This window comes from Caulobacter sp. RHG1, from assembly GCF_013181195.1.
Lineage (GTDB): Bacteria > Pseudomonadota > Alphaproteobacteria > Caulobacterales > Caulobacteraceae > Caulobacter.
Map to the genome: position 1 here is coordinate 113,761 of NZ_SMZP01000003.1, position 57,223 is coordinate 170,983.

The window sequence follows — 57,223 nt, forward strand, 5'->3', positions numbered from 1 at the left end:
GGCCTTGGCCGTCTTCTCGGCTTTCTGGGCGGCGCAGGCGGACGAAGCAAGGCCGCTGGCCACGGCCAGAGCCATAGCCGCGAAACACAGAACGCTACGCTTCCCCATCGCCCGCATCGCGGACTCCCCAGTCCCAATCCACGTCCCAGCCTACGTGCTTCGTCGTAACTCGGCATCGTGACGAAACAGCACAGGATGAACCGCGCTCACCGACTAAGGTTCCTGGATTTAGGTTCCCAGACAATGAAAACGGCGGCGCGATCGCTCGCGCCGCCGTCACATTCTCGTTAGTCGCCATTGCGCGGCGACCGTTGCCCTACTGGCAGGCGAGGCACTCGTCGTAGTCGGTCTTTTCCGGAGCGTCGAAGCCGCCGGTCATGACCTCAGCCTTGTCGTCGGCGCCGGCATAGGCGGCGCGCTGCACCGACTTGGAGCGCAGGTAGTACAGCGACTTCACGCCGCGCTCCCAGGCGGTCCAGTGCAGCATGTGCATATCCCACTTGTCGACGTCGCCCGGCAGGAAGACGTTGACCGACTGGCTCTGGCAGATTTCCGGCGTCCGGTCGGCGGCCAGTTCGATCACCCAGCGCTGATCCAGTTCGAAGGCGGTCTTGTAGACGTCCTTCTCGTCCTGGCTCAGGAACTCCAGGTGCTGGACCGAACCTTCGTTCTCCAGAATCGAACCCCACACCGCGTCGGTGTTCTGGCCCTTCTCGGCCAGCAGGCCTTCCAGGTAGGGGTTCTTCACCGCGAACGAGCCCGACAGGGTCTTGTGGGTGTAGATGTTGGCCGGGATCGGCTCGATGCCCGCCGACGTGCCGCCGCAGATGATCGAGATCGAGGCGGTCGGGGCGATGGCCAGCTTGTGCGAGAAGCGCTCCTTGGAGCCACGGTCGGCGGCGTCCGGGCACGGGCCCTTTTCCTCGCCGATGGCCAGGCTGGCCTTGTCGGCTTCGCGGCGCAGGTGCTTGAACATGCGCATGTTCCAGCTCTTGGCCAGGGCGCTTTCGAACGGCACGTTCTGGCTCTGCAGGAAGCTGTGGAAGCCCATCAGGCCCAGGCCCACCGAACGCTCGCGCATGGCGGCGTAAGCGGCCGTGGCGGCCGCGTCGGGCGCCCGGTCGATGAAGTCCTGCAGGACGTTGTCCAGGAAGCGCATTACGTCCTCGATGAACGTCGGGTGGTCGCGCCACTCCAGGAAGGTCTCGGCGTTGACCGACGACAGGCAGCAGACCGCGGTGCGCTCCTGGCCCAGGTGGTCGGTGCCGGTGTGCAGCATGATCTCGCTGCACAGGTTCGACTGGCGAACCTTCAGGCCCAGCTCGCGCTGGAACGAGGGCATGGCGCGGTTCACGGTGTCGGAGAAGACGAGGTAGGGCTCGCCGGTCTGCATGCGCAGCTCCAGCACCTTCTGCCACAGGGCGCGAGCGTCGACTTCGCGCAGCACTTCGTCGTTCTTGGGCGAGCGCAGGCCGAACTTCTTGCCGTCACGCACCGCGTGCATGAACTCGTCGGTGATGTTGATGCCGTGGTGCAGGTTCAGGGACTTGCGGTTGAAGTCGCCCGACGCCTTGCGGATCTCGAGGAACTCCTCGATCTCCGGGTGGTGGATGTCGAGATAGACGGCGGCCGAGCCGCGACGCAGGGAGCCTTGGCTGATCGCCAGGGTCAGCGAGTCCATCACGCGGATGAAGGGGATGATGCCCGAGGTCTGGCCCTGGCCCTTCACTTTCTCGCCGATCGACCGGACGCCGCCCCAGTAGGTGCCGATGCCGCCGCCGTTGGCCGCCAGCCAGACGTTCTCGTTCCAGACGCTGAGGATGCCGTCCAGGCTGTCGTTCACCGCGTTCAGGAAGCAGCTGATCGGCAGGCCGCGATCGGCGCCGCCGTTCGACAGCACCGGGGTCGCCGGCATGAACCACAGGCGGCTCATATAGTCGTAGACCCGCTGGGCGTGCTCGGCGTCGTCGGCGAAGGCCGTCGACACGCGCGCGAACATGTCCTGATAGCTCTCGCCCGGCAGCAGGTAGCGGTCTTCCAGGGTGGTCTTGCCGAAGTCGGTCAGCAGGGCGTCGCGCGAGCGATCGACCTGGACCTTCTGCACCAGCGCCAGCTGCGGGCGCTTGGACGGCTTGATCGCCGCCATGCGGGCTTCCTTACGGACGTTCGTCTGCACCGCTTCACTGCCGTTCATGACCAAATCCATTGCTCGATCAGCGTGTTCCGGAGAAGGGTCATGCCCCGGTCAGCCGCTACATATTGTGGCTGAGGAGCCCCCTCAACCCAGATATGGGGCCACAGTGGTGAATGACTCGTCAACGCCTCGGACGCGAGTTTTTCGTTAACAACCTGTGAACGGCTTGAACTTGCATAGGCAGGACAAGGGGTTGCCCCAGCGAACTTTTTTCAGCCGCGACGGACGGTCGCAAGGCGCCCCAGGACATCCGCCCCCGGACAACGACGTTCGCTCACAGGATGACCACAAGGGATAGTGGTCGAGGGTGGACGACGCCCGTCGCCGCCCCTTCGGAGGCGCGGGGGCGAAAGCCCCGGAAACCGGGCCTTCGGACTGAATGTGGGGTCTCGAGGCGCGACGCGCCAGCGGTCCGGAGACACGCCGAGGGTCCAGACATGAAGAAAGGGCCCGGTGTTTCCACCGGGCCCTCCCAAGTCATCAGTGCGATTCGATCTTAGAAGTTGATCGAGATCGTCGAACGACGGTTCAGCGGTTCCTTCACGCCGTCGCCGGTGGCGACAGCCGGGGCGCTTTCACCCTTCCAGTCGACGGCCAGAGCCGTCGTCGGGACGCCTTGCGAAGCCAGGGCGTCAGCCACGGCCTTGGCGCGACGTTCCGAGAGCTTCGCGTTGTACTTCGGCGAGCCCGAGGTGTCGGTGTGACCGACGACGACGATCTTCGTCGCCTTGCCACCGTTGGCGTAGTTCGCGGCTTCCGAAACCACCGACTGGGCTTCCGGCGTCAGGACCGATTGGTCGAACGGGAAGTAGACGATGAACTCGCGGGCCTCGTACTGCGGCGGCGGCGGAGGCGGCGGCGGCGGGGGAGGCGGCGGAGGCGGAGGCGGCGGGGGAGGCGGCGGCGGGGGCGGCGGCGGCGGAGGCGGCGACGCGAACGAGTAGCGCAGACCCACGGTCAGCGACTGGTCGCGATATTGGCCTTCGAAGTTGCCGGCTTGCAGCGTGCCCGAACCGGTCGTCTGCCAGGTGTGGTCCGCACCGGTGATGTAGCGGTACGTGACGTCGATGTTCAGACGATCGGTCGCCTTGATCGACGCACCGGCGATGCCCTGCCAGGCGACGGCGATGTCGTTGTCGTCAACCGTCAGGTTCTGGATGGCGGCTTGGCCAGCCGGAACGCCGCTGAATTGACCGAAGGTCTTGACGTCCAGGCGGTTGATGCCGACGCCGGCGCCGATGAACGGGTTCAGCCAGGCGCCCGGAGCGAAGTCATAAATGACGTTCGCCATCAGGGTCCAGGCGTCGACCGAGCCTTCCGGCGAGCCGCAGTTCGGCGCAGCGACCGTACGGGTCACGCCCGGCGAGCAGAGGCCCAGCGGCTGGCGACGGGCGCCGTTGCCGCGGACGCCTTCGAGGTCGCCCGGACGATAGCCGCCTTCGATTTCAGCGCGCCAGTTCGGGTTGAACTGGTAGCCCAGGCGGACGAAGCCGGCCCAGTCGTCCTTCGACTTCCACGACCAGTGGTAGTGCGAACCGTCCGGAGCGTTGGCGTCCGACTCGGTCTTCAGGCCTTGCGGCCAGTGGTAGCCGAGGTCGACCGCGCCGTACCAGCCGGTCTCTTGGGCCGAGACGCCCGACGCGGCGAACGCCGCGGCCAGAGCAACTCCTGCCAGGAGTTTGATTTTCATTGTTGAAGAGCCCTCTGATTGCCCTGCCCAGGCCGGAGACCGGCCGAGCATCGTTATACCAAGGCGAACGCCGCGGGATAGTGTCAGCGAGGACACACTCGTCAGGTTTCGCCCCCCTGCCCTATGCTCAGGAAAGCTAAACAAGACCGCCCCTCAGAATCATCTTTCGAGCGCGCCCGCCGACATCCACGAGAAAGTAAGCGTCAGCTTCGTTGGGTTCGCACGAGGAACGATCGTGCGCAAGAGCCGAAGGTCATGAAATGGCCAAGCATTCGGAGATCGTCGCCGAAAAACAACGTTACCGGACTTAAGTCGGTAAGGTTCTCGACAGACCGCGACCAGTCCAACCCACCGCTTTCAGGATCTTCGGCCCCGCATGGACCTTAGGCTTTCGCCGTCACCAGCCAGCACGCCGAGTTCATCCGTGCAAAGCCGTTCTCCACATAGGGCGCCAGCGCTTGCGCGACCGCTTCGCGCACCCGGTCGCGCAAGGCTTCATCGGCCTTGGCGAGGGCCGGATTCAGCGGACCGACCCGCAAGCTCATGGTCATCAGCTCGTCGAAGGTGACCGGCGTCGGATCGTCCAGCGGCTCGATCGCCACGTCGCGCCAGCCGGCCTCCTGCAGGATCCGCCGTGTGCGATCGGGGTCGGCCAGGCCGAACCGTCCGGGCGCATCCTTCTCGAACACCGTGGCGGCGGCCGGCAGGAACGGCGCGGCGGCCGTCAGCGGGACCTGCGAGATCGCATTGTCCTCCAGCCCGCGCCAGCTGGCGAAGGTCAGCCCCCTGCCCGGCTTGGCCGCGCGACGCAGATTGGCGAAGGCCGCCACGGGATCGGGGAAGAACATCACCCCGAAGCGCGAGACCAAGGCGTCATAGGTCGGCTCAAAGGCGTGGGTCTGGGCGTCGGCGTGCAGGAACGCGACGCCCTCGATCCCATCCTGGCCAGCGCGGCGGCGGGCCTCTTCCAGCAAGGCGTTGGAGATGTCCACGCCGACGGCCCGACCGCTGGGTCCCGTACGCCAGGCGGCGGCGAAGGTGGTCGCGCCGGCCCCGCAACCGATGTCCATCACCTGCTCGCCATTGGCCAGGCCCGCCCGCTCGACCACCGCCTCGGCGATCGGCTGGTAAACACGGTCCAGAAGCGCCTGCTGTTCGACCCAGACCTTGCCGGCCCGGTCCCAATAGGCGGCCATGTCCTTTTCCAACACCGCGTCACTCATACTTTGAAACTCCGTGATTCATTGTCGGCAGGTGTCGGCGCGGCCATTGTGCAGCCCCCGCCCGCGGGGGCAACCCGCCCTTCTGCGACAGGAGCCCACATGGCCAAGCGCGTTCTCCCCGGCCTTCTCTTGAGCCTGGCCCTGGCGCTTCCGGCGGCGGCCGATCCGATGCTGAAGGGCTTCGACTATGACTGGCCGGTCCAGCAGGCCAAGATCCGCAGCCAGGACCAGGATCTGACCATGGCCTATCTCGACGTCCGCCCCGCCAAGGCGAACGGCCAGGTCGTGGCGCTGCTGCACGGCAAGAACTTCTGCGCCGGATCCTGGGAGGGCGCGATCAAGGCCCTGACCGCCGCCGGCTACCGCGTCATCGCCCCCGACCAGATCGGCTTCTGCAAGTCGGCCAAGCCCGAGCGCTACCAGTACGGGCTGCACACCCTGGCGGCCAACACCAAGAGCTTGCTGGACCAGCTGGGCGTGACCCGGCCGATCGTGGTCGGCCATTCGATGGGCGGCATGCTGGCGGCCCGCTACGCCCTGCAGTATCCTGACGCCGTCGAACGCCTGGTGCTGGTCAATCCGATCGGGCTGGAAGACTGGCGCGCCCTGGGCGTTCCCAACGCCACCGTCGACCAGCTGTTCGCCGGCGAGCTGAAGCAGGATGCGGCCAAGATCCGCGCCTATCAGAAGGCCACCTACTACGCCGGGACCTGGAAGCCGGAATACGATCGCTGGGTCGAGATGCTGGCGTCGATGTACCAGGGCGAAGGCGGCCGCACCGTCGCCTGGCACCAGGCCCTGACCTCGGACATGGTCTTCAACCAGCCCGTGGTCCACGAGCTGCAGAACCTGAAGGTCTCCACCACCCTGTTCGTCGGCGAGAAGGACAACACCGCCATCGGCAAGGACCGCGCGCCCGAAGCCCTGAAGGCGACGCTGGGCGACTACAAGCGGTTGGGCCCTGAGGCGGCCGCGAAGATCCCGGGCGCCCAGCTGATCACCTACCCAGATCTGGGCCACACGCCGCAGGTCCAGGATCCCGAGCGCTTCCACCGCGACCTGCTGGGCGCTCTGGCGGCGCGCTGACGCTCAGGCGCCGTCCAGGACCTGCCGCCAGATCGCCCGGCCGCGCGCCTGATAGGCCTTGGTCAGCGCGACCAGGCGCTGGAAGTCGGCCTCGCCGGTCAGGTCGGGCGGCAGCAGCGGGTCGTGCATGATCTCGGCGATCACCGCGCGCCCCAGCAGCAGGCTCTCGCGGGCGGCGGCCTCCAGGTTCATGCCGTCCAGCGCCCGTCCGCTCGCCTCCAGGGCCGCCGTCAGCCGGGCATAGTTTCGCTTCAGGCCGTCGACATCCCATAGCGCCTGGACCGCCTGCTGCTGAACCAGGTCCAACCGGCGGACGCCGATCACCTCCGCCCCCTCCGCCAGGCCCAGCCCCGGCAATTGGGCGCGCATCGGCTCGACCCCGCCCAGATTGTCGGGACGCACATGAAAGCCCGGCCGCCAGGCCCGGAAGCCGCGCAGGTCCAGAGCCCGCTGGTGGCGGCGCAGGCGCGTTCGCTCGGTGGTCGGCAGCCGGGGATCGACGACGGCGATCCAGTCGCCCGCCCACGGCGTCATCCACGACACCCGATCCAGCCAGCGCACCACGTCCTCGGCCAGCGGCTGGTAGGCGGGATGGAAGCCGTACAGCCCGCGCTCGGCCTTGCGCAGTTTCTGCTGCTGGACCAGCCGGGTCAGGGCCACGCGCAGCTGGCCCTCGCCGACGCCGAGGATCGCCCCGGCCCGGCACAGCGCCTGGACCGACAGGCGGCCGCCCTCGTCGCCGGCCAGCAGGTCGAGCACGAGATCGGTGGCGGGGGGAACGACCGGCGTCATGTTTCAGCTCTTAGTCCGATTTCGCTCCGGGTCGAATGTTTCTCTTGATGATCTGATTTCATCATGATCTGTAACATTTAACGAGGGAGGACAACGTGACGGCGGACAGCACCCCCGCGCGCGACAGCTCGGACGCCGGCGTCCGGGTCGAGATCGACGGCGCGATCACCACCATCATCCTCAGCCGACCCGAGCGGCGAAACGCGGTCGACGGTCCGATGGCCCTGGCGTTGCGCGCGGCGTTCCAGACCTTCGAGGCCGACGACAGCCAGCATGTGGCCGTGCTGTTCGGCGAGGGCGGCGCGTTCTGCGCCGGCGCCGACCTCTCGGCGCTGGAGGATCCGGCCCGCGCTCACGAGCTGGACCCCAGCGGCGGCGGAGCGGGACCGATGGGCCCCTCGCGCCTGTTGCTGTCCAAGCCGCTGATCGCCGCCGTCGCCGGTCCCGCCGTGGCGGGCGGGCTGGAGCTGGCCCTGCTGGCCGACCTGCGGGTGGCGGAAGAGACGGCGATCTTCGGCGTCTTCTGCCGGCGCTGGGGCGTGCCGCTGATCGACGGCGGTACGGTCCGCCTGCCCCGCGCGATCGGCATGTCGCGCGCGCTGGACATGATCCTCACCGGCCGACCGGTCGACGCCCAGGAAGCCCTCGGCATGGGTCTGGCTAACCGCGTCGTGGCGCCGGGCCAGGCGCGCATCGCCGCCGAGGCCCTGGCCCGCGACATCGCCGCCTTCCCCCAGGCCTGCATGAAGGCCGACCGTCATTCGGCCTATGCCCAGTGGGACCTGCCGCTGGATGTCGCCCTGAAACAGGAAGGCCGCCTGGGCGCGCCGATCGTGGCGGCGGAAGGCCGCGCCGGCGCGCGTCGTTTCGTGGGCGGCGCCGGCCGCCACGGCCGCTTCGGAAGCTGAGGGAGATCCCCATGACCCAGGGTCCGACCTGCCTGGAACTGATCGAGCGCGGCGCGCGCCAGCACGCCGACCGCATCGCCGTGATCGCCGAGGGCCAAAGCCTGACCTTCGCGCAGGCAAACACCCGCGCCAACCGCCTGGCGCACGCCATGCGTTCGGCGGGCCTGGCGCCGCACCACCGCGTGGCGCTGCTGGCCAATAACGGCGTCCATAGCGTCCCGCTGGACTTCGCCTGCGTGAAGGCGAACCTGAACCGCGTGCCGCTGAACGCCCGCCTGTCGGCCGCCGAGCACGTCCGCATGCTGACCGAGGCCCAATGCGGCGTCCTGGTGTTCGGCCCGGACCTCGCCGACCGCGCCGCCGAGCTGAAGGCGCTGAAGCCTGATCTCGCCTGCCTGGGCCTGGGGGCTCGCCTGGACGACGGCGACGACCTGCTGGCCATGGCCGAGAGCATGCCGACCACCGCGCCGGAAGCCGACGTGCGACCTGAGGACGTGATCGTCACCCTCTATACGTCCGGCACCACCGGCGTGCTGAAGGCGGCCCAGCACACGCAGGGCTCCTACGCGGCGATCTGCCGGAACATTCTGATGAACCTGTTCCCGGCCGGACCCGACGACGCCATGCTGCACTCGGCGTCGCTGATCCACGCCAGCGGGACCTTCGTGCTGCCGCTGTGGCTGCGCGGCGCGCGCAACGTCGTGCTGCCCGGTTTTTCTCCCGCCAGCTTCCTGGACGCGATCGCAGAGCACCGGGTCACCGCCATCAACCTGGTGCCAACCATGATGCAGATGCTGCTGGAGCATCCGGGCCTCGACGCCGTCGACGTGTCGTCGCTGGAGCGCATCATCTACGGCGCCTCGCCCATGCCGCGCGCGGTGATCCAGCGCGCCATCGCCCGCTTCGGCCAGGAACGGTTCTGGCAGTATTTCGGTCAGACCGAGGTTCCTCTGTGCATCGCCGTGCTGCGGCCCGAGGACCATCACGGCGAGCAGCTGCGGGCCTGCGGGCGGCCGGCGGCCGATGTCGAGATCCGGCTGGTCGACGAGAACGGCGCCGATGTCGCCTCGGGCGAGACCGGCGAGATCCTGGTGCGCTCGCCCAGCGCCGCGGCCGGCTATTTCAACGCCCCGGAGCTGAACGCCCAGACCTTCGACGCCGAGGGCTGGGTCCATACCCGCGACGTCGGGCTGTTCGACGCGAACGGCCTGTTGCACCTGCGCGACCGCACCTCGGACATGATCATCTCGGGCGGCTACAACATCTATCCGCGCGAGGTGGAGGACGCTTTGATCACCCATCCGGCGGTGCTGGAGGTCGCGGTCGTGGGTCTGCCCGACGACAAGTGGGTCGAGGCCGTCACCGCCGTCGTCGTACGCCGCGCCGGCCAGGATGTGAGCGAGGCCGAGCTGACCGCCCATGTCGCCGGGGCGATCGCCTCCTACAAGAAGCCGCACCGCATCGTGTTCGCCGACGCCATCCCGAAGACGGCGGTCGGTAAGCTGGATCGCAAGACGCTGAAGGCGCGGTTGACCGCGGCCTAGCGCAGGCTGGCGTCGCGCAGCCGTCGGCGGCGGCCGCCCAGGGCGTCGGGACGGTTCAGCACCTTGCGATACTCGTCGCGGCGCTCGTGAATCGAGGCGATGACCAGGCCCATCGGCACGCCGACATCGACCAGCACCGCTTCCGATAGCTGCAGGCTGGCCTCGATGGTCTCGGGCACGGCGTCGGTGGCGCCAAGCTCGTACAGGCGGGCGGCGTGGCGGGCGTCGCGGGCGCGGACCACGATCGGCACGTCCGGCCGCGCCCCGCGCGCCGCGGCGACCACCGCCTCGGCCTGCTCGGGCGAGTCCATGGTCACGACCACTGCCCTGGCCGTGGCGAAGCCGCAGCGCTCCAACAGCTCCAGCCGCGAGGCGTCGCCGTAATAGATGCGGCCGGCGTCGCGGCGGCCCTGCTCGACCAGGCGGGCGTCGCGCTCGACGGCGATCCACGGCAGGTCGTGGCGGCCCAGCATGTCGCCGACCAGCTTGCCGACCCGGCCATAGCCGATGATCAGCACCTGGCCCTGCGGCTCGGGCCCGACGCGGTCAGGCTCGGCGGCGCTGGAGTCGACGGACGGGGCTTCAGAGACCTGGGTCGTGCCCGACTTGCGGCCCAGATACTGGCCCAGCGCCGCCAGGCCGGGGATCAGGAACATGGTCAGGGTGGCCGAGACCAGCACCGCCTGGCCGATCGGCCGCGGCACGACCTCCGCGCCCATGGCGTTGTCCAGCAGCACGAAGGCGAACTCGCCGCCGGCCGCCAGGATCAGGGCCGCCTCGATCGCCGCCCGCTTGCCCAGGCCCATGACCATGCCGATGCCAAACACCACCGCGGTCTTCAGCAGCAGCAGGCCGGCGGCCGTGGCGAAGATCACCCCCGGCTTGGCGACCAGCAGCGACAGGTCCAGGCGGATGCCCAGCGACACGAAGAACAGGCTCAGCAGCAGACCCTTGAACGGCTCGATCTTGACCTCGACCTCGTGGCGATACTCGGTCTCGGCCAGCAGGATGCCGGCGACGAACGCGCCCAGCGCCATCGACAGACCCGAGACCTGGGCGGCCAGGCCCGCGCCGATGATCACCAGCAGGCAGGCGGCCATGAACATCTCTTCGCTCTTGGCGCGCGCCACCGACTTCAGCATCGGCCGCAGGGCCAGGCGCCCGACCAGCACGATCGCGCCCAGGCCGATCACGGCGGGAACCAGCGACAGCAGGTCGGCCATGTGGAAGGTGCCATGCCCCCGGCCCATGATCGCCAGGGTGATCAGGATCGGCGCGACGGCCAAGTCCTGGAACAGCAGGACGGAGAAGGTCGCGCGGCCGGCCTCGGAATGCAGCCGCCGCTTCTCGGCCAGCACCGGCACGGCGATGGCGGTCGAGGACAGGGTCAGGGCCGCGCCGATGGTCAGGGCCGCCACGGTCGGCTGACCCAGCAGCATGGCGCCGACGCCCAGCACCGCCGAGCAGCCGATCACCTGGATCGCGCCCAGGCCAAAGACCAGCTTGCGCATCAGGCGCAGGCGCTCCCACGACAGCTCCAGCCCGATCATGAACAGCAGGAAGACGACGCCGAACTCGGCCAGCTGGGCGATTTCGTCGGGGTTGTCGACGGTGACGTAGTCCAGCCACGGCGCGACGGGGATGAACCGGCCCAGGCCGAACGGACCCAGGATCACGCCGGCCAGCAGATAGCCGAGGATGGGGTTGATCTTCAGGCGCTTGAAGATCGGCGCCACGATCCCGGCCGTGGCCAGGAACAGGACCAGATCCTTGTAGCTCTCCGCCGAAACCCCGTGCTCCACCCGCGTGCCCCGCTCGCTCTCTATCGTGTCGTCAGTAAGGTCGCTTCAGCCGCACGCCCGCGCCCGCATCGTCAGGTGCGATCAGGCAGACGCCGCCCGCCTCGATCGCGTCGATCAGCAGCCGTTCGGTGCTATGGTGCAAGGCGTGGCGCTCGGTCTCGAAATCCTTGACCGTGCTGCGCGACACGCCCGCCCGATCGGCGAGCTCGCCTTGCGACCAGCTGAGCAGGCCGCGGGCGCCCCGACATTGCGCCGGGTGGAGAATTTTTGCGTGTGGCATCTGGTAGACCTGAGCTTTGTCGCCCATATTGGTTGAGTACGCCCGAAAAAGATGACCGTCAAGGAGGCCCTTTGCACCATACCTCGCTGATCGCCACCATCGTCGCGGGCCTGGGTCTGGCCTTCGTGTTCGGCGCCATCGCCAACCGCCTGAAGCTGCCCGTGCTGGTCGGCTATCTGCTGGCGGGCGTGCTGGTCGGGCCGTTCACCCCAGGGTACGTGGCCGATCAGCAACTGGCGCCGCAGCTGGCCGAGATCGGCGTGATCCTGCTGATGTTCGGGGTGGGGCTGCACTTCTCGCTCAAGGACCTGCTGTCGGTGCGGACCATCGCCATTCCCGGCGCCATCGTGCAGATCGGCGCAGCGACGGTGATGGGCCTTGGCCTGGCGCTGGCCCTGGGCTGGAGCCTCGGCGCGGGCGTGGTGTTCGGCCTGGCCCTGTCGGTGGCCTCGACCGTGGTGCTGCTGCGGGCCCTGCAGGAGCGGCGGCTGATCGAGACCGGACGCGGCAAGATCGCGGTCGGCTGGCTGATCGTCGAGGACCTGGCCATGGTGCTGGCGCTCGTTTTGCTGCCGGCCCTGTCCGGCGTGCTGGGCGGCGAGGCCCCGGCCGATCACGGCGCCAGCAGCAGCGTGCTGGGCGCCTTCGCCATGACCATCGGCAAGGTCGTGGCCTTCGTGGCGTTGATGCTGATCGTCGGCCGACGGGTCATTCCCTGGATCCTGCACCGCATCGCCCACACTGGCTCGCGCGAGCTGTTCCGCCTGGGCGTGCTGGCCATCGCCCTGGGCGTGGCGTTCGGCTCGGCCGCGTTGTTTGGCGTGTCGTTCGCCCTGGGGGCCTTCTTCGCCGGCATGATCATGGCCGAGAGCGAGCTGTCCCAGCAGGCCGCCAACGAGACCCTGCCGCTGCGCGACGCCTTCGCGGTGCTGTTCTTCGTCTCGATCGGCATGCTGTTCAACTATCAGATCATCCTGCAGCAGCCGCTGGCCGTGCTGGCCACCGTGGCCATCATCGTGGTCGGCAAGTCGATCGCCGCCCTGTTGATCGTCCTGGCCTTCCGCCGTCCGATGAGCACGGCCCTGACCATCTCGGCCAGCCTGGCCCAGATCGGCGAGTTCTCGTTCATTCTCGTGGGCCTGGGCGTGTCGCTGAAGCTGCTGCCGGCCGAGGGCCGCGACCTGGTGCTGGCCGGCGCCATCCTGTCGATCCTGATCAACCCACTGCTGTTCGCCTGGCTGGACCGCATCCTGCCCAAGATGATCGAGAAGGAGCGCAAGGCCGCCAGCAACGAGCCCGTGGTCAGCGCCGCCGCCCAGCCCCACGCCCTGCTGATCGGCTATGGCCGGGTCGGCAAGCTGGTGGCGGAAGGCCTGAAGGGTCGCACGCCCCTGGTGGTCATCGAGGACGACGTCGAGCGCGCCGACGAACTGCGCAAGGCCGGCTTCGAGACGGTCAGCGGCAATGCGGTCAAGCCCGACGTCCTGATGAAGGCCGGCCTGGACAAGGCCACCCACCTGTTCGTCGCCGTGCCCAATCCGTTCGAGGCCGTGCGCATCATCGAACAGGCCCGCGTCGCCAACCCCAAGGTCGAGATCATCGCCCGCGCCTACACCGACGCCGATGTCGCCCTGCTCAAGGAAACCGGCGCCACCCACGCCCTGATCGGCGAGGAAGAGATCGCCAAGGGCATGCTCTCCCGCGCGCCCCGCAAGAAGCCGCCGGCCCAGACGGCGCACTGACTTTCGAAAGGACCGATCATGTCCCGCCTGCTCATCGCCGCCCTCGCCTTGACGACCCTGGCCGCGCCCGTCGCCCACGCCGCCGACCAGATCTCCGTCCGCCAGCCTTGGAGCCGTCCGGCCCAGGCGGGCATGAACGGCGTCGGCTTCCTGACCATCGCCAACACCGGCAAGACGCCCGTGACCCTGAGAAGCGCCGCGAGCCCGGCGGCCGGCAAGGTCGAGATCCACCAGTCGGCCATGGCTAACGGCGTCATGACCATGCGCCGCCAGGACAACGGCCTTGTCGTCCCCGCCGGCGATCAGGTCGCCCTGGCTCCAGGCGGCTATCACCTGATGCTGATCGGCCTGAAGAAGGCCCAGGGCGCGGGGCAAAAAGTTCCCGTAACCCTGGTCTTCGACGGCGGCCGCCAGATCCAGGTCGAACTGGCTGTCCAGCTGGCCGCCCCCACGGCTGGTGGGGCCGCGACACAGGCCGGCCATCACCACTAAAGCCCCGAAACCGGCCACATGAACTTTTTTTAAGGGAGAGAATTTTTCGCGCCGTTGCAGATTGCCGCCAGCTCACTGCCAACGGATTGCGATTTTCCATGAAAAGAGTTTGGTTCGGCGCGGCCGCCGTCGCGGCCCTGTCCCTGTCGGCGTTCGGCGCCTCCACCTCGGCCCAGGCCCACGAACAGCACGCCTGCATCGACGACGCCTGCGAGATGGTCTCGCTGCTGCCCGACTTCGCCCAGATCGCGGCCCAGACCGCCGGCGGCGGCGTGGCGACCTCGCTGGAATCCCCCCGCTACGGCGCCTGGGGCTTCGACATCACCGGCATGGACACCACGGTGAAGCCGGGCGACGACTTCTACAAGTTCGCCAACGGCGTCTGGGAAGCCCGCACCGAGATCCCGTCGGACCGCGCCCGCTACGGCAATTTCGACAAGCTGGCCGAACTGTCGGACGCCCGCACCAAGGCGATCATCGAAGCCGCCGCCGCCGACAAGGCCGCTGCCGGTGAGAAGGCCAAGGTCGGCGCCGCCTATCGCGCCTTCATGGACGAGGCCGGCATCGAGAAGCTGGACGCCGCGCCGCTGAAGCCGTGGCTGGACGAGGTCCGCAAGGTCAAGACCAAGGACGAGTTCACGACGATGATGGGTCGCTCGTCGACCACGCCCTACGCCTCGATCCTGGGCGTCGGCGTCTCGATCGACGCCAAGAACCCCAAGGCCTACGCCGTGATGGCCGGCACCTCGGGCCTGTCGCTGCCCGACCGCGACTACTATCTGGACGCCAAGTTCGCCGACAAGAAGACCGCCTACCTGGCCTATGTGCAGCAGATGCTGACCCTGGGCGGCTGGGACAAGCCGGCCGAGCACGCCAAGGCCATCGTCGACTTCGAAACCAAGCTGGCCGAAGCCTCGTGGACCCGCGTCGAACGCCGCGACCGCGACAAGACCTACAACCCCGCCAACCTCGCCGAGCTGCAGGCGATGACGCCGGGCTACGACTGGAAGCGCTACCTGGCCGCCGCCGAACTGAGCGGCGTGGACCGCATCATCGTCACGACCAACACCGCCTTCCCGAAGTTCGCCAAGATCTACGCCGACACCCCGGTGGACACGCTGAAGGCCTGGCAGGCGTTCAAGGTCATCGACGGCGCGGCCCCGCTGCTGTCCAAGCGCTTCGTCGACGCAGCCTTCGCGTTCCGCAACAAGACCCTGGCCGGTCAGCCCGAGCAGCGCCCGCGCTGGAAGCGCGGCGTGGCCCAGGTCAACAACATGCTGGGCGAAGCGGTCGGCAAGGACTATGTCGCGGCCTATTTCCCGGCCTCGTCGAAGGCCAAGATGGAGTCGCTGGTCGGCGACATCCGCACCGTCCTGAAGACCCGCATCGACAACCTCGACTGGATGGGTGCCGAGACCAAGGTCAAGGCCCAGGACAAGCTGGCCAAGTTCACCGTCAAGATCGGCTATCCCGATCACTGGCGTGACTACTCGGCGCTGGAGATCAAGGACAACGACGCCTACGGCAACCTCATCCGCGCCGGCGCCTGGGACTACCGCTACGACGTGGCGCGTCTGAACAAGCCGGTCGACAAGACCGAGTGGGGCATGACCCCGCAGACGGTCAACGCCTACTACAACTTCGCCAACAACGAGATCGTGTTCCCGGCCGCGATCCTGCAGGCGCCGTTCTTCCACCCCGACGCCGACCCGGCCATCAACTACGGCGGCATCGGCGGCGTGATCGGTCACGAGATCGGCCACGGCTTCGACGACCAGGGCCGCAAGTCCGACGGCGACGGCGTTCTGCGCGACTGGTGGACTGCCGAGGACGGCGCCAAGTTCCAGGTCCAGGCCGACAAGCTGGGCGCCCAGTACTCGGCGTTCGAGCCCTTCCCGGGCGTGCACGTCAACGGCAAGCTGACCATGGGCGAGAACATCGGCGACATGGCCGGCCTGGCCTTCGCTCTGGACGCCTATCGCGTCTCGCTGCACGGCAAGCCCGCGCCGGTGCTGGACGGCTTCACCGGCGACCAGCGCGTCTATCTGGGCTGGGCCCAGGTGTGGCGCGGCAAGTCGCGTGAGGACGCCCTGAAGCAGCAGATCGCCAGCGATCCGCACTCGCCGGGCTACTACCGCGTCAACGGTACGATCCGGAACCAGCCCGGCTGGTACTCGGCCTTCGACGTCAAGGCCGGCGACACGCTGTACGTCGCTCCGGCGGACCGCGTGAAGATCTGGTAGTCGCCTGATCTGATTGCCAGAAGAGAGGGCCGGCGCACCCGCGTCGGCCCTTTTTTGTGCAACGCACAAGATGCCACAGGGACAACGGCGTGTTCGCGTTCTATTCCGCTCGCTCAATGCGAGTTGAAAGTATGCGTATCCTATTCAAGATTGCTCACCAGGCGCCCGGTCTCGACCTGATCCTGACCTGGCGCGACGCCGACGGCGCCGTCCACGAAGAAGCCGTCACCCTGCCCACGGCCTACGCCGCCGCCGAAGCGGTCGCCCTGCTGGGACAGATCCGCCCCGAGGGCCGCACCGAGGCCATGGTCCGCCGGGTGCTGAAGACCGTGCCCAAGGCTCCGCGCCAGGGACGAAGCTAGGATTGGAACAGGGGTGGACCGCCGCTTGCTGAGCGCCCCCTCCGTCGCGATGCGTATCCGCATCGCGCCACCTCCCCCGTACGCTTCGCTACGGTTGAGGAAAGAGCCGCTTCCTCCTCACCCGCTTGCGGGGGAGGTGGCGCGGCGCCGATAGGCGACGTGACGGAGGGGGCGCTTGATACTCAACCTAAGGCGCGGCATTGACGGCATGCCCGGGCGGCCCGAACTTTCCGCCATGAAGACAGGACGCCCTGGCCATCGAGGCTTGTCGATCGCAGCCGTCGTGCTGGCGTTCGCCTTCAATTTCGCCAACGCCTCCGCCGCTGACTTCTGCGCCCTTCCAGCCTCGCCGCGCATCATCGCCAGCGAAGGTCTCAGCAGCGCCAAGGGATCCCGGCTCATCCAGGCCTGGGAGTTTCCGGATGCGCCGATCTACTGGTCGGCGGCAGACCCAGCCGATTCCGTCTTTCAGGCCTTCAAGGCCGGCGTGACCCAGCACGTCCCCATCACCGATCCGGTCAGGCTGCTGCGATCCTCGCCGGCCTGGAACAACCCGCGCCTCCAGCAGAACAACGCCCTGGTAGCCGATAGGGCCGACGACTGGATCCGTCCCGCCGGTTGCCTCGAAAAGCTGCTGCTGGCCAACCAGCACGGGCGCGTGGATCTGTTCGAACGCCCGACCGAGTTCGCCGCGCTGGTGCTGCGCTCACCCGAGGGTGACCGGCTGCGGGTGTATTACCTCACGATCAACGAGGACGGGATCGGCCGCATGTCGCCGCTGACCGAGCCCGCCGCCGTCGACGTCAAGGCGGGTTGGCGCCTGGAGATCGCCCTGCACAATCACAGTTTCCACCCGGGCCAGCCGTCGCTCGACGGCGTACTGGCGCCGAGCGAAGCGGACGCCCAGTTCGCGGTGAACCTCGCCGCAGACGCCGGATTGCGAGCGGCCTGGATCACCAATGGCCTGCATACCAGCCGTATCCCGGCGCAGGCGTTCGGGCTGTTCGTCTCCCCCGCCGCGCCCATCGCAAAATGAGCCTCCGGACAAGGCTGGAGGCGCCTCGCGCATCAGCGTCTTGAGATGATCTTGCGAGTCACTTGCATTTAATCAAGAGAGCGCCCAAAAGGCGTCGCAGTTCGGCGGCAGCGCTTCGCTCTCTCCCAAGCGCCAGAGGGGAGTCGCGCCGCCTTGATAAGCGAATGATTCTTATTCGCACATATTATCGGGGATAATTCGATGCGCATTTCCAATCGGACGCGTGGCCTCCTTCTGGCCGGCGTCGCCCAGATCGTTCTCGCCGGCGTCGCTCACGCCCAAGAAGAAACCACCGCGACCGCCAGCCAGCTGTCGCTGGGCAAGGTCGTCGTCTCGGCCGGTCAGGAGAAGGTGGCGATCGACACGCCCCAGGCCGTGACCACCCTGGACCAGGACGACATCGACAACACCCAGGCCTCGACCATCGGCGACCTGCTGAGCGGCATTCCGGGCGTCTCCACCATGGGCGGCGTCGGCGCGCTGGGCCAGGGCTTCAACATCCGCGGCATGGGCACCGGCCTGGCCGACAGCGACAGCCGCATCCTGATGCAGATCGACGGCACCACGAAGTTCTTCGAGCAGTACCGGATGGGCTCGTTCTTCAGCGACCCCGAGCTCTACAAGCGCGTCGAAGTGCTGCGCGGCCCGGCCTCCTCGACCCTGTACGGCGCGGGCGCCCTGGCCGGCGTCGTCAACTTCACCAGCAAGGACGCCTCGGACTTCCTGACCGGCGACGACCGCTTCTCGGTGCGCCTGCGCGGCGGGTTCGAGACCAACGCCGACGCTCAGTTCGGCTCGGGCGTGCTGGCCCTGAAGCCGGTCGAGAACCTGGACGTCCTGGCCATGTACACCGTGCGCCGCAGCGACGAGTACAAGAACGGCGACGGCCAGATCGTCCCGACCTCGAAGGCCGAGTCCGACAGCTACCTGCTGAAGACCCGCTACTACATCGGCGGGAACAAGAAGCATAACCTCTGGGCCTCGTACCAGAACTGGAAGAACGACAGCACCCAGATCTACGACCAGGCCGAGGCCTTCGGCACGACGCCGGTGCACCGCATCACCACCGACCAGACCGGCGTGTTCGGCTACGAGAACGACTTCGCGGGCAATCCCCTGCTCGACCTGAAGGCCCAGGTCTCCTACGCCAATACCAAGGTCAACCAGACCGACACCACCTTCCTCAGCGGCGTCATCGAGAGCGAATTCTCGTACAAGACCCTGCAGGGCCGCGTGGAGAACGTCTCGGAGTTCAAGCTCCCCGGCGACAACGTCGGCTTCCTGACCATCGGCGCCCAGGCCAGCAAGCAGGAGCGCCGCAATCCGCGCCGCACCGCCACCGGCACCAACCACGGCGCGGCCACCCACCCCGAAGGCGACATGGAGAAGTACGGCCTGTTCGCGCAGGGCGAGTTCGTCCTGGGCAAGCTGACCCTGATCCCCGGCGCCCGCATCGACTGGACCAAGCTGCAGCCGGGCCTGGGCGTGACCACCACGCAGAAGGTCAATGACAGCGCCATCTCGCCGAAGATCGCGGCCATGTACGCGATCAACGAAACCTTCTCGGTGTTCGGCTCGATCGCCCACACGGTGCGCATGCCGGTGCTGGACGAGATCTACAGCCGCACGGCTGCGGCCTCGACCAACTACAGCCTGAACCTCAAGCCCGAGGAGTCGGAGAACTACGAGATCGGCGGCACCCTGCAGTTCCGCAACATCTTCGGCCAGGGCGACCAGGCCAACATCAAGACGACCCTGTTCCAGAACGACGTCGACAACCTGATCGCCCGCGGCACCGCGACCTCGGCCTACTTCGTCAACATCGGCAAGGCCCGCTACAAGGGCATCGAGGTCGAGGCCGAATACGGCGCGCGCAACATCTTCGCCCGCGCGGCCGTGTCGATCATCGACGGCGAGAACCGCCTGAACGGCCAGCCGCTGAACACCATCCCGGCCAATACCCTGAACCTGACCCTGGGCTACGTCTTCCCGGCCCAGAACCTGATCGTCGGCTGGCGCGCCGAGATCACCGACGACCAAGACAAGGTCACGGCCGTCTCGCTGCGCACCCCGGGCTATGACGTGCACAACCTGTTCGTCACCTGGAAGCCGCAAGCCGGCGCCCTGGCCGGCCTGGACGTGCGGGTCGGCGTCGACAACCTGTTCGACCGCACCTTCCAGCGTCACCTGATGTCGCTGGACGCCGAAGGCCGCACCTTCAAGCTGACCCTCGCGCGGACCTTCTAACCATGCGCACGCCCTGGCACATCCGCGCCTGGGCGACCGGGACGTCGTTGGCGATCAACGGCGTCCTGGTGCTGGGCGCCGTCTACATGGCGCCCAGGATGTCGACGATCGCCCAGGAAGAGACGGCCATGCTGGTCTCGCTGGGCGATCCGTCGCTGACCGCCTTCGACAATGCGACCTCGCCCGAGGCCAAGCCCGCGCCCGAGCCGCAAGAGCAGCCCGACGACGCGCCAAAGCCCCCCTCGCCGATCGAGCCCCCGGTGAAGACGCGCCCCGTCACCGCCATCACCGAGGCCTGGACCGCGCCGCCCGCTGCGCCGCCCAAGCCCGCCGCCCCCTCTGAATCCCGCTCCGACGCCGATGCGCGCCCCGCCTCCAGCGCGCCGGCCGCGACCGCCCTGGCCGCCAAGGCCATGACCGCCACCGCCGCCAAGCCGCCGGCCGGCCGCAGCGACGCCGACAGCGTCCAGGCCCATGCCGGCTCGAGCAATTCCTACGCCGCCCGCGTCCGCGCCTGGCTGGAGAGCAACAAGACCTATCCCAAGGCCGCACGGGCGCGGAAACAGCAGGGCGTGGTCCGCGTCGCCTTCGTCATCGACCGCGAGGGCCATGTGCTGGACTGCCGCCTGGTCACGCCGACCGGCCATGCGCTGCTGGACCAGGAAGCCCTGGCCATGGTCCATCGGTCGGATCCGTTCCCCACCCCGCCGCACACGATCAAGGGCGAGCGCATCGCCATGGACGCGCCGGTCGAGTTCTCGCTGAACCGCTAGCTTCGCCGCGCCGCCCGCGCCCGGCCGATCGAGGTCGAGGCCCAGACCACCACCGCGGTCGACAGCAGCACCGCACTCAGCATGCCGCCGATTGCGAGGATGCCCAGCGGCGTCACCCGCACCTCGGCGCGGCTGGTCATCGCGCCCCAGCGGAACTCGGCGCTGGCCGATTGTTCGTCACGGTCCAGCATCTGAAGATCGGACATGTCGCCTCGCGCGGAAGAGGGCTGTAGCCGCAGCTTCCCTTCTTTGGCCGTTTCGCGCCAGGGCTAGCGAACCAGGAAGGGCGCCGACACCGTCAGCGAAGACTGCTTGGCCATCGCGCCTTGCGGCCGGAACCGCATGTGGGTGACCGCGCCCTGCGAGGCCGCATCGCCGGCGACCGGCGCATAGGTCCAGTTGACGCCGCCGTCGGCCGAGAAGTCGACATCGTCGCTCGCGTCGCCCGGGCCGCCATAGCGCAACGTGGTCTGCGAGGCCGGCGAGCCGTCGGCGAACCTGGCCGCCACGCCGCCGGTCCCATCGCCGTCCAGCGCCAGGATGGCGTGCGGCGGCGTTGGCAGCACCAGCGCGATCGTGCCCGCGTCGATCGGCACGATGTCGGGGTTGGCCAGGGTCACCGACACCCGTCGCCGGCTGCCCGGAATGGCCTTGGGCGCGGTGACGCCGTTCAGGGGATCCCAGGTGGTGGTGGTGCTGATGGTCATCACCGCGTTCTGGGGCGAGACGATCAGGGTCACGGTGATCACCGAGGCCCCGGTCCCGGTGTCCGGTACGCCAATGCACAGGCCCAGCAGGCCGATACCGGGACACAGGTTCCAGCTCCAGTCGATGGTGATCCGGTCGCTGTAGACGCCCGGCGCCGGCTGCGTCGTGCTGGCCGGCTTCACATAGACCGGCAGGTCTGCCGAGCTGCCGCCCAGCAGGCCCAGAAGGTTCAGCAGGTTGTTCTGCATGTAGTCCAGCGTCGCGCCCTCGGCGAACGGAGCCGCGCCGGCGGGATCGGCCGAGGCGACATAGCCGATCATCTCGCTGCCGCTGGCCTGCTTGAGCTTGAAGCCGTTGTCGCTGTGGAACTTGGCCTGGACGACATTGCCGCCCAGCAGCACCAGCACGCCGCTGCCGCAGGCCAGCCCCGCTCGACTCTGCAGAGCCGGCACGGCGGCCGCCTTGACCGCGGCCGGCGAGTAGGTCCCGAGGGTGGAGGTGACGGCGCTGCTGACGGTGCAGGCTTGGCTCTGCCCAGCGATCGCCCAGACGGCGGCGATTGCGGCGAGCCACGAAACGCGGCTTACGGAATACATGGCCGGCCGTTTAGGGCCGAGCGCGTGGTCATCGCCTTAATAGGCGGACCGCCTAGCCAACATGCCGCAGCGGCATGCCAGCGCAGGGCGCGCCCTTTCCGCGCCTGTCACGCGGCGGACGTTTCGATCGGCTAGGAGGACAGACGGACGATCGTTGAGGGACGCCCGCGACCGCGGCGTCACTGCCATCGAACCGTTTGCCGAGGTTGCCATGGACCCGTCTAAGCCGCCGCCGCCGCGACGCAGTCTCGCGATCATGACCTATCTGCACAGTTTTCAGCCGGGCGGCGTCGAGCGCGTGGCGCTGAGACTGGCCGGGGCGTGGGCGCAGGCCGGCTGTCAGGTCTCGGTCGCGATGGGCCGACGGGACGGCCCCTTGGCCGAGGAGGCGCCCGGCGCGCCGCGCTATCTGTTCGCACCGCGCTTTCCGCCAGCTGTCGCCTTCGAGTCGGTCTGGATGGTCCCACACCTGATCGCCATGATCCGCCGCGAGCGGCCCGACGTCCTGTTCTGCGCAGGCAACACCTATGCGATCGTCGCCGTGCTGGTGCGGCTGCTGCTCGGCGACCGCTGCCCGCCGATCATCTGCAAGGTCAGCAACAGCCTGGATCGCAGCGACTTCACGCCCTGGATGGGCGCCCTCTACCGGCTGTGGCTCCGAGTGCAGGCCCGCCACATCCAGCTGTTCGTGGGCTTGGCCGAGGCGATGCGCCCCGAACTGACGGCGGCTCTGAACCTGCCGGCGGAGCGCGTGGCCATCGTCGAGGATCCGGCCATCCGCCAGAAGGATATCCAGCCCTACCGGCCGGTGAAGACCGATGGCGACGGGCGACTGTTCCTGGGCGTGGGCAGGCTGAATCCGCAGAAGGACTTCGGTCTTCTGATCCGCGCCTTCGCCAGCTTCGCCCAGCCGCAGGATCGCCTGGTCGTTCTGGGCGAAGGGCCCGAACGCCGCCGGCTGACCAGTCTTGTCGAGGCGCTGGGCGTCGCTGGCCAGGTCGAGCTGGTCGGCCATGTCGCCGACACCGCCGATTGGCTCCGACGCGCCGACGTCTTCGTGCTGTCCTCCCTCTATGAGGGGGTGCCCGCCGTGGTGATCGAGGCGCTCGCCGCCGGGACCCCGATCGTCGCCACCGACTGCTGCGTGAGCATGGCCGAGTTGCTGGACCACGGCCGACTGGGCCAGCTGACGCCGCCCGGCGACGCCGCGGCTTTGGCCCAGGCCATGCAACGCGTCCCGCAGCGGCCGCATGACGTGGAGGCGATGCAGGCCCAGGCCGGGCGGTTCACCATCGAGCGCTCGGGCGACGCCTATCTCGATCTGATGGAGGCCCTGGCCGGCCCGCTTTCGCGCGGCCGCTCGCAGGACGCCGCGACGACGGCCGCCCCCGCCCTTTCCAGCCACGGCGCGATCTAGTCGCCGCTCTTGCGCGCGCCCGTCGAGTGGTTAGGGTCCTCCCTCAAATTGAGGAACCATCCGGGGGAAAAGGTTCATGATCTTCGGACGCGTAAAGCCGCTGGACGCCATTCTGGCGACGGCGGAGAAGAAAGCGCTGCATCGCTCGCTCGGAGCGTTCCAGCTGACCATGCTGGGCATCGGCGCGGTCATCGGCACCGGCATCTTCGTGCTGACCGCCGAAGCCGCCCAAAAGGCCGGCCCGGGCATGATGATCAGCTTCATCATCGCCGCCGTGGTCTGCGCCATCGCCGCCCTGTGCTACGCCGAGATGGCGGCCATGGTGCCGGTGTCGGGCTCGGCCTACACCTACAGCTACGCCGTGATGGGCGAACTGCTGGCCTGGATGGTCGGCTGGGCCCTGATCCTGGAATACGCCGTCGCCGCGGGGGCGGTGTCGGTCGGCTGGTCGGGCTATGTCGTCGGCCTGATCGAGCATCTGACCGGGATCGACATTCCCAACACCCTGGTGCGTGGGCCGTTCGACGGCGGCATGGTCAATCTGCCGGCCGCCGCCATCGCCCTGCTGGTCACCTGGCTGCTGGTCATCGGCACCCGCGAGAGCGCCATGGTCAACGCCGTGCTGGTGGCCATCAAGGTCTCGGCCCTGACGGCCTTCATCATCTTCGCCGTGCCGGTGATGAAGATGGAGAACTTCCAGCCGTTCTCGCCGCTGGGCTTCGGCGGCATCTCGGCTGCGGCCGCCTCGATCTTCTTCGCTTACGTGGGCTTCGACGCGGTCTCGACCGCGGCCGAGGAGACCAAGAACCCGCAACGCAACATGCCCATCGGCCTGATCGGCTCGCTGCTGATCTGCACCGTCTTCTACGTGCTGGTCGCCGCCGGCGTGATCGGCGGCGTCGGGGCTCAACCGATGCTGGGCGCGGACGGCGCGGGCCTGCGCCCGGGCAGCGCCGAGCTCAGCGCCGCCTGCTCGGCGATCGGCGACAACGCCGTGGTCTGCTCCAAGGAAGCCCTGGCCTGGACCCTGCGCCAGATCGGCTGGCCGCAGATCGGCAACCTGATCGGCCTCGCCGCCGGCCTGGCCCTGCCTTCGGTCATCCTGATGATGATGTTCGGCCAGACCCGGATCTTCTTCGTCATGAGCCGCGACGGCCTGCTGCCGGCCGTGTTCTCCAAGATCCACCCCAAGTTCCACACCCCGCACGTCATCACCGTGCTGACCGGCGTGTTCGTGGCCTTGTTCGCCGCCTTCTTCCCGGTAGGCGTGCTGGCCGACATCTCCAACTCCGGCACGCTGTTCGCCTTCGCCATGGTCTCGATGGCCGTGGTGGTGCTGCGGCGGACGGATCCCAGCCGCAAGCGCCCCTTCCGCGCCCCGGCCGTGGCCATCGTCGGCCCGCTATCGGCGATCGGCTGCGCCTATCTGTTCTTCAGCCTGTCGCGCGAGACGATCCTGCTGTTCTTCGGCTGGGCGCTGGTCGGCATCGTGGTCTACTTCGCCTACGGCTACCGCAAGAGCCATCTGGGCCGCGGCGTGATCGACGTGCCGGAAACCGACGCCGACGCGCCGCCTCCCCCGGTGGGGTGAGGCTCTGAGGCCAAGCCAGGGATTGGGGGCGCTCTCGCAGGGGAGCGCCCTTTTTTTCTTTTCGGGGACGCCCCCTCCGTCTCGTCGCGTATCCGCGCCGATCCACCTCCCCCGCTTCGCAAGGGAGGAAGGGCATTCTCCTCACCCGTGAAACGGGGGAGGTGGCGCGATGCGCAGCATCGTGACGGAGGGGGCGCTCAACGGCGCGAAAAGATCAGAAAGCGAATGACCCCCGGAGCGTCATCACGCGCTCAACAATTTTGACTCAATCGTCAAAACCAAGAACCAGAGCCCAGATACACCAAACCCGCCGCGGGGGATAATCGCGACGGGCTGGCTATTTTCTCGATCATTCGATCTAGGCGGGCGTTTCCTCCCCGAAACGCCGAAGAACGGGAGCTCTCTGTTGGGCTCGTTTCGTCCTTGCAGTGTCTAGAAACGTCAAATTCATGACGCTGTCAACGCAGGAATCCGTTTTCTGCAAAGGATTGGACGAATTTTTGACGCGAACGGCGTAGTTTCAAACGTTATCACCGTTCAGACAGCGTTGTTTTGACATATATGTCAAAACTTACTTTTCCAGGGCCTGTTCAAACCGATCCAGCACCGCCGAGCGCGACTCGAACACATAGTCCGGGCGCGACACGGTCACCGGCTCGACGCCGGCAGCCGCCAACGCCGCCGCCGCATCGAACAGATCGCCGGTCGCCAGCAGCGCGCCATTGGCGCGGCGCGAGCCGCCCTTGGCGACGAACGCCGCCACGGCCGACTGGCCCGCCGCATCCTGCTCGGCCGGCCAGACCAGGGTCGCCAGCTTGCCGGCGCGGCCCTTGGCCTCGACCACCGACAGCAAACGCTGCAGGGAGCCGAGCTGTTCCGGCGTCCAGGTCGTCAGCAGCGAGGCGGTCAGCTGGGCCTGGCTTTTCAGGATCACGCCGTCCGACAGGATCTTCAGGCCATTGGCCGCCAGGGTCGCGCCGGTGGTGGTGATGTCGACGACCAGCTCGGCCGCGCCGGCGGCCGGGGCCCCCTCGGTGGCGCCGCTGCTCTCGACGATGCGGTAGTCGGCCACCCCGTGACGGGCGAAGAAGGCCCGGGTCTGGGTGACATACTTGGTGGCCACCCGCAGGCGGCGGCCGGTCTTGGCGAGATGGGCGTGCCCGACCTCGTCGATATCGGCCATGGTGTCGACGTCCAGCCAGCTCTTGGGCGCGGTCACCACCAGGTCAGCGCGGCCAAAGCCCAGGGCCCGCAGCAGCATGACCCGGCTGTCCATGTCGTCGCCGCGCTCGCGCAGCAGGTCCTCGCCAGTGACGCCCAGGTGCAGGTCGCCGCTATCCAGGCCCGCGGCGATGTCGCCGGCCGACAGCAGCCGCACCGACACGCCGGGCAGGCCCGACAGCTCGGCCGAATAGCCGCGCGCGCCGCCGGTCATCTCCAGCTTGAAACCGCAGTCGGCCAGCCAGGCCTCGACCTGGTCCTTCAGGCGGCCCTTCGAAGGAATGGCGAAGATCATAGGGGCGCTCATTCGCCGCCTCCCGCATAGGCGCGCGCCGGACGGACCATGCAGCCCACCGCGCCGGTGTTGGTCGAAAGGCCCAGCTTGGGCAGCAGGCCGTCATAGCGGCCGCCAGCGGCCACGGGGCGCTCGTCGCCCAGCGCGGCCGAGCGCACCTCGAACAGCACGCCGTCGTAGTAGCCGAAGGCCCGGCCGAAGGCGGCGGCCAGGGTCGCGTGGTCCAGGGGCACGCCGCGCTGGGCCATGCCCTCCAGCCGCGACCGCCAGCCGGCGATGGCGGTCTTCAGGGCGCCGTCGTTGGGACCGGCCAGGGCGACGATGGCCGACAGCGCCGCGTCCGGACGGTCCGACACGGCCAGGAAGGCGCGAATGCGGTCGGCTTGCTCCGGATCGAGACGACCGGCCTTGGCGGCCTCGGCGCGCTCGACCAGGCGGCGGGCGATCTCGGCTGGACGGCGGCCGCCGACGGGCTCGATGCCGGCCAGCGACCACAGCTCCTGCAGCACCTGGGCGGCTTCCGCCTCGGGCAGGCCCGCCAGCAGGGCGGCGATGCGCGACTGCTCACCGGACAGCGGCGCGGCGGCGTCGCCGTCCAGCTCGGCCTTCAGCTGCCGCGGCTTGGCGAACGACCGCTTCAGGCGCGCGGCCAGCGGGGCGGCAAGGTCCAGGCTGTCGACGAAGGCGGCGAACAGCGAGACGTCGCCGAGGATCAGCGACAGGTCGGTGCGCCCGCCGGCGGCCGAAGCCGCCCAGGCCAGGGCCGCGATCTCGGCGTCGGCGGCCACGGGATCGCCGGCCTCAAACGCCTCGACGCCGATCTGCAGGAACTCCTCGGCGCGGTCGGTGCCACGTGGGGCGACGCGGAACGCCTTGCCCTCGTAGCGGTAGCGGCCCGCCTGGTTCTGGGCCCTGGCCACGGCGACGGTGAAGTCAGGCCGCAGGCAGGCCTCCTCGCCGCCGTCGCCGGAGACGACGAACAGGCGCGAGCGCATGGCCTCGCCGGTCAGGTCCAGCAGCAGGCCCAGGGGCTGCAACACCGGCGCGTCGGTCAGGGTCGCCCCGGCGCTAAGCAGAGGAGCGCGGATGGCGTCGAGCGCCTCCGCCGGAATGGAACGCTCGAGCCTCAAGTGATTAGCCCCCGATGATCTTCTGCACGGCGGCGACCAGCTGGTCGCGCGGGATGGTCTGCTGGCCGGGCCGCTCGGCCTTCCAGGCGGCGTTGTCGGCCAGGCCCTGGGCGGCCATGCGGCCCGCGTCCAGGTCCTTGATGGTCACGGTGCCGGCGGCGATCTCGTCCCCGCCCAGCATGACCACGGCCGGCGCATTGCGGCGGTCGGCATATTTCATCTGCGGCTTCATGCCCGAGGTCCCGAGATAGACCTCGGCCGGAATGCCCTCCGCCCGCAGCTGTCCGACCACGGAGAAGTACTCGGGCATGTGCGCCTGGTCGAAGGTGATCAGCACCACCGGCCCGCGCGCGACGCCGCCCGGCTCACGACCGGCCGCCCGCAACGCCGCCGCCAGGCGGGTGACGCCGAACGAGAAGCCCGTGGCCGGGGTCGCCGTCCCGGTGAACCGCGCCACCAGGTCGTCATAGCGCCCGCCGCCGCCGATCGAGCCGAACGAGACCTTGTTCCCCTTCTCGTCGGTGGTGCTCAGCAGCAGCTCGGCCTCGAACACCGCGCCGGTATAGTATTCCAGCCCCCGGACGATCGACGGATCGATGAAGGCCTGGTCGTCGGCGATGCCCAGGCTGGTCAGGGCCGCATCGATCCGCGACAGCTCCAGCAGGCCCTCGTCGCCCTCGGCCGAGCCGCCGATGACATTGGCCAGGTTACTCAGCGTCGCCGCGCGCCCGCCGGCTCCGGCGGACACGAAGTCCAGCACCGAGTCGATCGCCTTGCCCTTCAGCCGCGCGCCCTTGGTGAAGTCGCCGCTCTCGTCCAGCCGCCCCTCGCCCAGCAACAGCCGCACGCCCTCGACGCCCAGGCGGTCCAGCTTGTCGACCGCGCGCAGCACGGCCAGCTTCTGGCCTGCGCTGTCGGCGCCCGCCGAGGTCAGCAGGCCGTTCAACAGCTTGCGATTGTTGATCTTCAGCACCGCAGCGCCGCGCGGCAGGCCGGCGGCTTCCAGCCCCTCGACCGCCATAGCGATGATCTCGGCGTCGGCCTCCGGACGGGCCGAGCCCACCGTGTCGGCGTCGCACTGGATGAACTGGCGGAAGCGCCCCGGCCCCGGCTTCTCGTTGCGCCACACCGGCCCAAAGGCGTAGCGGCGGAACGGCTTGGGGAGGGTCTCCCAGTTCTGGGCCGCGAACCGCGCCAGCGGCGCGGTCAGGTCGTAGCGCAGCGCCATCCACTGCTCGTCGTCGTCCTGCAGCGCGAACACGCCCTCGTTCGGACGGTCGCTGTCGGGCAGGAACTTGCCCAGGGCGTCGGCATATTCGAACGCCCCGGTGTCCAGCGCCTCAAAGCCGTAGCGCTCATAGACCGCCGACACCGCCTCCAGGATCGCCCGCTCGGCCCGCAGGTCGCGCGCGCGCTTGTCGGCGAAGCCGCGGGGGGCGCGGGCTTCGGGGCGGAAGGTCTGTTCGGAAGTGTCGTCGGTCATCGGCGTCGGTCCTTAAATCTTCAAGGCTTCGACGGATGGCGCTTTGCCAAGCCCCATCCGCTAGGCGGGGCTCTGGCTGGGTCGCTCGGCTTAGAGCGCGCGGACCCGGCCGATCCCGCGAGGCGAGGTCGGATGGTGGTGGCAGCCGTGGTGATGCGGTGCGCGGGTCATCGGGGCGGGGTTTAGCCTAGTGGGGCGTGCGGGGGAAGGGGTGAGGAGCTGTCCAATCCAATCGCGGCTCTGAACACCCGATAAGGGTACCGCCAGAATGGCCAAGCTTAGAAAAGCGCCCTTAGATTGCATCATGGCCAGAAATCCGAACAACCGGCTCGAGCGCTGGGAAATCTCGATCGTGAAAGCGATGATGGCTACGCCTCCCCCCAAAAACGATCAGGACATTCTCGCCTACTTCACTCGCCCCACACGTTCGATCAATCATGGTCGAAACAAGGATATTCGGGACGGCAAAACTCACACCGGCATCCCACCCGCATCTCCCGAAGAGCTGGCCGCCTTCCTCGAATCTTGGCCAAACGTTGATGGCAACGGCCTAAATTTGATCGGCGACGAACTGCTAATCAAAGCGCGAGAAGCAATGCTTCACGCGGTGCAAGGATTCAACAATCCGAGAGCCCACTTCAAGTCTGAAATCTTCATCGTCACCGCTGTGATTGCATGGACTTATTTGCTGCACGCACACTTCAAGCGGTTGGGCTTGGACTATCGGTATCGTGACCGCCATACAGGAAACGTACTTCAGACGCGGCACGGTGCGGACAAGCACTGGGAACTAGAGCAGTGTTTAGGACAAGCCGAGTGCCCGCTAGACGCGCCGACAAAGGCCAACCTCAAATTCCTCATCGGAATTCGTCACGAGATCGAGCATCAGATGACGCGCCGAATTGATAACTTTGTCAGCGCTAAACTTCAGGCCTGCTGCCTAAACTTCAACACAGCGCTCAAGGCCATGTTTGGTTCGGAGTACGGGCTCGACCGCGAACTCGGGGTAGCACTGCAATTTTCGGGGATAGCTAAATCGCAACGTGATCTCCTACTGAAAGACACCGATCTTCCAGCTCATCTGATCGCGGCGCATCTGGCACATGAAGACGACCTACCGGACGAGGTCATCCGAGACCCTAAGTATGCCTATCGCGTCGCCTATGTTGAATTGTCGGTAAACTCCAAGGGAAAAGCTGACCAAGTTGTTGAATTCATTCGACCAGATTCAGCTGAAGGTCGTGAAATCGCTAGCGTTCTTGTTAAAGAGTCAGAGCGGAAGAAGCACAAGCCGAAAGATATCGTAGATATCATGAGGACTGAGGGACACCGTCAATTCAACCTGCATGCGCATACGCTTCTCTGGCAAGCAGCGGATGCCAAGAACCCGATCCATAAATTCGGCGTAGAACTTCGGCCCGGCGATTGGTGGTGGTACGACAAGTGGCTAGAACACGTTCGGGTTCAACTTGCAGACGGCTAACTACCCTTAAAATCTCACGGCGAGACGATCGCAGGGCTGATCAGGTCACTCAAGGACCGCCCTCCGGGCGGCCGCCGCGCGGCGACGCCCGAGCGTCGTCCTTGACTGATCTGATCAGCCCTGCACGCTGCAGCCTCCAAGAGATTTAAGGCGCGCGCCGACCGTTGGGCGGCCGGGCAGCGTGGGGGAGCAGCTATGAGTGACTTGGTCGCGTGGCTGGAAGCGCACGACAAGCTAGCCGGATGGGCGCAATTTTTCGGCGCGGTGCTGGCCTTAGGCGTAACCTACATGACTGCTTTCGCACCGACTTGGCGGCGTCGACAGCAGTTGCGGAGTACCGCAACGAGATTACTTTTGAATGGCGTTGAGGTCGTCGAGAGCTACCACCGCACATCGGCGAACTTCGTTCCGTTCTCACTCTCCGCCCACACCGCAGCTCTCACGATGTCGGCTGTCGCAGACGACATTAATCGCTTTCCAATATTCGAGCTGGACGACCAAGGCCCCTACTCCGTCGCCAGACGGCTGACCTCCATGAGCACTATGCTTAAAACTAACAGCCTCTACCTCGACGACTTTGCAAAGAAAATTGACGGCCGCTTCGCGGATGACGAAGAGCGATACATCCTTAAGCTCATGCTAGACGACCAACTCAAGATGGTGATTGGCCTAGCCACAGGGGCTAAACTTGAGCGCCCAGTCTGGCCCGCTGATGAAATTGAGCCAATGAAAGCCGACGCCTCACAAACCAGTTAGCTCCCATTCAACCGTCATCCCGCGACTTGTTAGCGGGACCCATTTGTCCGCCGCAGGTGAAGTGCGGACCTAAGCATTCACATGGAAGCTGAACCATGGGTCCCGCGCACAAGTCGCGAGATGACGGTTGGGTGGAGCGGCGGGGAGCGCCCCCTCCGGCCCTCTGGGCCACCTCCCCCGCGATGCGGGGGAGGAGACGGCCGCCACCGATCCTCTCTCAGAGAGATCGACTACGAGCGTTCAGCGCGCTCTATCCCCGGCGCTCGCGATCTCGCAACCAACGAAATCAATCACTTCCCACTTTCTCGCGCCAATCCATCCTCCGCGTTCAGCGCGGCCCCATACTCATCTGGTCCCCGTCGCAGGGGGAGGGCGCTTGGATCCGGCCCAAAGCGGCGATGGGGATAGGTTGAGCGGGGCCGCTGATGGCTCCCGGCGACCTCGTCAGGTCGTGCGGCTTACTCTTTAGGAGCGCGCACGAGTGACGGGATCGCTCGGGATCAAGGCTGACAGCGGAGCGACAGGGCGGTGACCGTTAAAGCCGCCTATCGTGGAGCGTCGGGGTCGAGACGGATGTAGCCGATCGACTTGCTCTGCGCCCGTCCGGGGGTTCTTGGAGTCCCGGGCCGATAAGGCCCACGCCCTCCGCCCTCACGGACAAGAACAGCCTGGCGGAGCGGTAAGCGAGCCGAAACGCAAAACAAACCTTACGGTATCCGGGTTCGCCCGGCCGCTCCGTCGCCTCCCCATCCAACTTCAGCGGCCCGCCGCGTGAAGCGGCGAAGCCGTGCGTCCCCTGCCCTGCAACGGAGCTGACCCATGCCCAAATCCAAACCGCCGCGCCGCAAGCGCCCTCGCCGCGTCGTCAGCATCAGCCGCTGGGCGCTGGACTGCTACGACCAGTTGGAGCGCCTGACCGAGCGAGCCGAGAAAGAGGCCGAGGCGCTGGCCGACAGGGTCCCGCCCGAGGAACTGGCGACGATGCGGGCGACCTGCGCCGAGAACCGGCGGATCTTCGCCGAATGCCGCGCCGAACTGGTCGCCCCCAGCCGCACGCCCGTGCTGGATCGGCTTGCGACAGAGGCGCGACAACGCGCCAAACGGCTGGCAGCCCAAAGACCTCGTTAAAAGGTTCTAAAGTCTAAGCCCGTATCGCCACATGAACATCCCGTAATGATGTCGCCGATGTAACCTACCTTTCGGCCTTGTAACTTGAGATGAACGGTCGCCGACGCCAGACATCTCCTCGAAGAGGGGAAGACTGATGACGAAGACCATGCTGCTGGCCACCGCGGCCATGCTGCTGATCGCCGGCGTGGCGAACGCCAGCGAGGCGACCTTGCCGGCGGGGGCCGGCCAGGCCGCCGCCGTGGCGCCGGTCCCCACGGGGCCGACCTCGGAAGCGCCGCTGGACGATGCGACCCAGAAGGGCGTGCTGGTCTTCCAGCCGGAATTCTTCGCCGCCCAGCGTCCGAACACGGCGCTGGAGATGGTGCAGCGGGTGCCGGGCTTCTCGGTGCAGGACGGCTCGGGCAATCGCGGCTTCGAAGGCGCGGTCGGCAACATCCTGATCAACGGCGACCGTCCAGCCTCGAAGAACGACACCGGCAGCAATGTGCTGGGCCGCACCCAGGCCAACCGCGTCGAGCGCATCGAGCTGATCCGCGGCGGCGCGCCGGGCGTCGACATGCAGGGCTATGCGGTCGTCGTGAACGTGATCCTGAAGAAGGGCGCCAGCCGCCAGTCGATCGTCGAGGCCAAGGCGATCATCTTCGACGGCGGCCGCGACCTCTACGGCGGCAGCTATCAGTTCACCGCCACCAACGGCGACCGCAGCTGGGGCGTCACGCTCAGCGACGGCACGGGCATGAGCGACAGCAACGGCCCGGGCCGCAACCTGCGCCGCGACGGCGCCGGCGTCCTGATCCGCGACGAGGCTTATCTGAACGACAGCTGGGGCGGCGGCAACGGCATCCGCGGCAACTACGCCTCGCCTCTGTTCGGCGGCAAGGTCGAGGCCACGGCGCGCTACGGGGTCAACGACTGGAACCAGTGGCAGACCCTGCAATCGCCGGTCGCCCTGCGCCGCAGCGCCTATAACGACGACTACAAGAACGGCGAGCTGGGCCTGACCTGGACCCGCCCGCTGGCCCCGCGCTGGATGCTGGAAACACGGGCCATGCACAGCTTCGAGAACGGCGACGAGGTCTCGACCAGCGACGAGACCCTGGGCGGCGTCGCCAGCCCGCAGCAGCGCTTCACCGCCGACATCAAGAGCTCGGAATCGATCCTGCGCGCCCTGGTGCGCCACGACTTCGGCCGGGGGCTGACGATCGAGGCCGGCGGCGAGACGGCCTACAACATGCTGGACACGCGCCAGGCCTTCACCGTGGGCGGGGCGACGGTGGCGCTGCCCAGCGCTTCGGTCAAGGTCGAGGAGCTGCGCGGCGAGGCCTTCACCAAGGCCACCTGGCGGATCAGTCCGCAACTGACCCTGGAAGGCGGCCTGCGGCTGGAGCGCTCGACGATCGAGCAGTCGGGCGACGCCGACCAGAAGAAGAGCTTCTTCTACGCCAAGCCGCGCTTCCAGGCGACTTGGACGCCGAAGGCCGGCAATCAGCTGCGCTTGCGGTTCGAGCGCGAGCTGGGCCAGCTGGACTTCGAGGACTTCGCCGCCTCGGCCGAGCTGGAAGACAACAACGTCTATGGCGGCAATGTCGACCTGGCGCCCGAACAGCGCTGGATCAGCGAGATCAGCTACGAGCGCCGGTTCTGGGGCGAGGGCGTGGTCACGATCGCCTATCGCCACGACGAGATCATCGGGGTGATCGACCGGTTGCCGCTGCCGGGCGGCCTGGCGGCCACGGGCAATATCGGCGACGCCACCCTGGACCGCCTGTCGGTCAACATCGTGGTGCCGACCGACAAGCTGGGCATCAAGGGCGGCCGCTTCACCTTCAAGAACGACTGGAACGAGACCCATGTGAAGGACCCGACGACCGGCAAGGACCGGCCGATCTCGGGCATTCGTCCGACCCAGGCCAATATCGGCTTCGTACAGGACGTGCTCAGCTGGAAGACCCAGTGGGGGATCAATTGGCTGCCGCTGCTGGGCTCGGGCACCTATGGCCCCGACCAGACCAATGTCTGGCGCGGCGCGCAGTATTACGAGGCGTTCGTCGAGTACAAGCCGACCCCGACCTGGGCGATCCGCGCTCAGCTGAACCTGTGGGACGACTACACGATCCGCCGCACGGTCTTCGCCGACCGGGCCACGGAACGGGCCGTGGCCTTCGTCGAGGACCGCGCGATCGATCCCCGGACCTTCGTGACGGTCCGGGTGCGGAAGACGTTCTAGCGGCGCAGGCGCTCGACCAGGGCCGTCGTCGACGGATCATGGTCGCCGGCGGCGCGGTCGGTCAGCTCGGGCAGGATGCGGTTGGCCATCACCTTGCCCAGCTCGACGCCCCACTGGTCGAAGCTGTTGATCCCCCAGATCACGCCTTCGACGAAGGTCTTGTGCTCATAGAGGGCGATCAGGGCGCCGAAGGTCTGGGGCGTCAGGCGCTCCAGGATGACCATGGTCGACGGGCGGTTGCCGGCGAAAGTGCGCTGCGGGGCCAGGGTGGCGATCTCGGCCTCGGACACGCCCTTGCCCTTCAGCTCGGCGACCACATCTTCGGTCGAGCGGCCGACCATGAAGGCTTCGGCTTGAGCCAGCAGGTTCGACAGCAGCTTCTCGTGCATGCCGGCCGGGCCTTCGTCGCTCTTGGCGATCCCGATCAGCTCCATGGGCGTGACGTCCGTGCCCTGGTGCATGCACTGGAAATAGGCGTGCTGGACGTTGGTGCCCTCGTCGCCGAAAACGACGGTGGCGGTGCCGCGGGCGGCGGGTTGGCCGTTCGGACCGACCGACTTGCCGTTGCTCTCCATCTCCAGCTGCTGGAGGAACGAGGCCAGGCGGCGCAGGCGGTGCGAATAGGGCACGACCGAGCGGGCGCGGCGGTCCAGGCCGTTGCGGTTGAAGATCTGGGCCAGGGCGACCAGCACCGCGGCGTTCTTGTCTAGCGGGGCCGTGCGGAAGTGCTCATCCATGGCCGCGCCGCCGTCCAGGAAGCCCTGGAAGGCGTCCCAGCCGGCCGCGACGGCGACCGATAGGCTTACAGAGGACCACAGCGAATAGCGGCCGCCGACCCAGTCCCAGAAGCCGAACACCCGCTCGTCGGGCACGCCGAAGGCGGCGGTCTTGTCCAGGGCGGTCGAGATGGCGGCCAGATGCTGGTTCGCTTCCGTGTCCCCCAGGGCCTCGACCAGCCAGGCGCGGGCCGCGGCGGCGTTGGACAGCGTCTCCTGCGTCGTGAAGGTCTTGGAGACGACGATGACCAGGGTCTCTTCGGGATCCATGTCGGCCGTGGTCAGGGCGAACTCGGCGCCGTCGACATTGGCGATGAAGCGCAGGTCGATCTGCGGCTTGATCGGGCGCAGGGCGTCCCACAGGAGGCGGGGACCGAGGTCCGAACCGCCGATGCCGATGTGCAGGATGGCCTTGAACGGCTTGCCGGTCGCGCCCTTGATCTCGCCCGAACGGACGGCTTCGGCGAAGGCCTTCATCCGCTGGCGGACGCTGTCGACCTCGGCCATGACCGGCTGGCCCTGGGCCTTGAAATCTGCGTCGGCCGGAGCGCGCAGGGCCGTGTGCAGCACGGCGCGGCCTTCGGAGGAATTGATCGCCTCGCCCCCGAACATCCGGCCCCGGGCGCCTTCGACGTCGGCGGCATGGGCCAGGTCGAGCGCGGCTTCCAGACCGGCCTCGTCCCAGGCCTGTTTCGAGAGATCCAGGTGCAGGCCGGCGACGTCGAGCGTCAGCGCTTCCAGCCGTCCCGGCTCGGTCTCGAAGAACTCGACGATGCGCTTTTCGCCCGCGGCCTTGGCGGCGTCTTCCAGGCGAGTCCAGGCGGCGTCGAGATTGGCCATGAGCGGTCCTCTGAAGATTGGTAAATCGGTGTTTACGCGTAGCGGCTTATCAAACGCACGCCGCCTCGTCATGGCAGACCCATGACGTTTTCTGCGGGAGTATCAGATGTCCTGTGACGCCGTCGCCTTTTCCGCCATGCTCTGGATGGCTTCGTTCAATCCGGGGCAGGCTTCGACCGCTGCGCCAGCGGTGATGCAGCAGCCGGTCGTTCCGCAATCGGTGGCCGGCGAGCCGCTGTTCCAGGACATCGTCAAGCGCGCCGCCCAGCTGAAGGCCCAGACAGAGGCCTATCGCAAGGCCCTGGCCGGCGGCGACCCGACCGCCGCCGCCAAGCCGCTGAAGGGCTTCGACGCCTTCTCGGCCAAGATCGGCGAACTGTCGGCGCTGGACATGAAGGGCCACGTAACACTGCGCGATCGCGGCGCGGTGGACGATCTCAAGTGCATCCTGCGCGGCATCAGCCAGGACCTGCCCGAGAAGCTGACCGCCATGAGCGCGGCCAAGACCGTCAAGGAGCAGGACCTGGCCCTGCGCGACATGACCTATCTGCTGAACGACAATGTCGAGGTCATCACCGCGCCGCCGCAGCCGGCGGCTTAGGCGTCCTTGTACTTCACCGCGCAGCCATAGGGCGTCACGAACGGCGTGGCGACCTTGCGGCCGGCCTTCACGTCGGCCAGCGCGGCGGAGACCAGGTTCTTGGCCGTCTTCAGATCCTCGACCTTGGCGGTCGGGATATCGTCGATGGCCCCCTCGTAGACCACCTGCCCGGCCTTATCGATGACGAACATGTGCGGCGTGGTCTTGGCCTTGTAGGCCGTGGCGACCTTGTTTTCAGGGTCCAGCAGCAGCGTGGTCGGCTTGGCCCCACGGCTGTCCATCCAGGTCTTGGCGGCCGCGCCGTCGGCGAAATAACCCTGCTTGCCCGGGGCCGACGAGGCGATGGTCAACCACACCACGCCATCGGCGCGAGCGGCCTGCTGCAGGCCCTGCATATTCCCCGAATAGTGCTTCTTCACATAGGGGCATCCCTCGTTGACCCACTCCAGCACCACGGTCTTGCCGCGGAATTCCGACAGCGAGCGGGTCTTGCCGTCGACGTCCACGGCGGTGAAGTCGGGCGCGGGCTTGGCGAAAGCGACGGATGGAGCCAGGGCGGCCAGCGGCAGGCCGGCGGCGACGAAACGGCGGGTTAGCGACATGACGGTTCTCCTGAGCTGGAAGCCCCCGGTGGCGATCCTGTCACGGATTGCCGGTTTGCGAAACGGTCGCAGCGCAGCGTCGAAACTTCGCCATTCTTGCTTGATCTAGGGGGCGGCGGCGCTCAGAAGATCGCCCTGCTCAACTTCCGCTCGTTCTCCCGCGATCCATGTCCCGTTCAAAGCTCCTCGCTGCGTCCGTCGCGCTCGGCCTGACCTTGGCCGGCTGCGCCACCGAGACCAACACCACCGTCTACGTCCCGGTGACGGCCCCGACGCCGCCCAGCTCGCTGACGCCGCAGCCGATCATGCTGTTCAACCAGACCAAGGACGGCCGCAAGCTGTTCACCCTGGACGCCGAGTTCCCCTATTGCGACGTCGAGACCGGCAAGGTGATCGTGGTGCCGCGCTGGTACGTCACCGACTTCGCCAGCGTGCCCTGGTACGGCCAGGCCTTCATCGACCCGCAGGGCCCGACGGCGCGGGCCGCGATCGTCCATGACTGGCTCTACACGATCGGCGAGCCGGGCAAACGCGAGGAGGCCGACCAGATCTTCCTGCGCGCCATGCTGCGCTATGGCGTGCCGCCGTTCCAGGCCAACATCGCCTATCAGGCCGTTCGGCTGGGCGGCGAGAAGGGCTATGGCCTGCCGGGCGACTGGCGCTTTGTGGACCCGAAGAACCAGCTGCTCGCCCAGCCCGCCCCCATCGCCAAGCCGCGCACCGGCATGGTCCGCTACTTCCCGCGCTGCCAGGGCTTCACGCCGCTGATCCAGACCGGCTGGCGCGCCTATCCGGTCAAGGTCGCCGCACCGGTTATCCCGCCGCCGCTGGTCGTGACCAAGACCCCGCTGGACAAGGTCAAGGGCCGCCTGCCGTTCGGCGGCGACAAGAAGAAGTAGGGCTTAAACGCCGGCCTTCTCGATCGCCTCGATCACCATGCCTTCGGTCAGGAGCTGGGGCAGGATGACGGGCTGGCCGCCGCCCTTCGGATAGATCACGTACAGCGGCACCCCGACTCGGCCGAAATCGGCCAGGGCCTTGGCGATGGCCGGATCGCGATTGGTCCAGTCGGCCTTCAGGTAGACGGCGTTCTGGGCCTTGAAGGCCTCGGCGACCTTGGCCCCGGACAAGGCGATCTTCTCGTTGACCTGGCAGGTCACGCACCAGGCGGCGGTGAAGTCGACCAGCACAGGCTGGCCGGCGGCCTGCAGTTCGGCGACCTTTTCCGGCGACCAGACTTCCGACGCCAGGCCGGGACCGGACGGCGCTTCCGCTGACGTCGCAGCGGCGGTCGGCGGCTGGGCGGCCAGGGCGCCGAACGTCGCGACGGTGATCGCCAGACCCAGAGACAGCAGGGCGACCAGGATCGAGATCAGGGCCGGCTTGCCCGCCGCGCGGCTTGCTTGCGCCAGGCCATAGAGCCACGCGCCGAACGCGGCCAGGACGCCGGCTGCCAGCAGGTGCGCCAGCGACAGCGGGCCCGACTGTTGGGCGAACACCCAGACCAGCCACAGGGCCGCGCCGTACATCGGGAAGGCCAGGCCCTTCTTCAACACGTCCATCCAGGCGCCGGGACGCGGCAGGCGCTTGAGCACGCCGGGAATAAAGGCGACCAGCACAAAGGGCGCGGCAAAGCCCAGGGCCAGGGCCAGGAACACCGACAGCGCCACCAGGGTCGGCTGGGTCAGGGCGTAGCCCAGGGCGCCGGCCATGAACGGCGCCGTGCAGGGCGCGGCGACCACCACGGCCAGGGCGCCGGTGAAGAACGCGCCGGTGACCCCGCCCTTGGACGAGGCGCCGGTCCCAACGCCCTGCACCGAGGTCCCGATCTCGAAGACGCCCGACATGTTCAGCGCGACCAGCAGCATCAACAGCGCCAGGCCGGCGATGACCACCGGCGACTGCAGCTGGAAGCCCCAGCCGACCGCCGCGCCGCCGGCCCGCACGGCCAGCAGCAGACCGGCCAGGGCCAGGAAGGTCGCGACGACGCCGACCAGGAAGGCCAGGCCCTGCACCCGCACCTTGCCGGCGTCGTGGGCATGACCGGCCAGGCTGGCGGCCTTCATCGACAGCACCGGGAAGACGCAGGGCATCAGGTTCAGGATCAGCCCGCCGACGAAGGCGAACAGCAGCGCTCCGACGAGGCCGCCCGTCACGCCAGTCGCCGGCGCCGTCTCGGCCGGCGGCGCGCCAAGGCCCTTGGCCGAAGCGGGCGGTTCACCGGCCGTCGCGGTGACCTCCCAGGCCCCCGCCTTGGTCGAAAGCACCCCGGCGACCTCGGCGGGAACCGTGCCGCCGCCGATGAAGTCGTAGCCGGCCTTGACCGTCAGGGTCAGGCCTTCCGGCCCACGCTCGATCGCCTGCTCGGCGGAATGCTCCAGCACCTTCGGCGAATAGGGGAAGAAATAGGCGCCGGCCAGGTCGGCGCCCTTCAGCGGGCCGCCGGTGATCGCCAGCTTCAGGGCCTCGCCCTCCAGCTTGAACACCGCCTTCAGCCCGGCCGGCTTGGGGGCCTTGGCCAGAACGTCGCCGACGACCTTGCCCCACTGCGGATCGGCCGAGGGCGTCCCGGCCACGACCGGCAGCATCAGGGTCAGCTTGGCCTCTTCCGGCACGCAGACCTGCTCGCAGACCAGGTAGAAGACGTCGGCGGTCAGGCTGACCGTGGTTCCGACCTGGGCGTTCGCCGCCGCGGTGATCGGCACGGGGATCAGGACTTCGCCCTCATAGGCATAGTCCAGAAGCGGACCCAACCGGGCTTTCTGCGGCGTCGGCCAGACCATGTCGCCGGCGCTCCAGCCGGCCGGCAGGGTCCAGGTGATCTTGGTCGCCTCCCCGGCGTCCCCGGGATTGCGCCAATAGGTGTGCCAGTGCTCCTGGATCTTCTGGCGCAGGGCGACATAGACCGTCCCACCCGGCGCGATGCCGGCTTCCTGGGACACCAGCTCCGACTCGATATGGCCGGAATTGACCACCGGCCCGGCAAGAGCCGCGCCCGCCAGAAGGCTCGCGGCGACCAGGGCCTGCAGGGCGAGGACGGCTTTCTTCAGGAACATGCGCGGGCTCGGACAGCGAAAGGAACTCGCACGGACACATGGACCCCCGTGCGCTTCTCGACAATGGCGAAGGCGCGGCCGACAGTCGAACAGCGAATCAAACTGGAGCCGCCCATGCCCGCCGCCTTCGACGACATCGAGATCGGCCAGGTCGTCTCCCTGGGCACGCGGGCGGTGGACGACAAGGCTTTGGCCGCTTTCGTCGCGGCCTTCTCCCCGGGCTGGCCGGTCGAGAACGGCGCGCCCGACGGCATGGTCTTCGCGATCTGGACCCGGCTCGACACCGAAGCCAGCGCCGCCTGGCCTCAGACCAAGCGCCTGGGCGTCGACGCCCTGCGCTGGATGCGCAATCCGCCGGTCGGCGAGCTGCTGCGCGGCCGCATGACGGTGATGGGCAAGGACCCGGTCGGCGAGGGCAAGGGCATCGTCATCGCCCAGCACGACCTGCTCGACGAGGCTGGCCGCCTGGTCTTCTCCTGCCTGACCCGCAGCATCTTCGCGCGGTAGCGAGCGGCCAAAAGAAAAGGCGGCGGAGCTAGAAGCCCCGCCGCCCTTCATTCTCAAGCTGCGTCCGAACCTAGTTCAGGTTGGCGGCTTGCTGCTTCAGCATGGTCTTGGTGATCAGGCGTTCCCAGCCCAGCAGCGAGACCAGGTGAGCGTAGATCTGCGCCAGGGCGCCGTTGGTCTGCAGTTCCTTCAGCTTTTCAGCCGGCAAGTTGTTCAGCTTCTCTTCCGAGACGCCGAAGTACTCGGCGACGGTGACCAGCTCGCCGTCCGGATTGCCGTTGGCGTCCTGCGGCTGGAAGGTGGCCTTCTTCAGCTCGAACAGGTCCAGCTCCTTCAGCAGCTGCACGAACGAGTCGGTGCGGCGGCGCTCGACTTCGAAGTCGTCGCAGAAGCGGATGCAGTTCTGGGTGTATTCGGTCGGCTCGCCCTTGGCGTCGAACAGCGGCGTCTGGCCGCCTTCGGCCAGCAGGTCCGAACCGCGATCGATGCAGACGATCAGGCGGTCTTGGCTGTCGTCATTGGCCAGCACGAACGGATAGCGGCGGATATAGGCCGGGATGTAGACGTTCGGCTCGATCGCGCCATTGGCGCTGATGAACAGGTTTTCCTGCTGGTTCAGACCCATCACGGCCAGCGGCACGCGGTCTTCGCCGGCGAAGATCACCGGGAAGGTCAGGGCGGCCGGAGCGAATTCCGAGACCGTCAGCGGCACGGCGGTGCCGGCGGCGGCGAAGCCATACGGCTGGTCCTTGTGGACCAGGGCCAGCTTCGCATGTTGCTCGCGGTTCAGCGGCTCGGGCGACGTGTAGAACAGGACGTTGCCGGAGATTTCACCGCCGGCGGAGGGGGTCGTTGTCATGAAGAACTCTACGACAGAATAGGAAACGGACGCTCGAGCGTTTCAAGACGACCGCAAAGGCTTGGCCTTCTAGCCGATCCAGGCGGGACCGGCAATCTGGGCCGCTGTCGTTACGAGACCCGCGGTCTGTGATTCATCCCAGGCGCGAGCATGACCGGGGTTCGGGAGAGAGGGACCGAACCCCGGCGCGACGGAACCCGGGGGCTGATGGGTTCCGCTTGCTCGCCTTGCGCCGCTTTTAGAAGCGCAGAGCGATGCCGGCCCGGACCTGGCGGCCCGGCGAAGGCGCGATGTCCTTCAGGAACGAGACGTGTTCGCGGACTTCCGCGTTGGTCAGGTTGCGGCCGTCCAGGAACAGGCGCAGGCGCGCGTCGCCGGTCGGCTTCCAGGCCAGCGAGGCGTTCAGCGTGGTGTAGCCGTCGCTGGGCAGCTCCAGCTCGGCCACGCGATCCTGGCCTCCGGTGCGGCGCACCTCGACATTGCCCGACCACATCGGCCCTTCGTACAGCGCCTTCAGCGAAACGGCATACGGCGGGATCCGGGCGGGCGGGCCCAGGTCGGACGAGCCGCGAACATAGTCGGCCCCGCCCTGCAGGCTGACCGAGCGCTGCCCCTCGCTCCACACACGATAGGTGAGTTCGGCCTCCAGGCCGTGGAAGTCGGCGTCGGTCTGGGTGTAGTTATAGACGGCCATGCCGTCGGCCTCGGCGCCGGTCGGGCGCAGGTCGATGAAGCCGTCATAGCGGGCGGCGAACAGGTGCAGGTCGCCCGACAGACGATCGTTCGAATAGTGGAAGGTCGCTTCCACCGAGGTCGCGACCTCTTCCTTCAGATTGGCGTCGCCGACCTCGAAGCCGCGCGTGGCGGCGTGCGGACCTTCGGCGAACAGCTCCGACTCGGTCGGGGCGCGGCTGGTGCGCGAGAGGGCCAGGCCGATGAAGCTGCCGGTCGTCGGCCGCCAGAACGCACCGACCGAACCCGACAGGTTGGTGAAGTCGGCCTTGCCCTTCAGGCTGTCCAGCTCGCGGGTGTCGATCCGCAGACCGCCCTCGACGCCGTAGCCGTTGTCCAGTTCCAGACGCTGCTGGGTGAAGGCGCCGAACTCGGTGATCTTGGTCTTGGGGACGTAGGCCTCGTCGCCGACGGCGTCGAAGTTGCGGCGCAGGGCCTGGACGCCGACGGCGCCCTTCCAGCCGCCACGCTCGGCCTGCACCAGCTCCAGTCGGCCCTCATAGCCGTCCGAGGTGAACTTGGTGCCGACCGCGTCGCCCTCGAACTCGGTATGGGTGTAGTCGGCGTGGCCGCCCGAGAACTGCACCTTCGAGAACGGGCCAAGATCCAGATCGTACTCGCCGCGCAGGTCGATGCGGGTCTGCCTCAGGCCGATGGTGACCGGCGCTTCTTCGGCATGGTCGTGATCATGGTCGTCGTGGTCGTGATCGTCTCCGCCCTCGTGCGCATGGCCGGGCACGCCGTAGCGCGAGTCCGTGCGCTTGATCGACATGCCGACATAGCCCTTGTCACCGACATAGGAGAGGCCGGCGCCGAAGGTTTCCAGGTCGACCGCGCTGTTCTCCAGCTTGCCGCCGCCACCCTCGGCGGTCTCGCCTTCCGACGCCAGCAAGCGCTTGGATTCGGGATAGACGGGGATCTTGTAGTCTTTGCTGTTGCGCTTCATCGCATCCAGCGACAGCACGAACGGGCCCACGGTGGCGTGGACGGCGCCGGACAGGGCGTAGCTGTTGTCGCCCGTGCCGGCCGAGCCCAGCAGGCGGCCGCTCAAGCCGTCGGTCGGCTGACGGCTGGCGATGCGGTCGTCGATGATGTTGACCACCCCGCCGATCGCCGAACCGCCATAGGCCAGCGCCGCCGGACCCCGCAGCACCTCGATACGCTCGGCCTCGCCGGGATCGGTGGCCACCTGGTGGTCAGGCGACAGGGCGCTGGCGTCGATCTGGCCCACGCCGTTGGTCAACACCTGGACACGCGGACCGGCCAGGCCGCGCACCACGGGGCGGCTGGCGCCGGCGCCGAACGCCGTCGAGCGCACGCCCGGCAGGCCCGCCAGGGCGTCGCCCAGGCCCTTGGGCGGGGCAAGGTCCAGCTGCGTGCGGTCGACGACCGCGACACTGGCGGTCAGGGCGTCGGCCGAGACGCCATAGGGCGCAGCAGTGACGATGACCTTGGAGACCTCGGACTCGTCGGCGGCGGGCGCAGGCGCGCCATTCGCGACATCGGCGGCGTGGGCGGAAACGGCGGCGGCGAGCACGATGAGGCTCACTGCGGAGAAGGCGACGCGACGCTGCATGAACTGTCCTAAACGGCGGATAGCTTGGCCTAAGGATTGGCCACGCTGATGTGTTATGAAATAACATATCCACGAGTCAATCTTCTTTCACACGCGCCCCGCGCTTGACGCGCGATATCCGCGACGCTCTGTGAGCGGATGACTTCTGGAGGGCATTCCATGACCCGCTTCATGCTGATCGCCGCCGCCTCGGGGCTGATCCTGGCCGGCTGCGCCGCCGTCTCTTCAACCGCGCCCGTCGCCACGACCCCGCCCTCGGCCGGATGGGTCAAGCCGCCGGCGGGCTATCTGGGCGGCGACGGCGGCATCGTCGCCGCGACCATCATCGGCCCGCCGCCGACGCCGGACTCCCCGCGCGGCAAGGCCGAACGCACCCAGTTCAACGAGACCCGCAAGCTGGCCAATACCCCGACTTGGAGCCAGGCGATCGCCGACGCCGACCTGTCGGGCAAGGCGGGGATGAAGAGCTTCTCGTGCGCCGCCGGCGTGACGCTCAGCGCCGAGGCGACCCCGACCCTGGCCAACCTGCTGCTGCGGATCACCGACGATGCGGCCAAGATCTACCAACCGGCCAAGGCGGTCTTCCAGCGTCCGCGCCCGCCGGTCGGCAACACCGCCCCGATCTGCGTGCCCCGCGAGGCCTGGATCAACACCGACGGCTCGTATCCCTCCGGCCACAGCCTGATCGGCTGGGCCTGGGGCTCGGTCATCGCCGAACTGGTTCCCGAGAACGCCACGCCGATCCTGGCCCGCGGCAAGGCCTTCGGCGACAGCCGCATCATCTGCGGCGTCCACTTCCAGAGCGACGTCGAGGCCGGCCGCTATCTGGGCTCGGCCCTGGTCACCCGCCTGCACGACGATCCGGCGTTCATGGCGGATCTGGCCAAGGCGAAAGCGGAAGTGGCCGCCTCGAAGGCCAAGGGCGCGCCGGAAGGCTGCGGCGCTTAAGGCCGCGCCACGAACACCACATGCCGGCGCAGCGGATGGTCGTCCGCCAGACCCGGATGGTCGAAGTCGCGTGCCGGATCATGGCCCATGCCGATCCGGCGCATGACGCTCTGCGAAGCCAGGTTGGCGCCGGCCGTGAAGGCGATGATCTCGGGCAGATTGAGAGCGCCGAAGCCGTAGGCGAGCGCCGCCTTGGCCGCCTCGGTGGCGTAGCCCTGCCCCCAGGCCTCCGGATGGAAGCGCCAGCCGATCTCGACCGTGTCGGGCATGTTCATGTGCGGCGGGACCCACCAGATCCCGGTCATGCCGACCACCTGGCGATCGGCCTGCCGCTCGACGACCCAGAAGCCGAAGCCGTGCTCGGCCTCATGGGCCTGGACCAGATCGACGAAGGCGTCGCTCTGGGCGCGATCGCGGACGCCGCCCAGCCAGGCGCCGACCCTGGGGTTGGCGTTCAGCGCGGCGATGGCGTCCCGGTCGGCGTCGACCGCCGGACGCAGGGTCAGGCGGTCGGTCGCGATCATGCAGGGCGACCTTGAGCCAATGCCGTGTAGAGCTCCGGCCGGCGATCGCGGAAGAAGCCCCAGGCGGCGCGGTGCGTCGTCAGGTAGTCTAGGTCGAAGGTTCCGGTGACCAGGCCTTCGTCGGCCGTTCCCAGTTCCGAGACCAAGTCGCCGCGATGGTCGGCCACGAAGGACGAGCCGTAGAAGGTCTGGCCGCCGTTCGGATAGCCGTCCCACGGCTCGAAGCCGACACGGTTGGCGCCGATGACCGGGATGACGTTCGACACCGCATGGCCCTGCATCGCCCGCTGCCACGGCAGGGTGGTGATCATGTCAGGCTGGTGCGGCTCGCTGCCGATCGCGGTCGGATAGAACAGGGCTTCGGCGCCCATCAGGGTCATGGCGCGGGCGCATTCAGGGTACCACTGGTCCCAGCAGATGCCGACGCCGAGACGGCCAAAGCGCGTGTCCCAGACCTTGAAGCCGGTGTCGCCAGGCCGGAAGTAGAACTTCTCCTGATAGCCGGGGCCGTCCGGAATATGGCTCTTGCGATACAGCCCCAGCATAGAGCCGTCGGCGTCGGCCATGACCAGGCTGTTGAAATAGTGCGGGCCTTCGCGCTCGAAGATCGAGATCGGGATCACCACGCCCAGCTCGCCGGCCAGCGGCGAGATGGCCTTGACCACCGGGTGCTCGCGCCACGGATGGGCCTCGGCGAACCAGCGCTCTTCCTGGGTGACGCAGAAATACGGCCCCTGGAACAGCTCCGACGGCAGGATGACCTGCGCGCCGCCGGCCGCGGCTTCGCGGATGAAGGCTTCGGTCTTCTTGATGTTGGCCTGCAGGTCCATCCCGTACGAGGTCTGGATCGCGGCGACGCTGAGCGTGCGAGCCATTTGTGGCGGCCTCCTACTCGGGTTCTTGTTGCGAGATGCAGTGGAACGAACCGCCGCCGGTCAGGATGGCGGTGGACGGCAGGCCGATGACCTGGCGCTCGGGGAACAGGCCCTTGATCACCTCGACGGCGAAGGCGCCCGACTCCTCGGCGTAGATCGGCACCAGGATCGCCTCGTTGGCGATCAGGAAATTCATGTGCGAGGCGGGGATCACATCGCCATCGGCATTGAGGATCCGGCCCGGCGACGGGATGCGGGCGACCTGCAGCGGGGAGCCCCGGCTGTCGGTCAGGCTGGCCAGCAGCTTGGCGGTCTCGGCATAGACGTCCGTATTCGGATCGTCGGCGCCATAGGCCATCGGGCAGGCCACCACGCCCGGCGCGACGAAGCGGGCCAGGTTGTCGACGTGGCCGTCGGTGTGGTCGTTCAGCAGGCCATCGCCCAGCCACAGCACCTTCTTGGCGCCCAGGGCCTCGGCGAGCGCGGACGTGGCCGAGGCCTCGTCCCAGCCGGTGTTGCGGTTCTCGTTCAGCAGGCACTGACCGGTGGTCAGGATGGTGCCCAGGCCGTCGTGATCCAGCGAGCCGCCTTCCAGGATGAAGTTGTTGCGGACCAGCGGCGCGCCCGAGGCTGCGGCGATCTGCTCGGCGACGATGTCGTCGCCCTCCATCTCGTACTTGCCGCCCCAGCCGTTGAACAGGAAGCCGGCCGCGACGGCCGCGCCGTTGTCGTCGACGAAGATCGGACCGGTGTCGCGCAGCCAGATGTCGCCGAACGTGCCGCGGACGATCTCGACCTCGGTGTCGCTCAACAGGGCGCGGGCGGCGGCCTCGGCCTCGTCACCGACCACCATCAGGCGCACGCGCTCGCCACCCGGGCCGGCCAGGGCGCGGGCCAGATCGGCGACTTCCTGCTGGGCCTGCTCCAGATCGTCCTGCCAGACGTCGGGATGGCTGGGGAAACCCACCCACATGGCGCGGTGCGGAGCCCATTCGGCGGGAACGGTCACGGTCATGGTCGAAAGCCTGATGGGGGTGAAAAACGAAGGGGGCGCAGATGGCCCCTCAAAGGGCCGGGGTCAAGCGGCTCCTTCTCTAGCAAACGCAGATGACAAAGAAAAAGGGCGGCCCGGAGGGGCCGCCCTTCTCTTAGTCGGACCTGAGGTCGGCTTAGAAGCCGGCGCGCAGGGTCAGGATGAACGTACGCGGCGCACCGACGCTGGCGAACGAGCGACCGTAGCCCGGTTGGCCCGGGGTCGTGGTCGTGTTGGTGCCGAGGTTGCCGTAGTAGCGCTTGTCGAACAGGTTCGTGACGTTGCCCTGGATGCTGACGTTCTCGTAGCCCATGCCGGCCAGCGAGTAACGCAGGTCCAGGTCGGTGACGACGTAGCCGCCGACCTTCTGGTCGTTGACGTCAGAGACCCAGCGCGAGCTGGTGTACTTGGTCTGAACGCCGAACTTCAGGTTCTGAACGATTTCCCACTCCAGACGGTTCGAGAACGTCCAGTGCGGGGTTTCGACCAGTTCCTTGCCCTTGGTCGGGGCCGAGGTCGTCGGGCTGAGGACGATGTTGTCCTGCACTTCGCTGTCGTTGTACGAGACCGAGAAGTAGGCCGCCAGGTAGTCGGTCGGGTTGAAGCCGGCCGAGGCGTCGACGCCCCACTGCTTCACTTCACCGACGTTGCGGTCGACGTTCAGGTCCAGTTCCGGGTCATACGACTGCACGATGCGGTTCTGGAACTTGGTGTTCCAGGCGCTCAGGGTCACCAGCAGCTGGCTCGACTGATAGCGATAGCCGAAGTCGAACGTGTCCGAGGTTTCCGGTTGGACGCTCGGGTTGCCGATCGAACCGTCGGCCAGACGACGCACGGCGTACAGGCTGTCCGTACGCGGCAGCGAGGTCGACTGGGCGAAGCTGCCGTAGACTTGGCTGTTGTCGCCGACGCGATACATCGCGCCAACGTTCGGCAGGACGTCGTCGAACTTCACCGTCTTGGCGTAAGGCGCGATGAACTGCGTGGCGCCGGTGGCCGCGAAGGTCACATTGCCGTTGGCCAGGGTGGCGTTCGGGGTCTCGGTGGTGCAGCGCACCGAGCTCGAGCCGTTCTGCGAGTAGCAGAACTGGTTCAGCTCGCGCTTGAAGAAGGGCGCGCGGACGCCGATGCTGACGTTCAGCTTATCTTCCATGAACTTGCCGCGATATTCGGCGCTGACCTGGTTCAGGATAGCGATCGAATAACGGTCACGAGCGCGCATGAAGCTCTTGCCGTCGACGGTCATGATCTTCGTGCCGTGGCCGTCCTTGCCACCGAAGTTCGACTCGTAGCGCGGGCCTTCCGAGCCCGAGAAGTCGATGTAGCTGTATTCACCCGTCTGACGGTGACGACCGCGGTCCAGCGAGTAGCCGACGCGCAGGGCGTGATCGTCGTTCATCTTCCAGATCAGCGACGACAGCACGCCGTAACGACGCGTGTTCGTGTTGCTCGGGCTCATGACCCGCACGGTGTCGTTCAGGTCGCCGTCCTTGTTCAGGTCGACGCCGCCGGTGGTCGACGAGCCGCGCAGTTGCGGGCTGGTTTCCGACAGCAGAGTGTTCTGCGAGCCGCCGTTGGCCAGCGTGTACTGGAAGAAGGGGTCGGCGGTCAGCGTGAAGCCGTGACCCAGCGTGAAGCGCGACTGGCCGCGCAGGTTGCCGGTATTCGACGGGTTGATGCGGATGCCGTAGTAGTTCGAGTTGGCCGCCGGATCGGTGTCGACGTCACCCGTCGCGCCGCCGGTCGCCGGGACCGAGGTGATCGGCTGATAGGTGTCGTTGAAGTCGACCTTCCAGCCCGACTCGTCCACCTGGTTCGGCAGGCTGCCGGTGGCGGTGCGCAGGTTCGGGCCTTGATAGGCGTTGTTGCGGTTCACGTTGTAGTGAGCGGCCAGGCTGAGGAAGTCGCCGTTGTCGCCCAGCGGCTGGTAGATCTTGGCGTTGACCTGGCGCTTGTAGATTTCGCCCTGGCCCTTCCACTTGTCGTACTTCTGGTACGAACCTTCGACCCACATGCGGGTGCCCCACGGGCCGATTTCGCCGGTCTCGGCGAAGCCCACGAAGCGGCGGTAGTTGAAGCTGCCGACGCTGGCCTGGGCCCAGGCGCTGGCTTGCTTCGAAGGCGTGATGGTCGCCAGGCCGATGGTGCCGCCGCTGCTGGCGGCGGTCGGGCTGTCGACGTCGGTGGCGCCGGTGTTGACCGTGGCGCTCGCGATGATTTCCGAGTCGGGCAGCTGGTTGGTGTAGCTGGCGTAGTTGCCGGTGTCGTTCAGCGGCATGCCGTCGAAGGTCAGGGCGACGCGGTTGCCGTCGAAGCCGTGCAGACGGATGTTACCGCCGCTCGAGCCGTAGGGATCGTTGTTGGTGAAGTTCAGGCCCGGGACCAGCACGCTCAGCGACTGGATGACGGTCTGACCGGGAACCTGGGTGTCCAGGAATTCCTTCGACACCGTCGCGCGGCTCTTGGCCACGGTTTCGGCGTTCAGCATGCCGCCGACGGTCTTCGGACCGGTCGCGGCGGTGACGACGACGCTATCGAGTTCGGTCGACGCCGTGGACTGAGCAAAGGCGCCGCTGGCGGCAGCCAGGCAGCCGACCAAGGCGGTCGACGCCAGGAGTTTCTTCGAGATCATAGGTGAGTATCCCCTCGTTTCGGCCTCGACGCAGGCTTAACTATGCCCAGCGGCCTTATTGAGGGCTCTTTACCGCCGGTTTTAGAAGGTTTGGTGACGGAAACGCCACGCTGGCCCAGAAACTGTCATAAAGCCCGGAATCTGCGGAACAATTGGTCAGATTTTTCTTACTTGGGTTAAACGGTCGCCATGGCTCTTGCACCCGATTCTCCGCCGACGCCCCCGTCGGGCTCGATCGCTGACCGCGCCTGGCGGTTCACGCTGATCATGATCGGCGCACTGACAATCGTGCGTCTCGCGGCCTTGTTTGTAACGCCTTTGGAGCTTTACCCCGACGAGGCGCAGTACTGGCTGTGGTCGCGGGAACTGGCTTTCGGTTACTTCTCCAAGCCCCCGATGATCGCCTGGCTGATCTGGGCCACTACTCAAATCGGGGGTGACGCCGAGGCCTGGGTGCGACTTTCCGCCCCACTGCTGCACGGCGCAGCGGCCCTGGTCATCCATCGGATCGCCCGCAAGCTCTATGGCGGCTGGGCGGGCCTGGTCGCCGCGGCGATCTACAGCCTGATGCCGGGGGTGGTGCTGTCCTCGGGCCTGATGGCCACCGACGCGCCCCTGCTGTTCTTCCTGTCGCTGACGATCTGGGGCTATGTCGCCCTGGCCACGGAAACCGCGCCTCGCCGCTATTTCATCGCCATCGGCATGGGCGCGGCCCTGGGCCTGGCGTTCCTGTCGAAGTACGCCGCGATCTACGCCCTGGGCAGCATCGTCCTGCACGCCCTGATCTCGCGGGAGGCGCGCCATCGCTGGTGCCTGGCCGCCATCGTACTGTTCCTGGTCGGCTTCGTGCTGATCCTGGCCCCCAACTTCGCCTGGAACGCCGCCCACCAGTTCTCGACCGTCAAGCACACCGCCTCCAACGCCAACTGGGGCGCCAGCAGCCTGTTCAATTTCCGTGAGCTGATCGAGTTCATCGGTTCGCAGTTCGGGGTCTTCGGCCCCCTGCCCTTCGCCGTGCTGCTGGGCGGGTCGGTCTGGCTCTGCGTGAAGAAGCGCCTGGAATCGCCCGACCTGCTGCTGCTGTGCTTCTGCGCCCCGCCGCTGATCATCGTTGCAGGCGAGGCCTTCGTCTCGCGCGCCAACGCCAACTGGGCCGGCGCGGCCTTCGTGGCCGGCTCGGTCCTCGCCGCGGGCTGGCTGCTGCGCTGGAACGCCCGCCGCTGGCTGATCGGCGGCCTAGCCGTCCAGGGCCTGTTCGCCCTGTTCTTCGTGGCCTGCATGGTCAGCCCGCGGATCGCCGACGCCACCGGCCTGTCGAACGGCTTCAAGCGCGTGCGCGGATGGGACCAGACCGTCCAGGCGATCATCGAGCGCTCGCGCGAGGAGGAGGCCCTGCGCGGCGGGGTCAGCGCCGTCGCGATGGATGACCGCTTCGTCTACAACGCCGCCGCCTATTACGGCCGCGACTATTTCGGCCAGCCCGGCGCGCCCCCTCTGCGCATGTGGGTGCACGAAGCCCACCCCCAGAACCAGGCCGAGACCACCGCCCCGCTGGATGGTCCGCATGGCCGCCGCGCCCTGATCGTCAGCCTGGAAGGCGGCTACCGCCCCGAGATCGAGCAGGACTTCAAGAAGACCTCGGCGCTGCAGATCGCCCGCGTGCGCCTGGACAAGAAGCGCAGCCGTCGCATCGACCTGTTCATCGCCGAGGGCTTCGCGCCCCTGCCCCGCGATCCGGTGACGGGCTTGCCGCCACGTCCCGTGCGCAAGCCGGACTAACTGGCGGCTTTCGAGGGATCGTCGTCCTTTCAAAGGCGATCCCGACAGCAAGACTTCCCCGCGTTTTTCGGGAGGTTTCGATGCTGCGCCTGCTTGCCCTTTTTCTCTGCCTGATCGCCCTGCCGGCCCAGGCCCGGCCGCTGGTCGTGATCCTGGCCGACGCGCGCGGAACCGAGACCACCGACCTGATCGCGCCTTATGCGGTGCTGGCGGAGTCGGGCGCAGTCGAGGTGCGGATCGTCGCGGCGAGCCTGGCGCCCGTCCGCCTGATGCCAGGCTTGGCCTGGATCCGTCCGCAGGCGACCTATGCCGAACTGCCGCGCGAACCGGATGTGGTGGTCGTACCGTTCATGATGCCCGCCTATGACCCGGCCCGCGACGCTTGGCTGCGCGAACGGGCCAAGCGCGGCGTGCGGATCGTGGCCATCTGCGCCGGGGCCGAAACCCTGGCCCGCGCCGGCCTGCTGGACGGTCGCGCGGCCACCACCCACTGGTTCGAGCTCGGCCGGCTCGGCAAAGCCTATCCGAACGTCCGCTGGCGGCGCGATCAGCGCTGGGTCACGGACGGCGCGATCACCACCACGGCCGGGGTGACGGCTTCGATCCCCGCCAGTCTGGCTTTGCTGCGCGACCTGGCGGGCGAGGAGGTGATGCGCGCCACCGCCCGACGCCTGTCCGTTCCCTTGCCGGCCCAGGCCCACGACGGCGCGGCTTTCCGGGTCGGGATGGACGCCGTGTTCAGCGGCCTGACGGGCTGGGCCAACGCCTGGCGCGGCGAGAAGGTGGCGGTGCGGATCGAAGACGGCTTTGACGACCTGGCCTTCGCCACCGCCCTGGACGCCTGGTCGCGCACCAACCGCTCGGAGGCCTTCGCCAGCGCCAACGCGGTCTCCCGGCATGGGCTTGAGGTCATCGCGCCAACGCGGCCGCCGCGTGCGGCGCGGACCGTCGAGCCGCGCTCGGGCGATCCGGCTGCCGCCCTGAACGCAATCGCCGCCGCCTATGGCAAGGCGACGGCGAGATACGTGGCGCTCACCCTGGAGCACCCTTACTGGCTAGTTCGAGACTAGACCGCGACTTCGAACGCGGCTTCAGTCTTGGACTTCACCTCGTCTGAGGTGACGCCCGGGGCCAGCTCGATCAGCTTCACCGGCGTCTTGCCGCGATTGATCTCGAAGACGCCCAGCTCGGTGATCAGCAGATCGACCACGCCGGCGCCGGTCAGCGGCAGCGAGCATTGCTTCAGAAGCTTGGGCGCGCCCGACTTCTCGCAGTGGTCCATCACGACCACCACGCGCTTGACGCCAGCGACCAGGTCCATGGCCCCGCCCATGCCCTTGACCATCTTGCCGGGCACCATCCAGTTGGCCAGGTCGCCGCTTTCCGAGACCTGCATGCCGCCCAGGATCGACAGAGCAATGTGGCCGCCGCGGATCATCGCGAAGCTGTCGGCGGACGAGAAATACGAACTGCTGTCGAGCTCGGTGATCGTTTGCTTGCCGGCGTTGATCAGGTCGGCGTCCTCCTCGCCCTCATAGGGGAAGGGACCCATGCCCAGCATGCCGTTCTCGCTCTGCAGCGTCACGTGCATGCCCTCGGGGATGTAGTTGGCCACCAGGGTCGGAATGCCGATGCCGAGGTTCACGTAGAAGCCGTCCTGCAGCTCCTTGGCGGCACGGGCCGCCATCTCGTCGCGGGTCCAGGCCATTACGCGGTCTCCTTCTGGCGCGTGGTCACGCGCTCGATGCGCTTCTCGAACTTGGCGCCCTTGATGATGCGGTCGACATAGATGCCGGGGGTATGGATGGCGTCCTTGTCCAGGGCGCCGATCTCGACCAGTTCCTCGACCTCGACGACGGTGGCCTTGCCGGCCGTGGCCATCATCGGATTGAAGTTCCGCGCCGTCTTTCGGTAGATCAGGTTGCCCTCGGCGTCGCCCTTCCAGGCCTTGACGATGGCGAGGTCGGCGGTCAGGCCGCGCTCCATCACGTACATCTCGCCGTCGAACTCGCGGGTTTCCTTGCCCTCGGCCACCAGCGTGCCGTAGCCGGTGCGCGTGAAGAAGGCCGGGATGCCCGCGCCGCCGGCCCGGATGCGCTCGGCCAGGGTGCCCTGCGGATTGAACTCCAGCTCCAGCTCGCCGGACAGATACAGCTGCTCGAACAGCTTGTTCTCGCCCACGTAGGACGAGATCATCTTCTTGATCTGCCGGGCTTCCAGCAGGATGCCGAGGCCGAAGCCGTCGACGCCGCAGTTGTTGGAGACCACCGTCAGGTCCTTGACCCCGGTCTCGCGGATCGCCGCGATCAGGTTCTCCGGGATGCCGCAGAGGCCAAAGCCCCCGGCCATGATGGTCATGCCGTCCTTGAGCAGGCCGGCCAGCGCCTCGACGGCGTCGTTCTTGATCTTGTCTACCATGGTTCCTCCGCCAGAGTCTCGATCTCGCCTAACCGGCGGAAAAATTCAAGACTTGATGAATAATGCCGTGACGCCACCCGCTGTCGCACTATGCGCGTAAGCCTTGTCCTATCAAGGATCGACCGCGCCGCGCGACGATGCCAAAAGACCCGAGGAATCGGACAGGGGGATGACGGATGGCGGGTGAAGCAGCGGAACACGGCGTCAATCTGGCCCAGGTCGTCGCGGTGCTGGGCGCGGGCGTGGTCGCCGGTCCGATCTTCAAGCGCCTCGGCTTTGGCTCGATCCTCGGTTACCTGCTGGCCGGGGTGATCATCGGCCCGTTCTGCCTGCAGGTGCTGGACGAACCTCAGACCATTCTGCACATCGCCGAGCTCGGCGTGATCATGTTCCTGTTCATCATCGGACTGGAGATGCGTCCGGCCCGGCTGTGGGGCATGCGCCGCGACATCTTCGGCTTGGGCGCGGCCCAGGTGCTGGGCTGTGGCGCGGCCATGACCGTCGCCGCCCATTTCGCGGGCCTGTCCTGGCCGGTGGCCTTCATCGGCGCGATGGGCTTCGTGCTCTCATCGACCGCCGTGATCATGCAGATGCTGGAAGAGCGCGGCGAGGCCGCCCTGCCCCGCGGTCAGCGCGCCATCTCGATCCTGCTGCTGGAAGACCTGGCCATCGTGCCGCTGCTGGGCGTGGTGACCCTGCTGTCGCCGCGCGGCGGCACGGGCGGTTCTTGGGCGCTGGACATGCTGATCGCCTTCGGCGCGCTGGTCGGCCTGTTCGTGGCCGGCCGCTGGCTGCTCAATCCGCTGTTCCGCCTGCTGTCGGCCGCCAAGGCCCGCGAAGTGATGACCGCCGCGGCGCTGGCCGTGGTGCTGGGCGCGGCCTGGCTGATGGACCTGTCGGGTCTGTCGATGGCCATGGGCGCCTTCCTGGCCGGCGTGCTGCTGTCGGGCTCGGCCTATCGCCACCAGCTGGAGGCCGACGTCGAGCCGTTCCGCGGCCTGCTGCTGGGTCTGTTCTTCATCGCCGTCGGCATGTCGCTGGACCTCAGCGTCGTCGCCAGCCAGTGGCAGTTCCTGGCCCTGATCGTCATCGGTCTGATGGCGATCAAGGCGGCCGGCATCTACGTCGTCGCCCGCCTATTCAAGGCCTGCAACAACGAGTCGGCCAACCGCGCGGCCCTGTTCGCCCAGGGCGGCGAGTTCGCCTTCGTGCTCTATGGCGCGGCCGCCCAGGCCGGCGTGATCGGCGCACGGGACAACGCCCTGCTGACCGCCGCCGTCATCATGTCGATGATCCTGACGCCGTTCGTGGTCATGGCCGTGCGCCGCATCACCCCGGACGATCCGCTGGCCCTGGACGAGGTCGAGACGCCGGACGGCCTGTCGGGCAGCGTTCTGGTCATCGGCTTCGGCCGCTTTGGCCAAGTGGTCTGCCAATCGCTGCTGGCGCGCGGCGTCGACGTCAGCATCCTGGACCTGGACACCAAGCGCGTGACCAACGCCGCCCCGTTCGGTTTCAAGGTCTATTATGGCGACGGCTCGCGCCCCGACATCCTGCACGCGGCCGGAGCCGGCAAGGTCAAGCTGATCGCCGTCTGCATCGAGGACGTCGCCGCCGCCAACCGCATCGTCGAGCTGGCCAAGGCAGAGTTCCCGCAGGCCAAGCTGATGGTCCGCGCCTATGACCGCGGCCACGCTCTCGATCTGATCAAGGCCGAGGTCGACTACCAGATCCGCGAGACCTTCGAGTCGGCCATGGTGTTCGGCGCCGAGTCCCTGCGCCTGATGGGCCTGAACGACGAGGAAGTGGCCGAGACCAGCGAGGACATCCGCGCCCGCGACGCCGAGCGCTTCGAACTGGAAATGACCGGCGGCATCTATGCTGGCGTGGGCCTGCTGCACGGCAACGCCCCGGTCCCCGGCCCGCTGTTCAAACCGCGTAAAGCCTCGGACGCCTCGGTCATCCTGGGCGAAGAAAAGGCCGCGACCTAGGCGGCGTCGAGGGCGCGCAGCCAGTCCGGCAGCGCGCCCGAGGCGGCCTGGAGGCCATTGGCGCGCGCCGCGGCGGCTCCGCCCAGGCTACGCGCCTCGCCCGGCGTCATGTCGAAGCGAGCCTTGAACGCCCGGCTGAAGCTGGACCACACCGTGAAGCCATAGCGCTCAGCCACCTGGGCCATGGCGTGGGGCTGGCCCGGATCGGACAGAGCGTCGAACACCCGGCGCAGGCGACGATTGCGGATGTGCTCGCTGACCCCGCCCAGCGGCGCGAACAGGCGATAGAGCGACGCCCGCGAGACCCCGAACTTGCGGCACAGTAGTTCGGCGTCCAGGCCGGGGTCGTGCAAATTGGCGTCGATGAACCGCCGCATGCGGGCGCGCTGGGTCTCGGCCGCCGCGCGGCTCGCCGCCTCGCCGCGATGACCCAGGGTCAGGCCGGCCAGCAGATCGGTAGTGGCCCTGCCGACGCCATAGGCCTCGTCAGGGTGAAGATTCGGCGCGATGCGCATCAGGCTCTCGGCATGGGCGCGCAGCAGCTGGGCGCCGGCGGTCTCGCGACGCAGGACCAGGCCGTGCAGCGGATCCAGATCGATGTCGCGGGCGTCGAAGGCGTCGCGCGGCAGGGCCAGGTTGATGTTGGTGCAGTCGGCGGTGTTGGACTCGAAGGTCCGAGTCAGGTCGAGCAGGCAGACGTCGCCGGGACGGGCGATCATCTCGTCGCTCTCCGTGCGCCGGTGATCCACCCCGCCGACGATGATCTGAACCAGCACCAGCTCAAGCCCGGTCGCCGCGACCTTCCGGGCGTCGCGACCATAGGTGAACGTGGCCTCGCTCATGTGGGCCTGGCCCAGCACCATCGGTCCGATGTTGAAGCTGTCGATCCAGAGGTCCGGCCCCTGTTCGCCGGCGTCCCTCAGGCGGGTGTCGAAGACCGGATCGATGGCCTCGGCATAGGCCTCGGCGCCCAGGCGACCGGGGGTCAGGCGGGTGCCGGCTTCGAACTGGGGAAGCGTCGA

The 57,223-nt window shown here is 67.7% G+C and carries 47 protein-coding genes and 2 pseudogenes (2 of these 49 running past the window's edge); 25 read left to right on the forward strand and 24 right to left on the reverse strand.

What is annotated here, in order from left to right; all coding sequences use genetic code 11:
* The 4 genes from E1H18_RS08240 to E1H18_RS08255 form a co-directional block, all read right to left on the reverse strand.
* On the reverse strand, positions 1-117 hold the 5' end (the start) of the coding sequence (locus E1H18_RS08240; RefSeq protein WP_172266051.1) for a lipid A-modifier LpxR family protein. 852 nt of this gene lie to the left of the window's left edge; the window shows 117 of its 969 coding nt (coding positions 1-117); it begins with the start codon at positions 115-117; the stop codon falls past the left edge of the window.
* A 199-nt stretch (positions 118-316) separates the two neighbouring features.
* Entirely contained in the window at positions 317-2,200 is a 1,884-nt protein-coding gene (locus E1H18_RS08245; RefSeq protein WP_172267615.1) for a ribonucleoside-diphosphate reductase subunit alpha, read from the reverse strand.
* A 490-nt stretch (positions 2,201-2,690) separates the two neighbouring features.
* The gene (locus E1H18_RS27175) at positions 2,691-3,884 is read right to left on the reverse strand and encodes an OmpA family protein (RefSeq protein ID WP_172266054.1); all 1,194 of its coding nucleotides are present in this window, start codon (positions 3,882-3,884) and stop codon (positions 2,691-2,693) included.
* A 383-nt stretch (positions 3,885-4,267) separates the two neighbouring features.
* Positions 4,268-5,107, reverse strand: coding sequence for a class I SAM-dependent methyltransferase (locus tag E1H18_RS08255; protein WP_172266057.1), 840 nt, complete (start codon positions 5,105-5,107; stop codon positions 4,268-4,270).
* Positions 5,108-5,206: 99 nt separating this feature from the next.
* Here E1H18_RS08255 and E1H18_RS08260 point away from each other — a divergent pair, with 99 nt between their 5' ends.
* Positions 5,207-6,193, forward strand: a complete 987-nt coding sequence (locus E1H18_RS08260) for an alpha/beta hydrolase (RefSeq protein ID WP_172266060.1) — start codon at positions 5,207-5,209, stop codon at positions 6,191-6,193.
* Between the two features lie 3 nt (positions 6,194-6,196).
* On the opposite strand, the gene E1H18_RS08265 is transcribed toward E1H18_RS08260, so the two are convergent.
* Complete coding sequence (locus E1H18_RS08265; protein WP_172266063.1) at positions 6,197-6,985, reverse strand: PaaX family transcriptional regulator; 789 nt, start codon at positions 6,983-6,985, stop codon at positions 6,197-6,199.
* A 95-nt stretch (positions 6,986-7,080) separates the two neighbouring features.
* Between E1H18_RS08265 and E1H18_RS08270 the strand changes: the two genes are divergently transcribed.
* The gene (locus E1H18_RS08270) at positions 7,081-7,893 is read left to right on the forward strand and encodes a crotonase/enoyl-CoA hydratase family protein (protein WP_172266066.1); all 813 of its coding nucleotides are present in this window, start codon (positions 7,081-7,083) and stop codon (positions 7,891-7,893) included.
* Between the two features lie 11 nt (positions 7,894-7,904).
* Positions 7,905-9,437: a class I adenylate-forming enzyme family protein gene (locus E1H18_RS08275; RefSeq protein ID WP_172266069.1), complete on the forward strand. Its 1,533-nt coding sequence runs from the start codon at positions 7,905-7,907 to the stop codon at positions 9,435-9,437.
* Here E1H18_RS08275 and E1H18_RS08280 read toward each other — a convergent pair.
* Complete coding sequence (locus E1H18_RS08280; RefSeq protein WP_172266072.1) at positions 9,434-11,239, reverse strand: cation:proton antiporter; 1,806 nt, start codon at positions 11,237-11,239, stop codon at positions 9,434-9,436. The genes E1H18_RS08275 and E1H18_RS08280 overlap by 4 nt on opposite strands.
* Before the next feature lie 31 nt (positions 11,240-11,270).
* Positions 11,271-11,519 carry a helix-turn-helix transcriptional regulator gene (locus E1H18_RS08285; RefSeq protein ID WP_172267618.1) on the reverse strand — a complete coding sequence of 83 codons (249 nt, stop codon included), beginning with the start codon at positions 11,517-11,519 and terminating at the stop codon, positions 11,271-11,273.
* 71 nt (positions 11,520-11,590) lie between these two features.
* On the opposite strand from E1H18_RS08285, the gene ybaL reads away from it, so the two are divergent.
* From ybaL to E1H18_RS08325, 8 genes and pseudogenes are all read left to right on the forward strand, one after another.
* A complete protein-coding gene (gene ybaL / locus E1H18_RS08290; RefSeq protein WP_172266075.1) occupies positions 11,591-13,261 on the forward strand; it encodes a YbaL family putative K(+) efflux transporter in 1,671 nt (556 codons plus the stop codon).
* Between the two features lie 18 nt (positions 13,262-13,279).
* Positions 13,280-13,753 (forward strand): copper chaperone PCu(A)C, encoded by a 474-nt coding sequence (locus E1H18_RS08295; protein ID WP_172266078.1) that lies wholly within the window; start codon positions 13,280-13,282, stop codon positions 13,751-13,753.
* Between the two features lie 98 nt (positions 13,754-13,851).
* Positions 13,852-15,996: a M13 family metallopeptidase gene (locus E1H18_RS08300; RefSeq protein WP_172266081.1), complete on the forward strand. Its 2,145-nt coding sequence runs from the start codon at positions 13,852-13,854 to the stop codon at positions 15,994-15,996.
* A gap of 131 nt (positions 15,997-16,127) precedes the next feature.
* Positions 16,128-16,358: a hypothetical protein gene (locus tag E1H18_RS08305; RefSeq protein WP_172266084.1), complete on the forward strand. Its 231-nt coding sequence runs from the start codon at positions 16,128-16,130 to the stop codon at positions 16,356-16,358.
* A 30-nt stretch (positions 16,359-16,388) separates the two neighbouring features.
* Positions 16,389-16,512: pseudogene (locus E1H18_RS08310) on the forward strand (hypothetical protein); the annotation flags it as partial.
* Between the two features lie 111 nt (positions 16,513-16,623).
* Positions 16,624-17,394: a hypothetical protein gene (locus E1H18_RS08315; RefSeq protein WP_172266087.1), complete on the forward strand. Its 771-nt coding sequence runs from the start codon at positions 16,624-16,626 to the stop codon at positions 17,392-17,394.
* Between the two features lie 201 nt (positions 17,395-17,595).
* Positions 17,596-19,641 carry a TonB-dependent receptor domain-containing protein gene (locus E1H18_RS08320; protein ID WP_172266090.1) on the forward strand — a complete coding sequence of 682 codons (2,046 nt, stop codon included), beginning with the start codon at positions 17,596-17,598 and terminating at the stop codon, positions 19,639-19,641.
* A 2-nt stretch (positions 19,642-19,643) separates the two neighbouring features.
* Positions 19,644-20,414, forward strand: coding sequence for an energy transducer TonB (locus tag E1H18_RS08325; protein WP_172266093.1), 771 nt, complete (start codon positions 19,644-19,646; stop codon positions 20,412-20,414).
* On the opposite strand, the gene E1H18_RS08330 is transcribed toward E1H18_RS08325, so the two are convergent.
* Both E1H18_RS08330 and E1H18_RS08335 read right to left on the reverse strand, forming a co-directional pair.
* Positions 20,411-20,620, reverse strand: coding sequence for a hypothetical protein (locus tag E1H18_RS08330; RefSeq protein WP_172266096.1), 210 nt, complete (start codon positions 20,618-20,620; stop codon positions 20,411-20,413). The two genes, E1H18_RS08325 and E1H18_RS08330, sit on opposite strands and share 4 nt — an antisense overlap.
* A 63-nt stretch (positions 20,621-20,683) precedes the next feature.
* A complete protein-coding gene (locus E1H18_RS08335; protein ID WP_172266099.1) occupies positions 20,684-21,718 on the reverse strand; it encodes a spore coat protein U domain-containing protein in 1,035 nt (344 codons plus the stop codon).
* A gap of 211 nt (positions 21,719-21,929) precedes the next feature.
* Between E1H18_RS08335 and E1H18_RS08340 the strand changes: the two genes are divergently transcribed.
* The 3 genes and pseudogenes from E1H18_RS08340 to E1H18_RS26695 all read left to right on the forward strand — a co-directional run.
* Positions 21,930-23,135, forward strand: coding sequence for a glycosyltransferase (locus E1H18_RS08340; RefSeq protein WP_172266102.1), 1,206 nt, complete (start codon positions 21,930-21,932; stop codon positions 23,133-23,135).
* 76 nt (positions 23,136-23,211) lie between these two features.
* Complete coding sequence (locus tag E1H18_RS08345; RefSeq protein WP_172266105.1) at positions 23,212-24,726, forward strand: amino acid permease; 1,515 nt, start codon at positions 23,212-23,214, stop codon at positions 24,724-24,726.
* A gap of 69 nt (positions 24,727-24,795) precedes the next feature.
* Positions 24,796-24,990, forward strand: a pseudogene (locus E1H18_RS26695) (hypothetical protein); the annotation flags it as partial.
* 307 nt (positions 24,991-25,297) lie between these two features.
* Here E1H18_RS26695 and hisG read toward each other — a convergent pair.
* From hisG to hisS, 3 genes are read right to left on the reverse strand one after another with little or no spacing between them, the layout of a single operon-like run.
* Positions 25,298-26,254, reverse strand: coding sequence for an ATP phosphoribosyltransferase (gene hisG / locus E1H18_RS08350; protein ID WP_172266108.1), 957 nt, complete (start codon positions 26,252-26,254; stop codon positions 25,298-25,300).
* The gene (locus E1H18_RS08355) at positions 26,251-27,372 is read right to left on the reverse strand and encodes an ATP phosphoribosyltransferase regulatory subunit (protein WP_172266111.1); all 1,122 of its coding nucleotides are present in this window, start codon (positions 27,370-27,372) and stop codon (positions 26,251-26,253) included. Before E1H18_RS08355 ends, hisG begins: the two co-directional genes overlap by 4 nt.
* A 4-nt stretch (positions 27,373-27,376) precedes the next feature.
* Positions 27,377-28,855, reverse strand: a complete 1,479-nt coding sequence (hisS, locus tag E1H18_RS08360; protein WP_172266114.1) for a histidine--tRNA ligase — start codon at positions 28,853-28,855, stop codon at positions 27,377-27,379.
* A gap of 268 nt (positions 28,856-29,123) precedes the next feature.
* Between hisS and E1H18_RS08365 the strand changes: the two genes are divergently transcribed.
* From E1H18_RS08365 to E1H18_RS08380, 4 genes are all read left to right on the forward strand, one after another.
* Entirely contained in the window at positions 29,124-30,338 is a 1,215-nt protein-coding gene (locus E1H18_RS08365) for a DUF3644 domain-containing protein (protein WP_206679048.1), read from the forward strand.
* Between the two features lie 195 nt (positions 30,339-30,533).
* A complete protein-coding gene (locus E1H18_RS08370; RefSeq protein ID WP_172266117.1) occupies positions 30,534-31,094 on the forward strand; it encodes a hypothetical protein in 561 nt (186 codons plus the stop codon).
* Positions 31,095-31,913: 819 nt separating this feature from the next.
* Positions 31,914-32,222, forward strand: coding sequence for a hypothetical protein (locus E1H18_RS08375; protein WP_172266120.1), 309 nt, complete (start codon positions 31,914-31,916; stop codon positions 32,220-32,222).
* 133 nt (positions 32,223-32,355) lie between these two features.
* The gene (locus E1H18_RS08380) at positions 32,356-34,452 is read left to right on the forward strand and encodes a TonB-dependent siderophore receptor (protein WP_172267624.1); all 2,097 of its coding nucleotides are present in this window, start codon (positions 32,356-32,358) and stop codon (positions 34,450-34,452) included.
* Here E1H18_RS08380 and pgi read toward each other — a convergent pair.
* Positions 34,449-36,068: a glucose-6-phosphate isomerase gene (pgi, locus tag E1H18_RS08385; protein WP_172266123.1), complete on the reverse strand. Its 1,620-nt coding sequence runs from the start codon at positions 36,066-36,068 to the stop codon at positions 34,449-34,451. The genes E1H18_RS08380 and pgi overlap by 4 nt on opposite strands.
* 106 nt (positions 36,069-36,174) lie before the next feature.
* Here pgi and E1H18_RS08390 point away from each other — a divergent pair, with 106 nt between their 5' ends.
* Positions 36,175-36,669, forward strand: coding sequence for a hypothetical protein (locus E1H18_RS08390; protein ID WP_172266126.1), 495 nt, complete (start codon positions 36,175-36,177; stop codon positions 36,667-36,669).
* Here the strand turns inward: E1H18_RS08390 and E1H18_RS08395 are convergent.
* Positions 36,666-37,271, reverse strand: coding sequence for a thioredoxin family protein (locus E1H18_RS08395; protein WP_172266129.1), 606 nt, complete (start codon positions 37,269-37,271; stop codon positions 36,666-36,668). The two genes, E1H18_RS08390 and E1H18_RS08395, sit on opposite strands and share 4 nt — an antisense overlap.
* A gap of 167 nt (positions 37,272-37,438) precedes the next feature.
* On the opposite strand from E1H18_RS08395, the gene E1H18_RS08400 reads away from it, so the two are divergent.
* Complete coding sequence (locus E1H18_RS08400) at positions 37,439-38,170, forward strand: DUF1353 domain-containing protein (RefSeq protein ID WP_172266132.1); 732 nt, start codon at positions 37,439-37,441, stop codon at positions 38,168-38,170.
* A gap of 3 nt (positions 38,171-38,173) precedes the next feature.
* Here E1H18_RS08400 and E1H18_RS08405 read toward each other — a convergent pair whose 3' ends face one another.
* Complete coding sequence (locus E1H18_RS08405) at positions 38,174-40,327, reverse strand: protein-disulfide reductase DsbD (RefSeq protein WP_172266135.1); 2,154 nt, start codon at positions 40,325-40,327, stop codon at positions 38,174-38,176.
* A 114-nt stretch (positions 40,328-40,441) separates the two neighbouring features.
* On the opposite strand from E1H18_RS08405, the gene E1H18_RS08410 reads away from it, so the two are divergent.
* Entirely contained in the window at positions 40,442-40,834 is a 393-nt protein-coding gene (locus tag E1H18_RS08410; protein ID WP_172266138.1) for an acyl dehydratase, read from the forward strand.
* 70 nt (positions 40,835-40,904) lie between these two features.
* Here the strand turns inward: E1H18_RS08410 and E1H18_RS08415 are convergent, their stop codons facing one another.
* Positions 40,905-41,693 (reverse strand): SapC family protein, encoded by a 789-nt coding sequence (locus E1H18_RS08415; protein WP_172266141.1) that lies wholly within the window; start codon positions 41,691-41,693, stop codon positions 40,905-40,907.
* A gap of 238 nt (positions 41,694-41,931) precedes the next feature.
* Entirely contained in the window at positions 41,932-44,001 is a 2,070-nt protein-coding gene (locus tag E1H18_RS08420; RefSeq protein WP_172266144.1) for a TonB-dependent receptor, read from the reverse strand.
* Between the two features lie 159 nt (positions 44,002-44,160).
* Between E1H18_RS08420 and E1H18_RS08425 the strand changes: the two genes are divergently transcribed.
* Positions 44,161-44,949 carry a phosphatase PAP2 family protein gene (locus E1H18_RS08425; protein WP_172266147.1) on the forward strand — a complete coding sequence of 263 codons (789 nt, stop codon included), beginning with the start codon at positions 44,161-44,163 and terminating at the stop codon, positions 44,947-44,949.
* Here E1H18_RS08425 and E1H18_RS08430 read toward each other — a convergent pair.
* From E1H18_RS08430 to E1H18_RS08445, 4 genes are all read right to left on the reverse strand, one after another.
* Positions 44,946-45,473, reverse strand: coding sequence for a GNAT family N-acetyltransferase (locus tag E1H18_RS08430; RefSeq protein WP_172266150.1), 528 nt, complete (start codon positions 45,471-45,473; stop codon positions 44,946-44,948). The genes E1H18_RS08425 and E1H18_RS08430 overlap by 4 nt on opposite strands.
* Positions 45,470-46,348 (reverse strand): N-carbamoylputrescine amidase, encoded by an 879-nt coding sequence (aguB, locus tag E1H18_RS08435; protein ID WP_172266153.1) that lies wholly within the window; start codon positions 46,346-46,348, stop codon positions 45,470-45,472. Before aguB ends, E1H18_RS08430 begins: the two co-directional genes overlap by 4 nt.
* A gap of 13 nt (positions 46,349-46,361) precedes the next feature.
* Positions 46,362-47,363 (reverse strand): agmatine deiminase family protein, encoded by a 1,002-nt coding sequence (locus tag E1H18_RS08440; protein ID WP_172266156.1) that lies wholly within the window; start codon positions 47,361-47,363, stop codon positions 46,362-46,364.
* Positions 47,364-47,517: 154 nt separating this feature from the next.
* Entirely contained in the window at positions 47,518-50,013 is a 2,496-nt protein-coding gene (locus tag E1H18_RS08445) for a TonB-dependent receptor (protein WP_172266159.1), read from the reverse strand.
* A 189-nt stretch (positions 50,014-50,202) separates the two neighbouring features.
* On the opposite strand from E1H18_RS08445, the gene E1H18_RS08450 reads away from it, so the two are divergent.
* The gene (locus E1H18_RS08450) at positions 50,203-51,792 is read left to right on the forward strand and encodes a glycosyltransferase family 39 protein (protein WP_172266163.1); all 1,590 of its coding nucleotides are present in this window, start codon (positions 50,203-50,205) and stop codon (positions 51,790-51,792) included.
* A gap of 80 nt (positions 51,793-51,872) precedes the next feature.
* The gene (locus tag E1H18_RS08455) at positions 51,873-52,862 is read left to right on the forward strand and encodes a DJ-1/PfpI family protein (RefSeq protein ID WP_172266166.1); all 990 of its coding nucleotides are present in this window, start codon (positions 51,873-51,875) and stop codon (positions 52,860-52,862) included.
* On the opposite strand, the gene E1H18_RS08460 is transcribed toward E1H18_RS08455, so the two are convergent.
* Positions 52,859-53,500, reverse strand: coding sequence for a 3-oxoacid CoA-transferase subunit B (locus E1H18_RS08460; protein WP_172266169.1), 642 nt, complete (start codon positions 53,498-53,500; stop codon positions 52,859-52,861). The genes E1H18_RS08455 and E1H18_RS08460 overlap by 4 nt on opposite strands.
* Positions 53,500-54,210, reverse strand: coding sequence for a CoA transferase subunit A (locus E1H18_RS08465; protein ID WP_172266172.1), 711 nt, complete (start codon positions 54,208-54,210; stop codon positions 53,500-53,502). The genes E1H18_RS08460 and E1H18_RS08465 overlap by 1 nt, the downstream gene beginning before the upstream one ends.
* Before the next feature lie 176 nt (positions 54,211-54,386).
* On the opposite strand from E1H18_RS08465, the gene E1H18_RS08470 reads away from it, so the two are divergent.
* Positions 54,387-56,201, forward strand: coding sequence for a monovalent cation:proton antiporter-2 (CPA2) family protein (locus E1H18_RS08470; RefSeq protein ID WP_172266175.1), 1,815 nt, complete (start codon positions 54,387-54,389; stop codon positions 56,199-56,201).
* Here E1H18_RS08470 and E1H18_RS08475 read toward each other — a convergent pair.
* Positions 56,198-57,223 carry the 3' portion of a helix-turn-helix domain-containing protein gene (locus E1H18_RS08475; protein WP_172266178.1) on the reverse strand. Its footprint extends 15 nt past the window's final position, so only the last 1,026 of its 1,041 coding nucleotides appear in the window; its start codon lies off the right edge, out of view; the stop codon is at positions 56,198-56,200. The two genes, E1H18_RS08470 and E1H18_RS08475, sit on opposite strands and share 4 nt — an antisense overlap.

Excerpts from the sequence above, each read along its gene's own strand:
- E1H18_RS27175 (WP_172266054.1), bottom strand. The coding sequence starts at position 3,884 with ATGAAAATCAAACTCCTGGCAGGAGTTGCTCTGGCCGCGGCGTTCGCC.
- E1H18_RS08255 (WP_172266057.1), bottom strand. The coding sequence starts at position 5,107 with ATGAGTGACGCGGTGTTGGAAAAGGACATGGCCGCCTATTGGGACCGG.
- E1H18_RS08260 (WP_172266060.1), top strand. The coding sequence starts at position 5,207 with ATGGCCAAGCGCGTTCTCCCCGGCCTTCTCTTGAGCCTGGCCCTGGCG.
- E1H18_RS08265 (WP_172266063.1), bottom strand. The coding sequence starts at position 6,985 with ATGACGCCGGTCGTTCCCCCCGCCACCGATCTCGTGCTCGACCTGCTG.
- E1H18_RS08275 (WP_172266069.1), top strand. The coding sequence starts at position 7,905 with ATGACCCAGGGTCCGACCTGCCTGGAACTGATCGAGCGCGGCGCGCGC.
- E1H18_RS08285 (WP_172267618.1), bottom strand. The coding sequence starts at position 11,519 with ATGCCACACGCAAAAATTCTCCACCCGGCGCAATGTCGGGGCGCCCGC.
- E1H18_RS08295 (WP_172266078.1), top strand. The coding sequence starts at position 13,280 with ATGTCCCGCCTGCTCATCGCCGCCCTCGCCTTGACGACCCTGGCCGCG.
- E1H18_RS08300 (WP_172266081.1), top strand. The coding sequence starts at position 13,852 with ATGAAAAGAGTTTGGTTCGGCGCGGCCGCCGTCGCGGCCCTGTCCCTG.
- E1H18_RS08305 (WP_172266084.1), top strand. The coding sequence starts at position 16,128 with ATGCGTATCCTATTCAAGATTGCTCACCAGGCGCCCGGTCTCGACCTG.
- E1H18_RS08320 (WP_172266090.1), top strand. The coding sequence starts at position 17,596 with ATGCGCATTTCCAATCGGACGCGTGGCCTCCTTCTGGCCGGCGTCGCC.
- E1H18_RS08325 (WP_172266093.1), top strand. The coding sequence starts at position 19,644 with ATGCGCACGCCCTGGCACATCCGCGCCTGGGCGACCGGGACGTCGTTG.
- E1H18_RS08330 (WP_172266096.1), bottom strand. The coding sequence starts at position 20,620 with ATGTCCGATCTTCAGATGCTGGACCGTGACGAACAATCGGCCAGCGCC.
- E1H18_RS08335 (WP_172266099.1), bottom strand. The coding sequence starts at position 21,718 with ATGTATTCCGTAAGCCGCGTTTCGTGGCTCGCCGCAATCGCCGCCGTC.
- E1H18_RS08340 (WP_172266102.1), top strand. The coding sequence starts at position 21,930 with ATGGACCCGTCTAAGCCGCCGCCGCCGCGACGCAGTCTCGCGATCATG.
- E1H18_RS08345 (WP_172266105.1), top strand. The coding sequence starts at position 23,212 with ATGATCTTCGGACGCGTAAAGCCGCTGGACGCCATTCTGGCGACGGCG.
- hisG (WP_172266108.1), bottom strand. The coding sequence starts at position 26,254 with ATGAGCGCCCCTATGATCTTCGCCATTCCTTCGAAGGGCCGCCTGAAG.
- hisS (WP_172266114.1), bottom strand. The coding sequence starts at position 28,855 with ATGACCGACGACACTTCCGAACAGACCTTCCGCCCCGAAGCCCGCGCC.
- E1H18_RS08365 (WP_206679048.1), top strand. The coding sequence starts at position 29,124 with ATGGCCAAGCTTAGAAAAGCGCCCTTAGATTGCATCATGGCCAGAAAT.
- E1H18_RS08370 (WP_172266117.1), top strand. The coding sequence starts at position 30,534 with ATGAGTGACTTGGTCGCGTGGCTGGAAGCGCACGACAAGCTAGCCGGA.
- E1H18_RS08375 (WP_172266120.1), top strand. The coding sequence starts at position 31,914 with ATGCCCAAATCCAAACCGCCGCGCCGCAAGCGCCCTCGCCGCGTCGTC.
- pgi (WP_172266123.1), bottom strand. The coding sequence starts at position 36,068 with ATGGCCAATCTCGACGCCGCCTGGACTCGCCTGGAAGACGCCGCCAAG.
- E1H18_RS08390 (WP_172266126.1), top strand. The coding sequence starts at position 36,175 with ATGTCCTGTGACGCCGTCGCCTTTTCCGCCATGCTCTGGATGGCTTCG.
- E1H18_RS08395 (WP_172266129.1), bottom strand. The coding sequence starts at position 37,271 with ATGTCGCTAACCCGCCGTTTCGTCGCCGCCGGCCTGCCGCTGGCCGCC.
- E1H18_RS08400 (WP_172266132.1), top strand. The coding sequence starts at position 37,439 with ATGTCCCGTTCAAAGCTCCTCGCTGCGTCCGTCGCGCTCGGCCTGACC.
- E1H18_RS08405 (WP_172266135.1), bottom strand. The coding sequence starts at position 40,327 with ATGTTCCTGAAGAAAGCCGTCCTCGCCCTGCAGGCCCTGGTCGCCGCG.
- E1H18_RS08410 (WP_172266138.1), top strand. The coding sequence starts at position 40,442 with ATGCCCGCCGCCTTCGACGACATCGAGATCGGCCAGGTCGTCTCCCTG.
- E1H18_RS08415 (WP_172266141.1), bottom strand. The coding sequence starts at position 41,693 with ATGACAACGACCCCCTCCGCCGGCGGTGAAATCTCCGGCAACGTCCTG.
- E1H18_RS08420 (WP_172266144.1), bottom strand. The coding sequence starts at position 44,001 with ATGCAGCGTCGCGTCGCCTTCTCCGCAGTGAGCCTCATCGTGCTCGCC.
- E1H18_RS08425 (WP_172266147.1), top strand. The coding sequence starts at position 44,161 with ATGACCCGCTTCATGCTGATCGCCGCCGCCTCGGGGCTGATCCTGGCC.
- E1H18_RS08430 (WP_172266150.1), bottom strand. The coding sequence starts at position 45,473 with ATGATCGCGACCGACCGCCTGACCCTGCGTCCGGCGGTCGACGCCGAC.
- aguB (WP_172266153.1), bottom strand. The coding sequence starts at position 46,348 with ATGGCTCGCACGCTCAGCGTCGCCGCGATCCAGACCTCGTACGGGATG.
- E1H18_RS08440 (WP_172266156.1), bottom strand. The coding sequence starts at position 47,363 with ATGACCGTGACCGTTCCCGCCGAATGGGCTCCGCACCGCGCCATGTGG.
- E1H18_RS08445 (WP_172266159.1), bottom strand. The coding sequence starts at position 50,013 with ATGATCTCGAAGAAACTCCTGGCGTCGACCGCCTTGGTCGGCTGCCTG.
- E1H18_RS08450 (WP_172266163.1), top strand. The coding sequence starts at position 50,203 with ATGGCTCTTGCACCCGATTCTCCGCCGACGCCCCCGTCGGGCTCGATC.
- E1H18_RS08455 (WP_172266166.1), top strand. The coding sequence starts at position 51,873 with ATGCTGCGCCTGCTTGCCCTTTTTCTCTGCCTGATCGCCCTGCCGGCC.
- E1H18_RS08460 (WP_172266169.1), bottom strand. The coding sequence starts at position 53,500 with ATGGCCTGGACCCGCGACGAGATGGCGGCCCGTGCCGCCAAGGAGCTG.
- E1H18_RS08465 (WP_172266172.1), bottom strand. The coding sequence starts at position 54,210 with ATGGTAGACAAGATCAAGAACGACGCCGTCGAGGCGCTGGCCGGCCTG.
- E1H18_RS08470 (WP_172266175.1), top strand. The coding sequence starts at position 54,387 with ATGGCGGGTGAAGCAGCGGAACACGGCGTCAATCTGGCCCAGGTCGTC.